Here is a 57,671-nt window from a genome sequence, read left to right as displayed (position 1 = left end):
GTCGTCACAATCCCTAACTTCGCTCGCAACTAGAAAACAGACCTAAAAGACAACGCATGTTTCCATCCATAAACCCTACAACTACCCAGGCCTGGGCCAACCTGACGCAGCATTACGCACAAATCAAAGACAGCCACCTCAAAGACGCCTTTGCACAAGACCCTCAGCGATTTGAGAAATTCAGCGTCACGTTTGAGGACATTCTGCTAGATTACTCCAAAAACAGGATTACGGAGGAAACCCGCGCTTTGCTTGTTGCACTGTCGGAGGAATGTGGTTTGAAGGATGCCATTGAGGCGATGTTCACCGGCGAGAAAATCAACTTCACAGAGAACCGCTCGGTGCTGCACGTGGCCCTGCGCAACCTGTCTAACACGCCAGTGATGGAAGACGGCAAAGACGTGATGCCCGAGGTGAACCGCGTGTTGGCGCAGGTAGAGAAATTCTCCAACGAAGTTATCAGCGGCGCCTGGAAAGGCTATACCGGCCAACCCATTGACACCATCGTGAACATAGGCATTGGCGGTTCTGACCTGGGGCCAGTGATGGTGACCGAGGCGCTGAAAGCTTACCAAAAATCCAACATCACTACCTATTTTGTTTCTAACGTGGACGGCACGCATATTGCCGAGACGCTGAAAAAGATAAACCCGGAGACGACGCTCTTCATGATCGCTTCTAAGACGTTCACCACGCAAGAGACCATGACCAATGCCCACAGTGCGCGCAACTGGTTCTTGGAGAACGCCAAAGAAGAGGAGCACATCAAGAAGCATTTCGTGGCACTGTCTACCAATGCGGTGGCCGTTTCTGAGTTCGGGATTGACACGCAGAACATGTTCGGGTTCTGGGATTGGGTGGGCGGCCGTTACTCGCTGTGGTCGGCCATTGGCCTGTCCATCGCCTGCACCGTGGGGTACGAGAACTTCCGGGAGTTGCTGGCCGGTGCGCACGCCATGGACAACCACTTCCGCAAAGCGCCATTAGACCAGAACCTGCCCGTGATCCTGGCTTTGCTGGGCATCTGGTACAACAACTTCTTTGACGCGCAGTCGCACGCGCTGCTGCCGTATGACCAGTACATGCACCGGTTCGCGGCGTATTTCCAGCAGGGCGACATGGAGAGCAATGGCAAGTACGTAGATCGCAATGGCCAACCGGTAAGCTACCAGACGGGTCCTATCATCTGGGGTGAGCCCGGCACCAACGGTCAGCACGCGTTCTACCAGCTCATCCACCAGGGCACCAAACTCATCCCCTGCGATTTCCTAGCCCCGGCCATCAGCCACAACCCCCTGGGTGATCATCATCCGAAACTCATGGCCAACTTCTTCGCGCAGACCGAGGCCTTGATGAACGGCAAAACCGAGGAAGAGGTGATTGACGAGATGCACCGCCAGAGCTGCTCTGAGGAAGAAATCCAAACCCTGAAAGCATTCAAGGTATTTGAAGGAAACCGGCCCACCAATTCCATCCTGTTCAAGCAACTGGACCCCAGAACCCTGGGCAGCCTTTTGGCCATGTACGAGCACAAAATCTTCGTGCAAGGTGTCATCTGGAACGTCTACAGCTTCGACCAATGGGGCGTAGAACTAGGCAAGCAACTGGCCAAGAAGATTCTGCCGGAACTGACGTCAGACGAGGAAATCACCTCCCATGATTCTTCCACTAACGGTCTGATTAAGCAGTTTAAAGCGTTTAGAAAATAAGCGTAGAACTTGTAAAATTCTTTTAAATTCATTCTGGTTATCTATTCCTATGAACGGATAACTGGAATGAATTTTTGCTTATGTTCTATTTAACTTTACTTTATAATATGAATAAACATACTGAACAAAGAATTAAAAGGCGTTCCAATAATGGAACCGTTATTCAATTATCCACTCCTATCGTTTTCTTTGGAAATATCAAGAAGTCTAGAATAGCGACACTAGGCATCAATCCAAGTAAGAACGAATTTTTAGATAAGGGAATTGAGCTAACTGGAAATAGCCGTAGGTTTGAAACTCTTACATCTTTAGGTGCTACAGACTTAGAATTACTAAATGACTCTCAAGTTGAGAAAGTTGTAGAAAGCTGTTTGAGTTACTTCAACAATAACCCCTATAGAAAATGGTTTGACCAGTTACAGAATTTTATATTAAACAATTTTTCTGTTTCTTATTATTTGGAAACAGCTTGTCATTTAGACATTGTACAGTGGGCCACAGACCCAATCTGGAGAGATTTAGATTATTTTACTAAATCAGAATTAATCCAAAATGATATTAAGTTTCTCAAAGAACAACTATTGCACGAACAAATAGAGGTATTGTTAATCAATGGACGAGAGGCCAGCAACCTTTTTCAAAATTATTTCAAACCAATACTTTTAAAGCATGAGAGGCTTGTAGTAAAAAATAAAACATGCGACATGTATTTTTCAGAGCTTGAACTTGGAAACAGAACATTAAAGATATTCTCGTGGAGTAATAATCTACAATCTTCAATTGGCATTACAAATGAAATGAGGAAGGAGATTGGTTATTGGATTAAAGAAAAATCAATTGCTAATATAATATAATATAAACGTCTTTCTTCATCCGACTGTCTTGCTCGCTAATAGTACAAATATGTTAGCCAACCTTAAAACCAGATTCGTTTCTTCCAATACCAATAATCTTCAATTCAAGCCCCAAAGTAAAATAGCTTCATAATGAATGCACTTTTTAACTGCATTTCACACTATCACCCTATTTCCTCAAGAGCATGGGAAGCCCTTTCTAAAGCCTTAACGCGGGTAGAGATTTCCAGAAATTCGTTTTTAGTACAAGAAGGAATGGTGTGCAATAACCTGTACTTTCTTGAACAAGGCTGTTTGCGTGGCTACTATAACCTGGATGGAAAGGAAATCACCTATTGGTTTGGCTTCGAAAACAACTTCATTACTTCTTTTTATAGCTTTATCTCCCGCAAGCCGGGTGTAGAGAACATACAGATGTTAGAAGACTCTACCTTGTGGGGTATCAGTTTTGAAGCGTTGAACCAGTTATTTGATTATCACAGCGACCTTGAGCGTCTTGTACGGATCATCAATGAGCAGTACTACATCAGACTGGAGGAGCGGTTTATGGGCATGCAATTCAAAACGGCGCGGGAACGGTATGAGCAACTACTGGAGACCTCCCCGCATATTCTTCAAAGAATCTCCCTCGGGCAAATTGCGTCTTACCTCGGTATTAGTCAGGAAACGCTGAGCAGAATACGAAGTCACGTTGTATAGTCTTCCTTTTTGACAATTGTCAAAAGAAAGGATTAAGGGGTGCTGTACTTTTGATTCATCACTTAACAAAAGAAAAAAATGAATCAGAAACCATCAAACGCGTTTGTTGCCGCCTCTTGGGCTACTTTACTTACCGGTATTACTGCCTACATGATTGGGTTGTGGAATGCCCAAATGTTGCTGAACGAGAAGGGCTATTATTTCACCGTACTGATGTATGGCTTGTTCTCGGCTATCTCTCTCCAGAAAAATGTACGCGACCAATTGGACGGTATTCCGGTTACCAATATCTATTACGGACTTAGTTGGTTCTCTACCATTCTGGCGGTGGTGTTGCTGACCGTAGGCCTTTGGAATGCCAACTTGCTTCTCAGCGAAAAAGGCTTTTATGCCATGTCCTTCCTACTTAGCCTTTTTGCCGCTATTGCAGTCCAGAAAAACACCAGAGACAGTTTAGGGCAAGAAGTTCCTGCTAAGAATAATGTTGAGGTGTATTAAGTTGGAGCAAGAATCTTTCTTAGTTTGTACAAATAGAATAAATCTAAAATTACACTGTATACTTTTGTACAAACGCCAGCTGCAGAATGGCTTTGCCGTCACGTACTATAGGCTTTTGGTTTATACTCTTGTTGTGTAAAATAGAATTGTGTAAAATGATGACAGACGAGCAGATTAGAGAATATTTTGAGAAGGTGGATAAAAACATCAATGAATCAGGCTACCACCTTACAAATGTTTTTGCCACAGCAGAGACTCCCTCTTTTTGCTACTCGACTGGAATTTTCAAAAGTTTTAATATCCCAGAAATATTCATCTCATCTCTACCTCCAGGGCTTTGCTCCGAAATAATTGAGAACTACGTGGAAGCTTTCAAAGAGAGTAAAGAGGCAAAACGTAATCAGCGCCTCGACTTTTTAACAGAAAGATTTCCTGTTTACCTTATAGACGTCCCAGTGCCTAGTTTGAAGGAGTATGTTCTATCCAGTATTAAAATCTACGGGGACGAGGAATATAAATACCTACAGGTAATTTATCCTGACACAAAAGGGAATTTCCCCAATGATGCAGGTTATGATTATGACCAAGAAATCATGGGGGAGTTTAATAACTAAAAATTACTCTACACAACAACACCTAAACGCCACAACGGCCTCCATCACCGTTTAGCTTAGTACGTTGGCGGCAGTCATATAATAAATTAGATACAATGGAAATACTACTACGGGCAAAGAATTGGCAAATATTTATCCTTCTGTTTATAGGAATGGCTCTGTCAAACACCGTTATTGAAAATGACCCAACGATTACCTTAATCTTGAATCTGGCAGGTGTATTGGCGTACTTCATTTACCCATTCATCTTAGGATACTCCTTGCAGGACTTTCTCCCGAAGAAAGTGGAGTTGAACAACACCTTCTTCTTGATTAACAGCTTTGTCTGGATTGGCGGTTATTTAGCAACTTCAATAATCTCTGACCGGCAGGGAATGACCTTCAACGGGCTTGCCGCTCTACCTTTCTTCTACATAATGTTTGCCTTTCTTTATTCTCAAGCATTTCCAGCCAAAACACTCAAGTCAATAGAAATGAAAACGGAAGCGAGTTTGGGAGACTACTTCGGTGACTTCATGCTAATCCTGTTCTTACCAATTGGTATCTGGTTTCTACAGCCTAGAATCAACAGAGTAATAGAAAAGGATAAAGAAAAAGTCACAGCATAAAAAACCCAGCCGACAGGATCGTCCCTTCTTAAATAAGGCTGTTCTCATTTCACTAAGACCTATTCTTCTAGACCCCACTTTTCCTTCTATGACTCCCATCCACTTTAACACGCACATTGGTAAACTAGAGCACCTCATGGGCACGCATTACCTAGAGATTCCGGCGGAAGTGGTGCAGGTACTGGGTGGTAAGTTCAACGTGCGGCTGCTGGTGACGGTGAACAATGCGCTGACTTACCAAGGCGGTATTGTGGCCTTGGGTCAGGGCCGAGGCTACATCACGCTTACCAAACAGCGCCTGAAAGAACTGGGTCTGAAAGAAGGCAGTCCCGCCACGGTAACTTTGACGAAGGACGAAAGCCAATACGGCACGCCCGTGCCCGAGGAACTCACCGAATTGTTCCGACAGGACGATGAAGGCAAAGCCCGTTTTGACCAACTCAAGCCCGGCATGCAGCGCTACATTATTCAGCACGTGGCGGCGGTGAAAAGCTCCCAACTCCGCATTGATCGTTCTATTACGTTAATTGAAAACCTGAAGCGGTTAAAGGTCGGCCAGGAAACCTTCCGGGAAATTCTGGGACTAGAGGAACGGAAGTTATAACTGGGAGTCCTGAGTTCTGAGTTTTGAATCCTGAGTCGATGTGAAATCTGGAAGGTGTTTAGAAACCATTTCTCTGAAAACGGGTCTTAAACGACAACCCACCCCTACCCCTCCGAGGAGGGGAATTTTCGGCTTAACTGTAAGGGAAATACATGACCCGCCTCAGGTAGGCATTGCCTTACCTCTTACCTACGGACTGATTTAATGCCCATTTTCTAGAAATCAAATCCAAAACGATTCAGAAAACTTTCCTCCTTTCCCCGTTGCCTGCCGTACCTTTGGGGGAACAAACCACCGCATTCCTTACCTGCATGAACATCCGCGCCATTTGCACCGATATTGACGGTACCCTGCTTAACAAAGACCGGGAGCTTTCACAGAAAACCATTGACACCATTCAACGCTTAGATAAAAACCTGCCCTTTATCATGGCCTCGGCCCGCATGCCCAGCGCTGTGCGCCATCTGCAGGAACAACTGGGCATTCTGCACCACCCCATGATCTGTTTCAACGGCGGTTACGTGCTGCTCTACGATGACTCCACCCAGGAGCCCCGCGTGCTGGACACCGTGCAGATTCCGGCATCGGTGTGTTTGGAGATCGCCGAGTTGGCGGCCCAGGGCACCAACATCAACGTGAGCCTTTACCAAAACGATGACTGGCACGCGCCGCAGGACGACCAGTGGACCCAGCGGGAAATCCGCCACACCAAGGTGACGCCTACTATCTCTTCTACCCAGGAAGTATTGCAAACCTGGCAAGCCGCTTCTACCGGGGCGCACAAGGTCATGTGCATGGGAGAAGCCGAAGAAATCCAGAAGCTGTGGGAAGCCTTGGAACCGAGGTTCGGAAAGCAGTTGCACATCTACCGCTCCAACGACCGCTACCTGGAAATCGCCCCGAAAACCATTTCCAAGGCCACCGCTTTGAAGCTGCTTTTGAAAAACCACTATGATTTCGGGATGGAGTCTGTGATGGCCTTCGGGGACAATTACAACGATGTGGAGATGCTGGGCGCCGTGGGCCTGGGCATTGCCGTTGGGAACGCCCGCCCAGAGGCCAAAGCCGCCGCCAAAGAAGTCACCGCCCCCAGCATTGAAGATGGCGTGGCCCTGGCCATTGAAAAACATCTGCTGCAGGCGTAGGCCGCTTTCCCGCAGGTAAGTCAGCTCCTAAGCCTTGCCCTGAGCGGTTTGCGTATACAGCAGGAAATTGAAGGAACCCACATGAGAAGTATTAAGAAAATCCATAAAGCCGAGTACTCGCCCATCGCGGATCTGGTCACGTATTCGCCGCTGCCCTCGCGCAGCCTGCAGCAGATAGATCCGTTCCTGTTTCTGAACCACCATGGGCACCAGGTATACAAACCCAACAACCGCGGATTGCCGTTTGGGCCGCACCCGCACCGGGGCATGGAAACCGTCACGTTCATTCTGGAGGGCGACATCATGCACAAAGACTCGGGCGGGCACGAGAGCGTGATCACCGCGGGCGGCGTGCAGTGGATGACCGCCGGCAAAGGCCTCATCCACGCCGAGGTCTCCTCAACAGATTTCAAGAAAACGGGCGGTCCGCTGGAGATCCTGCAACTTTGGGTGAACCTACCGGCCAAACACAAGATGACTGAGCCTCGCTACGAAGGCCTGCAGCAAGAAAGCATCCCTAGCTTCACCCTGGACGAAGGCAAAGTCACCGTGAACCTGGTCTCGGGCAACTGGGACGGACATAAAGGTGCTTTTGAGACCCTGTCAGACATCGTGCTGAGCACCGTTTACTTTCAGCCGGGCGGAAAACTGAACCTTGAGGTACCCGCTGAGCGGAATATCTTCTTCTACATCATCAAAGGCACGTTGAAAGTGAACGGGCAAGAAGTGCCCTTCAGAAACCTGGTGGAGTTCAACAACAATGCCCCGGAACTGATCCTTGAAGTCACCGAGGACAGCATCCTGCTCTTCGGGCACGCTGTGCCGTTCAACGAGCCGGTGGTGGCGCAAGGCCCCTTCGTGATGAACACCCAAGCCGAAATCCACCAAGCCTACGCCGATTACCAGGCCGGCAAGTTCGGTTCCTGGAACCATTAACAAACGCATCAGACGCCCCCTCTTCGGGCTTGTTTTCTCAAAAACTGGCCCGAAGAGGGGGGGTTGTTTTGGCGATGCCCCTCCGGACTTTTCGCCGCCATTGTTGGTGTTCCCACCAACAATCCAAACGCAGGCGCCTTTCCCCTTGCACACGTACCTCGTTACAGGGTAACAAGGCTACATATTAGGTTCTGTAGCGACGTTACCCTGTAACGTCGTACGCATTCCTTCGTAGCCTGATGGCTGTGGGAAAACACCAACGATCCAGATGCTCGCGTCCTTCCGCTTGCTGGTGAAAACACGCAGCAAGGGCGATGCTATTCCATTGGCTACCGTAAAATGTTCCTAATCCTATTCTTAAACTGGTTATGGAAATTCAGGCCTGAAATGGAATTCCTGTGTCCTTTTGCACAAGAATTTAATCCAGGATAAACTTCCTCTTGGGTTTCAAAGCCTTAGGCACCTCCTGACCGGCCATCTCCAAGAGCGAGGCCTCAATGGTCTGGCTGATGGTGTTCAGGGCTAAATCGTTGGGTTCGGTGCCGAAAGGCTCTTCAATCTCGGTGACAATAGATTCTAAGGCCATGAAGGTGTAGCCTACGAACACCACCATGAGCGGCGTCATCCACCCGATGCTATCCACCAAGCCGAACGGCAGCAGGAAACAGTACAGGTACACGGTGCGGTGCAGTAGCACGCTGTAGGTGTACGGAATGGGCGTACTGGCAATGCGCTCGCAGCCCCCCACAATGTTGGAGAGCTGGTTCAAATTATGGTCAATGGCCGCTTGGGTGATAGAGTCAATGCGCCCAGCTTCTTTCCCGGCCTGCACCCACATCCCCAATTCCTTCAGCAGCAGGATAGGTTTGAAACGGGCTTTGGCCAGCTTCTGCACTACCTCTTGCGGTAGCAGCCGCTGGAAATCTTCGGTTGGGTCTGTTTTGCGCAGCTGGTGTTTGAGGGCATAAGTGAAGGCAATAAGCAGGCGAACAAAGGAAAGCACCTCCGGCGAATCAGCAGAGAGGCCGGTCATCGTGAGCGCCTGACGAGTGAGCGAACGGGTATCAATAAGCAACGCACCCCAGAGTTTGCGGCCTTCCCAGAAACGCTCGTAGCTGGCGTTGTTCCGAAAGCCCAGGAAGATGGCCAGCGCCACCCCCAGCAAAGTAAACGCCGCCGGGTTCAAAGGTATCTTGTACTCAAACAGCCGTCCCTGCACAAACACCACCGCCACCGAAATAAGCAGCAGCAAGCCCAACCTGGGCAGAATGGCCGGTAACACAGAGCCCTTCCAGACGAAGAGCATCTTAAACCAATTCTCTTTTTCTCTTACAATCATAACGCAATGCCCTACCAGCCTCTTTCCGTCTGGCTTGCTTTAGGGCACGCAAAGGTACTGAGCCAAGTTACAAATCTCATCTTTCGGCTGAGATAAGCAGGCTTCCCAAGCCCTGCCATAAATATGGATTGATGTCTGTTTCAGAGGCGTCGTTCAGCAAAATCCTGCATTGGAAGACGGTCTTGTTTAATCAGTTGTGGGGCAGTCTGTCAATACTAGGTTTACACAAAATTGATGATAGGCATTTTTGATACTTTTCTATTTCAAAATGCTGTCTTATCCATCAAGTATGCTGCTTGGCCTGAAATCTCTGTTTGTCCCAAAGTAGATTTCATTTTCGTGGTAAAACAGCATTGCCCATTCCAGACTTACATCGATCACAGTCAGATCGTCAGAAATTGGGTAATAGAAGCTATCAAAGTACTTAACTAATAGTTTCCAAGGCACAATCATTGCCTCCGTTGGTTGCCATGAGAGAAAAACTTCTTTCCCGAATGGGAGCCCACGCTCATAGAGCCATTTCCTTATTTCTTTCTGATTTCCTTCTGCAACTTTTACTCTGTCCACATTCCAAAAGAAGCCTTTCTTGAATGGAGCATCTTCATGAAGCTTGTTTTGATGTATGAAATCCCATATAAACTCAGAGGCATTCTTGTTCAGCGGCTTCAGTTGCTCCAGATGCAAGTCTGGCAGCTTATCAAAATTCTCATCCGTGAACCGCCAGTTCAATGGAAACTGCTCCAATGGAACTACAAAATCTATGATATTGTCAAAGCTAACTTTCATTTTGGTCTTCATTTCAATGCTTACCATCAACTTACTGCTTTAAGGCTGTTTTGACTAAAATAAGCTACAAACGATGATAGGATCATGCCCTTCTCACGGGCAGCAATAGGGGTGAAAATCGAGAGAAACAGCAACCGCTTTGGGCCTGTTTTCGCAAAAACCGCTTTAAAACGGCTGGGCCCGATGTATGTGCTACATCGGGCCCAGCTGTTTATTTCAACGCGTCAAGGTTAGTCAATCTTGTCCATCTTGGCTTTGACAATCTCCACGGCGTGGCGCATGTTCTCCAGTTCCTTTTTGTTTGTTTCCTGCTGTTTCAGGTTTTGCTGCACGTCTTTGTTCAGTTGCTCCAGTTCTTTGGCATTGGCGGCCAGGGCAGCCTCCAGTTCCAGTTTGCGCTGCTGGTTTTTGGTGATTTTGGTTTGGATCTCGTTGGCCTCGCGTACCACCAGATCGGCTTTGGCCTGGGTGTTGTTCACTACCCGCTCGGCATCCTGCACCTGCGCCTGGACATCTTGCTTGTAGAGGTTCCGTGCGAATTGCTGCAGAATAGCCGCGCCGCTGGCCCACTCCCGGGGTGTTTCTTTCTTGCCCAGGTAAGCGTTGCCCATGTCCAGCGACCACCACAGCATGGTGCCTTGTTTAATGGCTTCCACCTTGGAGAAGATCCGGATGGGGTTGCGGCTGATGGTGTCTAGCTGGGCTTTCTCCACGGCATAGATTCCTTTGCCGGCCTGCGCTTTGGCCGTGGGCAGAATGGAAGGCCCTTTCACCGTGCCTCCAGATTTTTCCTTCAAAAAGGTAGCCCACGCCTTCTCCACCACTTTGCTGTCTAACTGAATCATGATGCGCTGCCCTTTCCGGCTGATGCCGTTCACCTCCACCTCAGTTTCCTCTACCGCAGAGCGTTGCGCCCAAGCGGCCGTGGCCATTCCCCAAAACAAGAACAACAGCATTCCTGTTATCACCCGCGTACGTTTGCCTTCCATGTTTACTATCTGCTTTTAATTGGCCGCAAAAATAGTCCAATTATCCGCATAAGCGCTCCGGGCCTAGCAAATTTATACGAGGCACGTATAGTAGAAAAACGCCGAAGGAAAACTAAATTGCTCCTACTCCTGTTTCCAGCCTTATGAATGTGACCGTCTGCCGAAAAGAGAATTTCAACGCTGCCCACCGGCTCCATAACCCAAATTGGTCCGATGAGCAGAACAAAACCGTCTTCGGGCTCTGCAACAACCCCAATTACCACGGCCATAACTATGACCTCATTGTGAAGCTTACCGGCCCGGTAGACCAGGACACCGGTTATGTCTATGACATGAAAAAGCTGAGTCTTCTGATAAAAGCAGAAATTTTAGATAAATTTGACCATAAAAACCTGAATCTGGACACCGAGGAGTTTCAACAACTGAATCCTTCTGCCGAGAATATCGCCGTAGTCATCTGGCAGCGTCTTCGCCCCCACCTCCCGGAAAACTATGCGTTGTCCATCACTTTATTTGAAACCGAAAGAAACTTTGTTGAATACCATGGATAAAAGGGACTGGAACGAGGAAGATCCCGAGGAGGAGCATTTTGCCGGTTCTTTAGACACACCGCTGCGCTCAGATGCGTTTGACCTCACCGATGACCAGAAAATAGACGGCATTGCCTACCACTTCCGGGAAATCATGACCCTGCTGGGCCTGGACCTGGATGACGATAGCCTCAAAGGCACGCCGCGCCGGGTAGCCAAGATGTACGTGAAGGAGATCTTTGACGGCCTTAACCCCGAGAACCGGCCCGTGGCCCGCTTGTTTGAGAACAAGTATGGTTACCGCCAGATGCTGGTAGAGCGTGACATCACCCTTTACTCCAGCTGCGAGCACCACTTCGTGCCCATCATCGGCAAAGCCCACGTGGCCTACATCCCCAATGAGCACGTGATTGGCTTGTCTAAACTCAACCGCATTGTGCAGTACTATGGCCGCCGGCCGCAGGTGCAGGAGCGCCTTACCCGCCAGATTGCCCAGGAACTGCGTGACGTGCTCAAGTCTGAGAACGTGGCTGTGCTCATTGAGGCCGATCACCTGTGCGTCATGAGCCGCGGCGTGAATGACGTGAGCAGTAGCACCATCACCTCTGAGTACTCTGGTTTGTTTGAGCAGGATGTCTACCGGCTGGAGTTTCTGCAGGCCATCCGCAGCCCAAAATAGCGGTCTTCAGTAGAAGGGAAAGATGAATTTTTCAGGCCTGCGTTTTGTTTCCAAGTGATCATTCTTGTAAAAGCAACGACCTTACCTATTTAGGCGATTTACCGTATAAGTTGGTCTGGGCGTAGACCGTAGATATCGCAACATGTCAGATAAGATATTGATTGCCGGGGGCACCGGTTTATTGGGAACACGGCTGTCAGAGATGTTGATTGACGGCGGTTATGAAGTGGCGCATCTTAGCCGCACCCCAAATAAATATGCCCGGTACAAAACCTTTAAGTGGGATGTACAGAAAGGCTATATTGATGAGAATGCCATCCGGTACGCCGACTATATCATCAACCTGGCCGGTACCAGCGTTTCTGGGGAGAAATGGACTATTGCCCGTAAAAAGGAAATCCTCAACAGCCGCACTCAATCTACCAACCTGCTTTGCCAGTACCTGGAGAAGACTCCGCACCACGTGAAAGGTTACTTGGGTTCCTCCGCCGTAGGAATCTACGGGGACTCTGGTGACCGCTTGATGATGGAGGAAAGCACCTATGGGTCTGATTTCCTGGCCGAGGTCTGCAAACAGTGGGAACACGCTTCCTGGCAGGTCCATAACCTGGGCATCAGGACCATTATCTTCCGGATTGGAATTGTGCTCAGCAACAAGGGCGGCGCGCTTCCGCAGATAGCCAAACCGGTGAAGATGCTGGCGGGTGCCCCGCTGGGCTCCGGCAAGCAGTACATGTCCTGGATTCATATAGACGACCTGTGCCGCCTGTGCATCAAAGCCATTGAAGACCGCCAGATGGAAGGGGTGTACAATGCCGTGGCGCCTAACCCTGCCACCAATGAGCAGTTAACCCGCAACCTGGCCAAGGTCATGCACAAACCCATGGTGTTCCCCAACGTGCCGGCCTTCGGGTTGAAGCTGATGTTGGGCGAAATGAGCGAGATTGTCTTGAACAGTTCCCGCGTGAGCGCCACTAAGGTGCTGCAGACCGGCTTTACCTTTGAGTACAACAACATTCAGGAAGCGCTGGAATCGTTGTATGATAAGCACAGTTAAGTAGGAGATACTTTAAAAAGGAAATCCTCCAATGGAGCAAACCATTGGGGGATTTCTTCTTTTAGCCCTTGCCGAAGGAAGGCTCTTCACCTTCTAAGTGCTTGTTTGATTCTTGACCTTGATTTATACTGAGTAAAAGACGTTCGCTGTTTTACGCCCAAAAAACAGAAAATCCCCTGAAAACGAATTCTCAGGGGATTTTCTGTTTATATAATCACTAAGACTAGTTCATAAGCAGAAGCTTCTTGGTGATGGTCTTTTTACCGGTGGTTAACCGGGCAATGTAAACCCCGTTTGGCAAGCCTTGGGCGTTGAACTGCATGGCCTGCGGCACACCACCTTCAGCGTTTCCTACGAAGAGGTGACGTACCAGTTTGCCTTGCGAGTCAAAAATATCCAGGACTGCCTCACCGGTCTCGGCTACCAGGAACTCTACAGTGGTATTCTGGTTGAACGGATTAGGGTAAACAGACAGTTTAGTTTCTTCTTCCAGGGCAGGGGCAATCTCAGCGGTGGCGCTGCTGGTGGTAGCCATCACCATGGGGCCCGTGGCCAGGACAAAGATTGGGGTCTCTGTTACCGTAATGGCCAGTTTACCTTGGTTTGTCTTCACTTTGGTCACGGCAAACGTGCTGCTTCCAATCTTAGGCGTGTAGATGCTGGCAGAGTCGGTTCCCAGGGAAAGCGTGTAGTTTACCCTGCGGTCTTCATCATCAGGCACCCAGCAGGCGAACATGTTCTTTCCTGTGTTATCCTGATATTTGTCAATGCGTGGATCAGAGCTAAGGCGGGCGATCGGCATAAACTCCCCGAACTCAGTTCCTACCTGCGCCATGTAATCGGCGGCGGGTCTGCGTACCAAAGTATTCCGGTCTACGTGGCCGCTGGTGGCAAACTGCGTGGTGTTGTAGATAGAGCCACTGGCGTCATCGTACAGCTGGTAGAAATACAGACCAGATAAACCGGCCATGGCGTAATCGAGGGAGCTTCTCAGGATCCAGTCACCCTGCACCGCGAATTTGTCTTTCGCCCCGATTACTTTGGTTCCCTGGGTTTTGCTGTTCCAGTCATAACCTGTCTCGGTGATGATGATCGGCATGTCACCGTCACCCACCATCTCGCGGTTCATCTGGTGGAACTTGTTGATGTTAAGCGGCGCCAAAGAAAGCTCTGGGGCAACCCCTACCCTTACGCCATCGGCGTACTGCTCGCCGTCAAAGTTGTTGTTGTAGGCGTGGTAGTTGATCTCATCAAAGCAAAGGTTCACTTTTCCGTTGGGCAGGTAGCCTCTGTTCTTTTTGCACCAGTCCACAAGTCCTTGGTAGAAGCCGGTCTTGGTGGTAGCGATACCGGCGGCCACTACTTTCATGTTGGGGTCTGCGTTTTTCACGCCTACGCCTGGCCCCAGGGTGCCCATGTGGCCGTCATAGAACGCGCTCAGGTAAGCGGCATATTCATCACAGTTCTGGTTTGCCTGGCGGCCTTTCCAGTTACGGTCTGGCTCGTTATTGGCCTCCATTTTGGAAATGAGGTTCATTCCGATCTTCACGGTGCTCTTGGTTTTCACCAAAGCCGGGTTCAGACCTGTATTGGAGCCGTACCGGGCGGCAAACTGGAACGCAAGCCGGGCAATCTTGATATAGGAAGTCGGCTTCAGCTTGTCTGCGTTGTAGTTGGCGTTGAAGTAGTTAGTACCGGAGCTGGTCACCGTGGTATAGGTGCTCTTGTACGGCATTGGCGCGTTTTCATAGTCCTTGATGGCCGAAGGATACGTGGCTACCATCCAGCCGGGGATGTTCTTGATGCACACCAGCACTTCTTTGCCTCTGGCTTTGTGGCGGGCGTAGATCTCATCCAGTTTCCAGCTTCCTTTCATGGTTGGGTTGAAGGCATACTCCCCTTCCATGTTGGTTTCCACAATTCCCCAGTCCAGATAGTCTCTCACTACTTTGTAGGGTTCAATGGCGGCTATCTTCTGCACAAGTCTCTCCGCAATGGTGCTGGAGTTATCAGCTGGATAGGTGTTGACGCCCAGCATTCTCTTGAGCGGATAAGCGGGCTTGGTGAAGGTAGGCGGGGTATAAGGCTTGTACTTCCCGTAGAACTTGATTTCGTCTGGAAGCCTTACGCCCCTCTTTTTCCGGAGGATAACGGCACTCACCTTGATTGGAGTGGTTATGGAGTGGTCTAGCCAGACATTGTACTTGCTTCCGTTGTAAACCGGGCCCAGAATCTCTCTACCAGTACCTCTTTCCACGTAGATCGTCTGGATCTCAGAGCCCGCAGAAATGGTATTGTTGCCGTCATAGAAGCTGATGCTCTGTAGTTCCACCTCCATTTGGTCTGGGAAGTTGAATACAACGTCTGCCACAGGCATCATTTCGCCGTTCCCCATGCTTACGGTTTCGTTCACCACGCCATTGAACAGTTTGTCAATGTACTGGGTGCTTTTGTCTTTGTGGTATCCCCAATATCCTTTGTAAGGAATAGTACCGGTTACCAGGGTAGTGGTAGTGGGTGTGGTAGAAGTTACAGTGCCAGCGCCTACTACCAAAGAGCGGGTCACGTTGGCAGCCCCGGAGTAGTTGCCGCCTGCTATTTGTGAGGCGATGATGTTGACAGTACCGGCTCCAACTACGGTTGCTTTCCAGCCCTCGGTGGTCTTGGCCACGGTGGCTACCGCTGGGTTAGCGGATGTGAAAGTAATTGGCGTAGTGGTGTTGGTGCTGGTGGCGCTGATGAGGAAAGAAGGGTCGCCTACCTTTTTATAGGGTAAGGCGTTGAAGGTGATGACCGCCGGAATGGTAGAAACAGACAAAGTGCGGCTTACATTGATAGCGGCGGCATATCCGTTTCCGGCCGGTTGAGAGGCAGTGATGGTGGCAGAACCGGCCTTCAGGATGGTGGCTTTCCAACCTTCGGTGGTCTTGGCCACAGTGGCTACCGCCGTATTGGAAGAGCTGAAGTTGATAGGCGTAACCGTGTTGGTACTGGTGGCTTGCAGCAGGAAAGATGCGTCGCCGAATTTCTTGGCCGGAAGCGAGTTGAAGGTGACGACCGAAGCCAGGGTGGTAGACTGGGTGGTGTTCGTGACTGCGCCTACCGGTTGACCGTAGATTCTTACTTTTTGCGGAATGTTGTTCGCAAACTTCCGGACGATGATGGCATCTGCCTCAGTAAGGGTGCTTGGTTTAATGTCTACCCATTGCAGGAACAATCTTCCGTCAAAGGTGGCCAGAAGTGTCCGCTCAGTGCCTTTTAAAGCGTAGATATAGGCGGGATTGGTGGTAAAAGAGCCTTGGTAATCATAAAGAGAAACCCTTGAGATGGTGCTCCGGCTTTCCAGGTTCAAGACAACATCAATGTATTGCTTGTTGAGGGCGGTCCAGTTATTCTGTACCAGTTTACTGAGGTCATCCAGTAGCCAGGGAGCGTAATCTGTACCAGTATTTAGGGATGGTTTAATGGAAGTCACATTTAGCTTTACCTCTGACGATGTCTGGGCATTAGAACTTCTGGGAATTAAACAGGAGAAAAAGATAGATAAGCTTAAAAGAATGGGTTTGATAGGGTTCATGGGCGCGTGGTAGGTAGGAAAATCAGGTAGAATCCATGAAGGGGGGAGCATGAAGACTTAGTACAAATCAGACGCTGCTTTAAACCTCTAATTATGAGTTAATTAGTCTTATTAGAGATAAATAAAGTGAAGTGAGAGCCCTCGCAGAGAATGCGATTTGAAAAACAGCGCAGGTTTTATGAATTAGATTAATTCAATACATATAATTGTTTCGCTAGTATGCAAGCCTAACAACCTGCTCTAGCAAAATTTTTTCTTAATCAAAAAAACACAATTACATATTCAACCTCCGCATCATTCAGCCAAGCAATTATATTAATAACCTCGTTATTTTTAATTCTGGCAGGGATGGAAGCGTTTTTATATCAAGTAGTTATCGTATATACCGCAAAACATCAAGTGGAACAATCATAAAGAGTGCAATTCTCTCTACTTTTTAATAATCCAAAATTATGGACTAATACAAAACGACGCAACATACAAAATGTAATTTTTCAAATAAAAGGTAAATCTTATATAAAGAAGTTAAACCTTATTTTACCTTTTCACGTAGCGCCGTCTTAAATATTCAGGGAAACAGAGATTTAATACTCGCCCAATTACAGTGGTTAATTATTTGTAAATGAGTCTTCTATTTAGCCTTTATTGCCACTTATAATTTTATCAAGAATAATATTATTCTAATATATAGAAGAAGTATATCTTTATATATTTGAAAGCCAATTAGTTAAGTAAAAATAGCCGCTTTTGTAGAAGTTTAGACTTCTAGCCCACTCACTATAAATCATCTAATTCTGTATTAAGGGTATATTGAATTGCGTTAAATCAACCTGTTTTAACCGGCTGCAGCAGTCTAGATAAGGGAGACAAAAAGTAAATGGCTTTACTTTGCAAGCACCTTTTATAGAGAGGAAGAAATAGATGGACGATGCGCTTAGGTTTATGAAAGGCCCGGCGGAAGCATGCAACATGGGATGAACTCCACTTTCTGTAAGAATGGCCCCTAAAACTGTTTTTGGCTGGAAATAACAAAACCAAGGCAAAAACACCGCAGCCCTTTGCCCATCCCCTTAAAAGCCAAGATTCTCATCGGACAACAGATAAGAATCTTTCCATTTTACCTCAGTTTGGCTTTTTGGCAGCATTTGACCGTATAAATAGCATTACTCACCACCTTGCGCAGCGTTATGGCTGTCCATCGGCGCGTAAATGCAAAATTTACTGGAGGTAAAAGCCTTTGCCACCTGCCAACCCTCCTGATAAGCCAAAAACCCTACAGGAAAGGCGATTCGCTTTCCTGTAGGGTTTTTGGCTTATTATTTAAAGACTCTACTGTATGAAGAGAGACCAGTTAAAATTGAGAGGAGATACTATCATTCAACTGCTCCAGCATGGTATCCACGGCAGTGGTATCCACCACCTTTGGCCTGCGAGGGGGCGCTGGGGTAATGCAGTTATAGGTCTTGCTGATCTTCACCTTAGATTTAGGGAAAGCACCAAGCTTAATCCCCAAGTTTGGTTCTCGGTACACCTTTTCCATGAACCGGCCATAGATGGGCAGTGCGGTTTTAGAACCTTCACCCGTGGCCGAGGTCCGGAAGTGGATACTGCGGTCCTCCCCTCCTACCCAAACGCCTGTCACCAAATCTTTGGTCACGCCCATGTACCAACCGTCTGAGTGGTTTGAGGTGGTTCCGGTTTTGCCGCCCACCTGGTTTCCTTTTTTCCAGAGGTCGTACTCCCAAAGGGCCTGTGAGGTACCGCCCGGTTCTTCCATGGTGCCTTTGAGCATGTGTACCATCAGGAAAGCGGTTTCTTCTGAGATCACGCGTTTCTGCTGCGGGTTAAACTGTTCTACCACGTTGCCGTTGCGGTCTTCAATGCGCATTACCAGCATGGGTTTGTTCAGGAAGCCATTGTTCACAAAAGTGCTGTAGGCATTCACCATCTCATAAATGCTCACGTCTGATGAACCCAAACCAATGGAGGGCACCGCCTCCAAAGGACTGGTGATTCCCAGTTGGCGAGCAAATCTCCTTACGGTCTCCCAGCCAATGGCCTCGGTCAGCTGCGCGGTCACGGTATTGATAGACCGGCCCATCGCGTGCCGCAAAGTCATGTTCTGCCCCGAGATAGAGTAGCTGGCGTTATGTGGGGTCCACTCCATGGGTTTGCCGTCCTCCACGTACTTGATGGTTACCCGCTTGTCCTGAATCCGGTCGCAGGGCGAGTAGCCTCCGTCAATGGCCGCGGCGTACACAAACGGCTTAAACGTGGAGCCCGGCTGGCGCTTGGCCTGTTTCACGTGGTCATACTTAAAGTTCTCGTAGTCAATACCGCCCACCCAAGCCTTAATATGCCCGGTGAACGGATCCATGGTTATCATGCCGGCGCGCAGGAAACGCTTGTAGTACCGCAGGGAATCCATGGAACTCATGGTCATCTCCTTGGGGCCTTTCCAACTGAAGACCGTCATTTTCTTGGGCGTATTCAGCTCCCGGTTGATGGCTACGGTGTCATCGCCGTACTTGGCTTTCAGCGAGGCGTACACGCCGGTGCGCTTGATGGCATTCTCAATAAAACCCGGGATTTCATTGTTCTCATCATCCACCCACGGGTTTTTCCCGCGCCAATGCCCCTCAAAACGGTTCTGCAAGGTCTTCATCTTCTCCTGCAGGGCTTCCTCGGCCAGGCGCTGCATACGCGAATCAATGGTGAGGTAAATCTTGAGGCCATCTGCGTAGATGTCCAGTTCTTTCTCCTCGGCCCAGTTGCGCACAAACTCATTCACCGCCTGCCGGTAATAGGCCGGCACGCCGTCCAGGTGCTGCTCCACGTGGTATTTCAGCTCAATCGGAAGCTGGGACAAAGAATCTGCCTCGGCCTGGGTGATGACCTGGTTGCGGGCCATCTGCTGGAGCACCACGTTGCGGCGGGCCATCGCGTTTTTAGGGTTGAACCGAGGGTTATAGGTGGTGGGGGCTTTCAGCACGCCCACCAGCATGGCGGCCTCCTCTGGTTTCAGCTTGTCTGGCGTTGTACTGAAGAAGGTCTTGGCGGCCACTTTGATCCCGAAGGCATTGCTCCCGAAGTCAACGGTGTTCAGGTACATGCCCAGGATCTCGTCTTTGGTATAGCGCTGCTCTAACTTAATAGAGGTGTTCCACTCCTTGGTTTTGGCCACCACCGTAGACACCAGCGGCACGTGCCCTAAAATCCCTTTGGTATTCTTGGTACGCGTTTTATAAAGGTTTTTGGCTAACTGCTGGGTAAGCGTGGAGGCTCCGCGGGAATCACCTTTGAGGTTGTCTTTCACCGCCGCCAGCACTGAGATAGGGTCAATGCCTTGGTGCGCGTAGAAACGCTCATCCTCAGTGGCCACCAGGGCCTTCACCATCACCGGCGCAATGCTGTCATACGGCACCAAGTCGCGGTTCTCGCGGAAATACCGCCCCACCAGCAGACCGTCTGACGTGTAGATGGTAGAGGGCAGGTTGTTTCTTGGGTTCTCCAGATCGTCTAGCCCCGGCGATTCCCCAAACAGGTACAGCAGGTTGAGGTCAACGGCGACAAAGTAAAGGACAATGAATACTACCCCGAAGACGAAGGTCCTCCAGAGGTTACGAATCCATTTATTGTATTTGGTACGCGGGGGATTTATCTTCTTTATTTCTGGCATGCGGCTAATCACGGGCGCAAAACCCGCTTTCTCAAAAACGCCCAAAGTTACGGGAAAGTGTTGGTTTTCCCGAAGTTGTGCACTTGTTTAGGCGCTCTTTTCTGAGAAACAAGCCAAAAACAGGAAGCGCACCGGGCCTAGGAACAAATCACCGCCTTGAGCGTGCATCCCTTTGCGGCAAGGAGCCGAGGAGCGTCCTATATATAAGTAGACAAGAAGCAAGGCTCTGTGATACCCCTGCACCTAATGACTCCATGCTACTCCAGGCTCTTCTTATAGAGGTGGTACAGCACCTTTTTATCGTCATCGGTGAGGATGCCGTTTACTTCCTTCTGCACGAAATGCAGCTTAAAGGCCTTGATCGCAGCCTCTAGATTCTTGACATCATACCCGATGATGCGGAGCGCGTCTTTGGGCTGGAAGGAAACCGGAATAGTGTCTACCGCCACTACCGCACCGGGAGCCGGAATATCCACCAACACTGTGGTACTGTCTTTGGTCAAGCCCGCACTATCTACGGTTACCGCTATGGAATCCTGGTAAGGCGGGATGATGGACTCGAAAACCGAGTTGCGCACCTTCTCCTCATCGTACCACATCCCAAAACCGGCCTGGGCCAGCTTTTTCCAAGGGAACGTAGGGTTGGGGTCTACCTTGCGGCTAGGCGCGATGTCTGAGTGCCCGATGAAGTTGGCAGCCGGAATGCCGTGGGTTTTCTTCAAAATGGCCAGTACCTGCAAAAGGCTGTTGATCTGCGCCTCGGCAAAGGGCTCAGAACCGTTGTTGTCCAGCTCAATACCTATAGAGGAGGAATTGAGGTCTGAGTTGTTGCCCCACTTGCCCACGCCGCCATGCCAGGCCCGCAGGTAGTCACTGAGCATGTGGTACACCTTCCCGTCGCGGCCAATCACGTAATGGGCACTCACTTGGCTTCTGGGCACCGTGAAGGTTTTGAGCGTCTGCTCCGTGGAGTTCTGCGCCGTGTGGTGGATGACCACGAAGTTGGGTTTCCGGAGGTTGAAGTTGGTGGTACCCACCCATTGGTCGCCCAGTTGGAGGCTGTCCTCGCCGGGGTTGGTAACCGGCGTTGCGCGCAGGGTTTTGGCAAAGGCCTTGGCCTGCTTCTTATAGACCTTGTTGGTGGCGGCGTAAGGATTGCTGGAGCAACCGGCCAAAGCCAGCGACAGAAAAACTGGAAAACAAAGCAGGGCAGTACGTTTCATAAGACAGGTCATTTACCAAGCCAAAGATGCTAAAATTTCCCTTCGTCCGGAAGAAAAGCCGTCGCTCGCCAGTCCGAGAAGATGAAATCTGACGATGCTCAAATTCCTGAAAACGTCCCCATCCACAGCTTAACTTCTTGACTATTTGCCCATTAATGCGCAACTTCATCAAACCAAGCCTTTGTAGGGGATATCAGGTAGGTAGGAGGTTTGCAGAGTCAGCTCCTTTTCTTTCATCCTTTAACGCATCAACCAATGGAAAACAAAAAGAAAATCCTGTTCCTGACCGGCGACTTCGCCGAGGATTACGAGACCATGGTTCCCTTCCAGATGCTGCTCATGGTGGGGTATGACGTACACGCCGTGTGCCCGGCAAAAAGAAAGGCGATACCATCAAGACCGCCATCCATGATTTTGAAGGCGACCAGACCTACACCGAAAAACCCGGCCATAACTTCCATCTCAACTACGCCTTCGCAGAGGTCAACCCTGAGGAATATGCTGGATTGGTGATTGCTGGTGGCCGCGCGCCCGAGTACCTGCGCCTGAACCAGCAGGTGCTGGAGGTAGTGCAGCATTTTATGGAGAAGGATAAACCGCTGGCCGCCGTCTGCCACGGCATCCAGATACTGACCGCTGCCCGCGTGGTGGAAGGACGCCGCCTCACCGCCTATCCGGCCGTTGGGCCCGAGGTGAGTTTGGCCGGCGGCACCTTTGTTCCGGTAGATGCCACCGAGGCTGTGGTAGACGGCAACCTGGTCACCTCCCCTGCCTGGCCCGGTCACCCCGCGCTTATCCGCGAGTTCCTCAAAGTGATGGGCGCCACCATTGACCTCAATGCCGGCTCACCTGCCACCACTTCGGTGGAGTACCTGACCTAACAAATTCTGCACAGACCTGTTTCAGGGCTGATTTCTGAAAATCTGCCCCGAAACAGGTAATCTTTTTCTTCCCTAATCTAAGGCTATTTCATTCTGCGACTTCTCTTGGTTAAGCTTTTCCTGAGTTCACGTCTTTGGTTTCTCTGGTTAAGTATTTCCTTGATTCAAGCCTTCCTTTTTATGGTTCATGTTTGTGACTTGGATTTATAATGAGCTGAAGTTTGCAACTCCAACCAGGCTATCGCCTCAAGCTTAAGGCCAATGATTGATTTTACCTTTGCTTCTGCGAGGCTGAACCAGGAGGGCCACTTTTGCGCGGATTTACTTTCCAGAAGCCAACATCGTCAGAATCTTGCCGCCCACAGATTGTGCGCACCACATGGTTCATTTCAAGCCCGATTTTACAGAAACACCCTAAAAACAACTTCAGGGTGCATATCCCAAACCCTTAAAAGAGTATCTTAGGCGGGTCAACCGCGCTTATCTTTTCTGTTATGGATTTACCTTCTATCCACCTTGCCCACGAATTTGAGCCTCTTCCACCCGATTTTCACTGCGGAGCCTCGGGGCAGCCGTTTCAGACCTGCATCGCCTGTGAGTGCCACCTGCTGCAAGACGGCGTGAGTTATCTGGTAGAAAAAGCAGTGCGCTATTACCCCCAGGACGGCCTGCTGGACACCGTGCTGGAATATGCCATGTGCGTGCGTTGCGCCCAGCAAATGCGGGAGGAGCTGTCTGTAGAGTCCAGAAATAAGATTGACGCCTATTTTGCTGAGCACGTAGACCTGGTGGCTCGCCGTGAGGCCCTGCTTTCTTTGCCCAACCCCCTGAAGCTGGACAATTGGCTCTCGCACTGCATCGTGACGGGTACGCCCCGGGAGGCCTGCAAAGAATACCAGATCTACGCCCAGTGCGAAGGCAAGGACCTCCTGTACACCTACATGCCGTATATGATCAGCGGCGAAGCGATGGAGGAAATCCAGCGGCTGATCTCGCCGCACACCCGCCAGATCCTTGACGACTTCATGGACACGCACTTCGGGCTGCCGCCCGAGTTCAGGGCCCTGCTCCAGGATCGGTTGGTCCTTATATAAAAAGAAAAACGTATTTTGCTCTGGCCTACTCAAGGCACTTTCCTTTTAAAACAGAGCCTACCAAAACCACAGATCCTTTATGCGCGCCCTACTTTTGTTCTCTTTTTGCCTCCTGCTCAGCGTAGCGGCCTTTGCCCAGACTAAAAAAGCCACACCGGCCAAGCCCTCAGCAGATGCGAAAGCCGTGGAAGCGGCGGTGGTGCGTTTCTTTGACGGCATGCGCGCAAGCGACAGCACCATGGCCCGCTCGGTATTGGCATCCAACGCCCTGTTGTTTTCAGTAGGCGCCGGCAAAGACGGCCAGGTCCTGCCCCGCGAGACACCCATGGACAAGTTTGTGCAGATGATTGGGCAGCCCCATCCGCAGGTGTTGGACGAGCGCATCTGGGACGTGAAAGTGAACATTGACGGCGACTTGGCCACGCTTTGGTGCGAGTACGCCTTCTACGTGGGAGACACCTTCAGCCACTGCGGCGTAGATGCCTTCCAACTGTACCGCTCCCCACAGGGCTGGAAAATCTTCACCATCACAGACACCCGCCGCAAGGAGAACTGCGACCTGAAAGCCGCCCAGGCCGCCAAAGCCAAATCAAACCCCTAAACGGATTCTTTTCTGACCTTCTGGAGCCCTGCACTCCCGCTCTTCCGGAGGTGTGGGGCTTTGGCGTGGGCAATGGCCTAGTATAACTACTGGCCAAGGGTTGCACGTACTATACCCTGGTTATTGTTTTACTATCTGCGGCCTGGCGCAAGTTGGGCGGCCGTGCACCCCCAGCTGAAGAAATGAACAGATTATTAAACCAGACCTATTACCACAACAGCGTCTTTGATTACCTCGTCGCCCTAGGAGCCATTGTCATAGGATTACTGCTGCTCAGGTCTGTGAAGCACATCTTCTTCCGGAAAATCAGACGCTGGGTGAAAGGCACCAGAACCCACTTTGACGATCTGCTGGTGGAGGGCGTAGACCGATTCCTGCTGCCGGCGCTCTACTTTGCCATCATCCACGCGGGCATCAGCTATCTAACCTTATCAGAGAAAGCCCAGAACGTATTGGGGGTGGTGACCACCATGGTGATCACGTTTCTATTTGTGCGCCTGGTTTCCACCACCATTCTCATGCTGCTCAGGACGTATGTGAGAAAACAGGATCGCGGCGAGGAGAAAGTGAAACAGCTGGGCGGCCTCATGCTCATCATCAACGCGGTGATCTGGCTGGTGGGCCTGCTCTTCCTGTTCGACAACATGGGCTATAACGTCACCACTATCATCACCGGTCTGGGCATTGGGGGAATTGCCATCGCGCTGGCCGCGCAGAACATCCTGGGAGACGTGTTCAACTACTTCGTGATTTTCTTTGACCGCCCCTTTGAGACCGGCGACTTCATTGTGATTGACGACAAAAGCGGCACCGTGGATTACATCGGCATCAAGACCACACGGGTGAAAAGCCTCTCGGGGGAGTTGCTGGTGTTTGCCAACAGTGACCTGACCAAATCGCGCATCCATAACTACAAACAAATGCTTAGGCGGCGGGTGGTGTTCAAACTTGGGATCACGTACCAGACCTCGCTGGAGACCATGAAACTCATTCCCGGGTTGCTGGAAGACATAGTAAAAGCGCAGGAGCCAGTGGAATTTGACCGCGCCCATTTTGTGAGCTATGGAGACTCCAGCTTGGACTACGAGGTGGTGTACTATGTTTTGAGCCACTCCTATAACAAGTACATGGACATCCAGCAGAACATCAACTTCAAAATCTATGAGGAGTTCCAGAACCGGGGCATTGAGTTTGCCTACCCTACCCGCACGCTCTTCCTGGTAAATGAAGAAACCGAGACAGCCGATGTGCCCCTAGCCCGGCAACGGTAGCTTCTGTTTAGGCCTTGTTTTCTGGAAAACACCCGCAAAACGCTTGGGATGCGGAACTGCTTAGTTGTTCTCTTTTAGCTGACAAGCCTTGAGCCAGGCCAGGGCATCCTGGCGGGAGGTGAAGGTGCAGAAATCCAGTTGACGGCCTATCTTGCTCACCTGCATGACCTGGCCTCCGGTTTCCCCATAAGAGTGCTCATTGGCTACGTGGGCCAGATAACGCAGACCGGCTTGCATGGCCCTTGGCAGCCAATCCTTCTCCAGCCAAGCCACGGCATCGGCCCAGGGTCCGGTCAAGTCACTGTTATCATTCAGTTTGTAGGGGCACCTGGTTTTCTCCAGTATCTCAAGCCCAATTTCGCAGGCTTTGCGCAAGTCGTTCTGGGACGCGTACCCGTACCATCTGGTGTCAATGACGTTGAGGTCTGGGTTGTGCTCTATCACGTAGTAGACTCTGTCAAATGAATTTTTAGCTTCTCGGTGCATGGCATTGGAACTTGTAGCCAGAAAAGACGGAAAGGAAGACATGAACAGTTTTTAACAAAAGTAATTTTTTATTTACGCTTTCCAAGAAAGCCGTGCGCTTAGCCACCCGCACCAGAGATACCTTTTCTGGTTTTCTGCCCCGCTGAACCAGAAAACCTCCTACCCTGCCAATTGTTTTTGTACAGCCAATAAAAAAGAACATAACGCCGGCGGCAGCCTTCCCGAAGCTGAATTTGTCTTTCCTTGGCCAGAAGAAAAAAGCAGCCATCATCCACCGATGTCAGTTATTTGAGTAAACTAGCGGGAATTCTCTCACTTTAAGAATCGCCTCTTTTATGAAACACCTGCTCTCTCTGGCGCTCTTGGCGCTGCTGTTGCCTTGCCTGTCTTTTGGCCAGGACCTGCAGAAACCGTTCAAAGAATGCGGCCTGGAAGGCAGCTTCACCTTGTATGACCTGAAAAAGAACCGCTGGACCTTCAGTGACCCGCAGGAGGCAAACCGGGCCACTTTGCCGGCCTCTACCTTCAAGATCCTGAATTCCCTTATTCTTCTGGAGGAAAAAGCAGTGCGGGACGAAAACGAGGTGTTGAAATGGGACGGCCAAGAGCGGAGCGTCCCGGCCTGGAACGCCGACACCGACATGAAGCACGCCTTCGCCAACTCCACGGTCTGGTTCTACGTGCGCCTGGCCCAGCAGATTGGCCCGGACAAATACCGAAACTATCTCCAGCGCTGCGGCTACGGCAACGGCAAATTCACCCATGCCCAAGGCGCCGATTTCTGGAACTACGGTGATTTCGCACTCTCGCCCAAGGCGCAGATCCAGTTCCTGCAGAAGTTTTACCAGGAGAAGCTGCCCTTTTCCAAAGAGAACATCAAGAAGGTGAAAAAGATGATGGTGGCAGAGGAAACGGCGGCCTTCACGCTCAGCGGCAAAACCGGCTTGACCAGTCACGACGGCGAGCGCATTGGCTGGTACGTGGGCTACGTGGAGACCAAAGACAACGTCTACTTCTTCGCGACGCGGCTGCGCCAGGATGTCCAGACCCCAACCGAGAATTTCGCGGCATGCCGCAAAACCATCACCAGAAAGCTCCTGCAGCAGTTAAGCATTTTACCCGCCTCCTGATTTTAGCCCATTTTAGCAGAATCAGCCCGTAAACGTTTTTCTCCCCACCAATCAATAATCCTTGCCAAACAGATGCAACCCAGAATCACCATTATTACCTTAGGCGTGTCCAGTGTAGCGGCCGCTACCCAGTTCTATGAATCCGTTTTCGGGTGGGAACGCACGTCCGCCAGCCAGGAGGGCATCACGTTTTTCCAGCTCAACGGTTTGCAATTGGCGCTCTTCGCCATGGAGGAACTGGCCAAAGACGCCCACGTTTCTGCGGAAGGAACTGGCTTCAAAGGGTTCAGCCTGGCGCACAACCTGCGCAGCGAGGAAGAGGTGAATGCGCTTTTCCAGGGGCTGGAAGTCAAAAACGTCACCATTCTAAAACACCCTGAGAAAGTGTTCTGGGGCGGCTACAGCGGGTATTTCTCTGATCCAGACGGCCACCTCTGGGAAGTGGCCTTCAACCCGTTTCTTCCGCTGGATGAGCAGGGCAATGTAGCGCCGCAATAAGCTTTAGAAACAGAAAAGGCGCTGATCGGCGCCTTTTCTGTTTCTTCTATACTTTTTTCAGGAAGCAGGTTTTCAAGACCATCACGGTTCTCTCCACGCGGCCTTCAATTTCTTCGGCGTCATCGGTGAGCCTGATTTTCTTCACCACCGTACCTCTTTTAATGGTAGCGGAAGAGCCTTTTACCTTCAGATCTTTTATAACCGTCACCGAGTCGCCCTCTTGGAGCAGGGTGCCGTTGCTGTCTTTTACTTCCATGTTGCTTTGCTAATAGATAAAAAGCCGCTTATAAAGGGCAGCCAGACACAAAGCTACGCTCAATTCCAGCCTTGTCCAACCTTCCTTACTCCTGAAGCAGGGGGTTCACCATTTCAGGTCTATTCTGCGAAAAATCGCCCAGAAACAGGTTAGCCTACGCTAATGGTGTAAGTAGCTTCAAAGGTTTCGTTCGTGCCCAATGATTGCATGCCTTCTTTTTCGCTGAGTTCAATGGGGTCCCCGACGCTGCCAGCAATGCCGTACCAAGGTTCAATGCACAGAAAGGGCGCGCCCACGCGTTTGGTCCAGATACCCAGGTAGGGGAAATTGGCGAACTGCATCTGCACGAAGTGCGGGTGACGATCGGTTTTGAGGGTCACGCGCTCTGATTTGAAGGCTTTGAACACCAGCGCGTCTTTTTCATAGTGCTCGTAGCGGAGCGGTAACACGGCCATGTTGTCTAGCACAGGCTCGGTTTGGCCGTTCTGCAACCCGGTGCCGTCTTCCAGCAGGTAGCGCGACAACAGCTCGGGTTGGGAGAACTCCAGGTAATAGTCTTCAAAGGCGTCTCCTTCTTGCATGGGCACGTTGAAGGCCGGGTGCGCCCCGATGGAGAACAGCATCTCGCCCTCGCCGGCCTGGTGCACCTGCCAGGTCACCTCCAAGGTTTGGTCCTGCAGGGTGTAGCCGATGCGCAGCACAAAGTCAAAAGGGTACACTTGACGGCTTTCCTCTGAGGCTTTGAGCTCATACACCAACCTATCTTGCCCCTCTTCTACCAACTCAAACTCCTGGTCCCGGGCGAAACCGTGCTGAGGCAACTTATAAGTCTTGCCTTGGTGCAGGTATTGGTCTTGCGGCAGGCGGCCCACAATAGGGAAAAGCACCGGCGCGTGGCGGTTCCAGAAAGAAGCATCGGCTTGCCAGATGTACTCGCGGTTGCCGTCTTTCTTTACCAGGCTGCACAATTCGGCGCCTGCGCTTTTCACGCCCACGCGTACGTATTCGTTTTCCAGGAAGGTTGTTTTCATAGCGGAAGGTTGGAATTAAGGATGAAGCACCTGGTTTACGGCCCTGATGGCATTCTGCAGGCGCTCCTCGGCGGAGCCGGATATCTCTACGTAAGGCACGTCTATCTGGTCCAGCTCACGTTTGTACCAGTCATGGAAAAACTGGCGCAGGTGCGGATGCTCGCGCTGCGGATCTGGGGTCCAGGGCAGGTCTATGTCCAGAAGCAGGTACAGGTCTACGTTCTGCCGCCGCAGGTTTTCCAGAATGAAAGACGAGCAGATGTCATACGAATGCTCAGACCAGATCTTGAGCACCAGCAACTCAGTGTCCAGGAAAAGCAACTCCGGGTTCCTGGCTTCCTCGGCTTGCCAAAGGGCCAGCTGTCCGCGGGCGATAGCTTCCAGGTCAGGGGCGGCGTAGGGCCTTTCCAGTTGATCCAAATAAGTTCGGGCGTACTCGGGCACCCAGGGCGCGTTGTAGTGCTGCGCCAGTTGCGCTGACAAGGTCGATTTTCCGGTGCTTTCTGGGCCGGTGATGGCTATTTTTACCAAACTGCTGCGGTTTAGGGGAAAACAGTTTCGGGGCCGGTTTTTAAAAATCGGCCCCGAAACAGAACTTTCCACCAATGAATGTACAGAATATATACGCTGGCCTACCCTCTTCTGGTGAAACGCTCCGCATCTGGGGAAAGAGGCACTCACGTTAAAGCCGGGTAGGCAGCGGTCAGGAAATGGGTTACTGGGCGGCGGTAGTCTGTTTCCGGAAATCCAGGTTATAGGTAAGGCCTACCTGCAGTGTGTGGTTGTTCTCAAACCAGACGCCGTTGCGCTGGGCCACGTGCTGGTGCATGTACCCTACTTCCAGCATGGCGTCTTTGTGAAAACGGTAGCCTAGGGCGGCGTACGCGCGGTTCTGGTCAAAGATGTTGTTGGTCACGTTGGGCCCGAAGTTCACGAACACCTCATCATACAAGCCCAGGTAGAATTCTTTGTCTTCCAGCGTAGGCCCCGCCAACGGAATGTTGGTGCGGAACTGGTAACGTACCCGGTTTAAGTATGTGTAGTCCTCGGCACCGGCAAACTTGATCCAGCGCTGCTCCAACCGGAAACGATGCTGCAAGGCAAAAATGCCCTGCTGGTCTTTCAACTGCAGTTGCTGATAGGTGCGGTGCTCGGGGAAGTCATCGGCAGAAGGGTTGTCGCCGTACGGATAGGTGTGCACGTAGGCGTATCCGGCGGCAAGGGAGGCGCGGTCTGAGAGGTTATACACCAGGGCCACGCGGGGCATCACCTGCTGCGGATCTGAGACCACGTGGTAACGCCGCAGCTGGAACTCGGTGTGCAGACCCCATTTATCGGTGAGCTTGTGCGTGCCGTAATACATAAACCAGCCGTTGTAGTTAGTGTCATGGCGGCGGTTGTTCTGGGCCGTAGCCTCTGAGAGGCAAAGCGTAAGCAGGAGCAGGAGAACAGGTACTAATTTTTTCATGGTGGGGATAGGGGATAGTGAAACAGCTACGCATAGATGCCCGGCTGCAATAAGGGTGCAAATCAAAGGGTAAAATTTGATTACGGCCAACCGATCGCGTAGTTTTTGCCCCTTTTTCTGGAAATCAGGCCGGAAACTGCAAGGCAGACCACCTTAAAACAGGAAAACCCGCCGCCAAAGCAGCGGGTTTTCCTGTTTTAAGTCATCACAGAGAAAATCCTTAAGGGGATATTAATTCAGGCTGGTGGTGTAATAAGCAGGGTTCTTTTTCCGGTTTTTGTAATCGTCCAGGTTCATGGAGAAGGCAAAACCCGGTACCCCGTAGATGTAGGCCGGCGACAGCTGCACGATGGAAGGTTTCCGGCCCCAACGGTTCCGGTGCGATAGGTACGCCAAGTGCGAAGAAAGCATGCCAATGCCCGCCCCCACAAACACATCAGACTGCCAGTGCTTGTTGTTGAGCATCCTAAATGCGCCCACGCTGGTGGCAATGGTGTAGGCCCCAATCCCGTACCAAGGGCTTTTGTGCTTCAGCTCGGAGTTAAGAATAGAGGCCGCCAAAAAGGCTTGGGCCGTGTGACCCGAGGGCATGGATTGGTCGTTTTCCCCGTTTGGCCGCACCTGGTTGGTGGTTTGCTTTAGCGTGAAGACGGTGAGCCCAAAGATGGCCTCGGCCTTTAGAATCAAGATGGTGGTGTTCAGAAAATCGTGGTTAGACTTTATGTTGAAGAGGTTGGCCGCCGCCAATTCCACGTAGGGCGCAATAAGCAAGGGGTTGTCAATGGTGGTACGGAAATTAGGGAAATGCTTCTGGATGTCGCGCTTTGCATCCATGCTACTGTAGATACCCCGGTCCCCAATGGTGCTCAGGCCATAGGCAATAAGAACAGTTGGGATAATGGTGGCTTTAAAGGCCTTTGATTTGAAAAACGACTTCTTTACCGGCGTGGCCACCGAGTCTTGGTACTTTTTTAAGGTATCCTGCGCCACTACCGGGGCCTGGTATTTCTTAAGGGAATCCGCCTCCTGCGCCATTACCTCTTGACTAGTCAGGCCGAAGCACATGGTGAGGGCAAGCCAAATACGTACTATGTTTTTCATATGCAGTTCACAGTTGGATGAGAAATTAACCTACTGCATATCGTTAGAAAAAAGTAAAGGGTTGCCCTGGACCTCATTTTTTTCTTTACTTTCTAATTTCAGGCCAAAAAAGGGACACTAACCCAACCCGGTGCCCGCTCCTGGCAGATTCACTCTAGACCTGAAAACTGCCTTTTCCAAGCCTTCCCAAAGGACTATCTTAATCGGCTACCCACCGGCCCGATTTCTTGAGGTAACGCACTGTAAAGTACACGGCGGCCAGCCCAAGCATGACAAAGGCCAATAGCATATTTCTGAGTTGCGGGTCAAAGCCCGTGAGCTGCGGATAATACAGCAACAGAATAAGCGTGATGCCCAAAAGCCAGACAAACTGGGTGTTGTACTCTTTCAGAAGCCAGCGTTTGGGCTTGAACTCCATGCTGTGGAACGTCTCTCCCAGCCCGCTGGGATTGATAAGCCAGCGGTTCACCCGGGCGCAGTACGCGTTGAACGCCGCCCCGAACTTGCCCCTGAGAAAATTCTCCTCGGCCAGCACAATGGCCTGGTAAATGAACAAAAACAACGGAATGAGCACCGCCATGTACAGCAACGAGTTGGAGAGAATGCCCACGCCCACCAGCATAAGAATGTTGCCTACGTACAAGGGATTGCGGCAATGGTTGAAAATTCCCTGGGTCACCAGTTCCTCGGCGTACACTTTCTTGTCCCTCCCGCCCCTGATGATGTACGCCAACCCGATGGTGGCGCCCCTGATGGCTTGCCCCGCAACAGTCACCACCAGCCCCAGAAGAATGGGCCACAGGTAATAATACTCCCCAAAATGCTCTTGCCTGAAGATATCCGGCGAAGGAATGAAAAGGGCCAGATACAGGAAAATGAAAAGCACATTTCTGTACTTGAAAAAGAAATTACCAATAGAAACCATTTACTTCTTGATTGCGATGAGCCCGGAGAAATTGTACCACTTGAAAAACACCTCGCACTGGGAGAAGCCGGCCTCGCGCAGCATCATGATGTTTTCGCTGAGTTTGTAGGGAATGAGCACGTTTTCCAGTGCCTCGCGCTTCTGTGAGATCTCCATCTCACTGTAATGGTTGCGCCGCTTGTATTTGTAGTAGTACTTGATGAAATCACGGTTGTACATGCTGTCCTCTGTGAGGATTTTCTCCACCAGGATAAGCACACCGCCGGGCACCAGGCCGTCGTAGATTTTCTTCACCAGCTTGTCACGGTGGATGGGTCGGATGAACTGCAGCGTAAGGCAGAGCACCACCACCGAGGCGTTCCCGATCTCCACGTTCTCCTGCAGGTTGGCCAGTTCCAGGCTGTAGGGGCGCACCACGCCCAATTCCTTCAGTTTGGCATCGCACTTGGCCAGCATGTCCACAGAATCATCCACGCCCACAAACCGTACATCGGGGGCCATCATGGCGTCCATGCCCATCATGGTGGTACCCGTAGAACAGCCCAGGTCATAGACGTTGGTGTTTTCCTGGGCGTGATCGGCGGCCAACTCGGCAATCATGCGCTGCATCTCGCTGTAGAACGGCACAGACCGGCTCACCATGTCATCAAACACCTTGGCCACCTTGGAGCTGAAGGCAAAATCAGCGGCCTCCTTAATGTCCTCTTTGAAAACCTCGTCGCGGGTTTCCTCCTGGCTCTGCGCTTCTAAATTGTCCATCTTTCTACTTCCCTCTATAAAGTAAATGCTCATAAACACGCCCTGCCACGGGTGCAAGGCATAGGAACCCGGGCCGAAGCAAAACAGGCGCCCAAGTCTCCTGTTAATTCCTAAAGGAAGAAAGAGAATCTGTAGGAATCCTGTTTTTGGGCCATTTATAGGAAATATATTCCAAATCTCACCAACGTCATCTTAACATACTAAGGGACAAATGGTTACAGAGAACATAAACCAAAAATAAGGGTTTCCAAAATGGGTAAGACCTACTCTATTTTGGCCGGCAGGCTTCTGAAAGTCCTTCATTTAACTTAACCTTATGTTTCTTTGCAAGAATTGGAAAATCGGCCGTAAAACGCGGGGAAGGCTGGCTTCAGAATCTCTTCAGAATTGGGTTGTAGCTTGATGTTTTAATCTGAAATGAAAATACTTCTTGTAGAAGACGAAGCCAACCTGCTCAGCACCACTTCCAGCTATCTTCAGAAAGAAGGGTTTGTGTGCGAGGAGGCGCCCACTTTTTCCGTCGCCGAGGAGAAGCTGACGCTCTACCAGTATGACCTGCTCATCCTGGACATCACCCTGCCCGACGGAAATGGCCTGTACCTGGTGCCCAAGCTGAAAAAAACGTATCCAGACACCGGCATCCTCATCATCTCGGCCAAGAACTCCCTGGACGACAAACTCAACGGGCTGGACCTGGGCGCCGACGATTACCTCACCAAGCCTTTTTTCCTGGCTGAGCTCAACTCGCGCATCAACGCCATTCTGCGGCGGCGCAAGTTCAGCGGCTCCACCTCGGTGGTGTTCAACGAGATTGAGGTGGTGCCCAATGCCATGGTAGCCCGGGTGCACGGCCAGGAACTGGACCTCACCAAAAAAGAGTATGACCTGCTGCTCTATTTCCTCACGAACAAGCAGCGCGTGCTCTCCCGCGAGAACATAGCCGAGCACATCTGGGGTGACCTTTCCGGCTCCGCCGATAATTTTGACTTCATCTATACCCACATTAAGAACCTGCGCCGCAAGATTGTGCAGGCCGGGGGTACAGATTACCTGCAGACGGTGTACGGGGTAGGCTACAAATTTGCGGCTCCATGAGACTGCTGCAGAAGTTAAACCGCACCTACATTCTCTTTTCGTCGCTGCTGTTTCTGGTGGCGGGCGTGCTGCTGTACTTCTTCCTGACGGCCAATATTGACTACGAAGCCGAGGAACAGCTCCTGAATACCGAGCGGCGCATTGCTCGGCAATTAACCCGGGGCCATACCCCCACCAAATTGTTTCCGGTGCTGGAAGTAACCCAATTGGCCGTGCATCGGCCTCAGGGCCTCACCATCACAGACACCACCATGTTTGACCAGGTGGAAGGCGAGGAAGAAACCTTCCGGCAGGTACGCTCCGTCCGGAACATCAACGGGCACTCGTACGCCATTGTGCTCCGGCAGATGGTGGTGCAGCACTCAGAATACATCATGACCATTGGCTGCATTCTGGTGCTGGTGATGGGATTGTTGCTGGTCTGTCTCACTCTGATGAACCGAAGCATTCACCGCACCGTGTGGCAATCTTATTACACAACCCTGGAGGCAGTGAAGAATTTCTCGGTGCACCAGCCCGGGCCGCTGCAGCTTCAGGATTCGGCTACCCAAGAGTTCCAGGAAATGCATACCGCGCTCTCCCGCCTCACCGAGAAAGCCCGCCTGGATTACCTGGCCCTGAAAGAGTTCTCTGAGAACGCCTCGCACGAAATGCAGACCCCACTGGCCGTTTTGCAGAACAAGCTGGATGAACTCTTACAGGACCTGGCCTTGATTGAGTTGCAGGCGAGGCACATCCAGACGGCCGGCACGGCGGTGCAGAAACTCTCCAAACTGAACCAGACGCTGCTGCTGCTTACCAAGATTGAGAACCGGCAGTTCATCCACACCGAGACTGTCTGCGTAACGGCTTTCCTGTGCAGGCAACTTGACTTACTGGAGGATTTTTTATTGGAGAAAAAGCTACAAGTAACCCTGGAAGAGACCGCTGCCCTCAAGGTGTCGGCTAACCCGGCGCTGGTAGACGTCCTGCTCTCCAACCTGCTCAGCAATGCCATCAAGCACAACAATGCCCACGGTTGTATCTCCATTGAGATAGGCAAAAACCGACTGCTGGTCTCCAACTCCGGCAAGCCCCTGCCCTATGCGCCGTCGCTGTTGTTTGAGCGTTTCAGCAAAGCAGACGCTTACTCTCCCTCTCTAGGTTTGGGCCTGGCCATTGTGCGCACTATTTGTCATCTCTACGGCTGGGAAGTACAGTACCAGGTACAGAAAAACCGCCACTCGCTGGAAATCACCTTCCCAGAAACCGTAGCATAAACTAGTCTAAGCTGAGCACGATCTCACTTGCCATGCATTTGCCTTAAATTATTCAACGCGATAATTGAAAATTCATAATAAAACCACTACCTTCTGGTATAATACCTGAACCCAGGAAAGAGCACGGGCTTGAGCTTTCTGGAAATAGAGGAAGACAGCCTTAGGCAGGCAAGAAATTACTGCCTTTTTAATAAATCAGGCTCAAAACACCCCCCAATAGAATCGCGCAAGGTGCAACGAAAAGGGACCAGCAACAGGGCCCATGAAAGTTGAGATAAATTACCTCAATCACCCACATTTGAGACAATTTACAAGCTATTCAGATGGCACTTTACATGGATCGGCACGATGTCCCTGAAACCGTGACCGCAGAAACGGTAGCCCATATTCATCAGGAAGACCTGAAGTTACAGGACAAATATGGCTGCAAGGTTCTCACCTATTGGTATGATGAAAGCAGGAAGAATGCGTTCTGTTTAATTGAGGCGCCCAACGCCCAAGCCATTCAGGAACTGCACAATGAGGCCCACGGCCAAATCCCCAACAGTATCATAGAAGTGAACGCCGGCCTGGTAGAATCCTTTCTGGGCAGAATTGACGACCCAGAAAAGACCTCTGACACAGATCTCAACATCATTGATGACTCGGCCTTAAGAACAATCATGATGCTTGTCTTCAAGCAGTTGGAACCGGCAGCAAGCAGCGCTTCACCAGAAAGAGCACTAATGCATCACCACAAAGAAGCCATTCTTAAACTGCTGGAGACTTACGGGGGCAACCTGGTGAAACAAACCGAGGACTTCTTCCTGGTTTCCTTTAAATCGGTTTCAAATGCCGTCCATGCCGCCTTTGACATTCAACTGGCGTTAAAGGATGGGGCAAACCATGCAGACAGGAAGAACTATGACTTCAAGATAGGCTTGCATGCCGGGTTACCAGTCACTGAACAGAAATCTATTTTTGAAGATACCATCAAACTGGCGCAGCGCATGTGCCAGGTCATCAAAGGCGAGGTAGTAGTATCCTCAGAGGTAAAAGAGTTATACAACCACCAGAATTCTGAATCCTTGGAGAAAGAAAAAAGACTCTTTTGCCTTACCCAAACCGATGAAAGATTTCTGGGTCTGCTGTCTGACTATTTGGAATCTCAGTGGAGCAACACCAACTTAAAGATTGATGATTTCAGTAAACCGCTTGGGTGCAGCAAATCGCAGCTGTACCGGAAGATGATGTATCTCACTGGTAAGTCTCCTAATTCCTTTATCATAGAGTACCGCTTGAGCGAGGCCTTAAGGTTGTTGAACAAGAACAACAGCAACGTAGCCGATATCGCCTACCAAACTGGCTTTAGCAGCCCCTCCTACTTCTCTAAAAGCTTCAAGAAAAAATACGGCCATTTACCTTCTGATTACTTAGCCGTTCAGCCGCGGTAAAACTTTCCAATCATTGCTAAAGCTGAATCAAAATTACCATCCTTTGAATGAAAAGTTACAGCCTTCTGGTGCATCATGGGCTACCTTTATATCAATAGTTCGCCACAATACCCGGGTATACCAAGCACCACCACGAGCCTGTAAATCTGAACTTCATTCCGATGGTTCAGGTCTTCAGCTGACAAAGGCAAGTACCTACTCAACAAAACCGCAAACCCGCTTCACGCTAGAAGTACTTTTCCTCACCTACAGTTCTCTACCCCTTTGCCCCTAAAAGGCTAAAAACGGTTTAGGGCTAGCACTTCTGTATCTACCCTCTCCTGGGTTAACTCTCTGCAAAGGGTTAATCAACAGCGCTCTCTGGTGACAAGAAACTGCAAGAATTCTGCCTATCCGCTCTCCTTTGTCCCTCCCGCATGTACACATTCAATCATATTTCATCCATTCACTAAATGATTAAACCACCATGAGATTCACTTCTTTTTATAACAGCAATAGCGCCCTAAGCCTGCTTTTCATCTTCCTGTTTTCACTCCTCTCCAGTTGCAATGAGAATGACGATGATCCAGAACCACCTACCCAGGAAAGTGCCGATGTCGTGTTTGACTGGTACAAACTGATTCTTCGCATGCAACTGCATGGTATTCCGCCGGTAAGTGGATTGTTGAACAACAGTAATTTTGGGTACATTGGGGTGGGGTTGTATGAAGCCGTTCGGCCTGGTATGGAAGGGGCACCGAGCTTATCTACTGTCCTTCACCAAATGCCCGTAATGCCGGCAGCGCAACCAGGCAAGGAGTACATGTGGCGGGCCAGTGCCAACGCTGCCTTGGCCAGCTTGACCCGCCTGTTTTCAGTGAACCTCACCGATGCCAGCAAAGCCAGTATAGACTCGCTGGAAAACGCCTACAATCAAAGATTACAGGCCGAAAACACTGGAACCGCCTTTACAGAGTCGCAAAGCTTTGGCCGATCTATTGCTACTGCCATTCATGAATGGTCTAAGACAGACAACTTTATCTTGTCAAACGCTGGGTACATCCCGCCGGTCTTTCCGGGAGCCTGGGAACCAACCCCCGCCAGCTTTGCCAACGCCGCCGGACCCAAGATAAAAGATGCCCGCCCGTTTCTAGCCTCCAACCTAACCGTTGAATTGCCTCCTTTGCCTTTCACTTATTCAGAAGACCCCTCGTCTGAATTCTATAGGATGGCCAAGGAAGTGTATGATGCCTCCAAGGCCTTAACCCCCGAGCAAAAAATCATCGCTAACTCCTGGGCCGATGTAGGTGGCGTTGGAAAAGGGTATCCGGTACCTGGGCATACAGTCTCCATTGTCACAGACATCCTGAAAGAACGGGGAGCTACCCTAGACCAGGCGGCTCAGATCTATGCTAAAACCGGGATTGTACATAGAGATGCGATCATTGTCTTATGGAAAATGAAGTTCCACTACAACCTCATGCGTCCGGTTACCTACATCAATAGGTTTATTGATCCTACCTGGCAGACCTTGGTACCCACTCCTCCTTATCCCGAGTACCCTTCGGCCCTGGCCTTCATAGTTGGAGGGGTAATGCAGGTACTCACCAGAGAGTTCGGCGACAACATTCCGGTCACAGACAATACCTACACCTGGAATGGCTCGGCTGCCAGGCAGTTCTCTTCTTTCTCCAAAATAGCCGAAGAAGTTGCTATTTCGCGGGTTTACGCGGGTATCCATTATAAAATTGCGGTAGACGAAGGCCTTCGGCTAGGCAAAATTTTAGGCGACAAATCCGCTGACCTCAACTTGGGCGATTAGCAGTAAGCATTCACCTTTTCTCTTCTTTCCTTCCTTGTCCTGCACAGCCAAGCAGGTTCACGGTGCCTTTTTGTGCCTCAACATTCCTATTTGTTTTCACTTTTTACTGCCTCCTCATGAAAACTTTTATACCACTTTATCTGAAAACCTTGCTTCTTCTGTTATTGGTGCTCTCTTTCCAGAACATATCGGCCCAAACCATTATCACAGTAACAGATTGCAACCTGAATGGCTGGGTAGACCTACGTTACCCCAACACCACAACGGCCATTACCACTAACGCTCCCAATCCACCACTTGGCACGGGAAGTTTAGAATACACCACCCAAACCGGTGCCCTCGGGAATTTCAGAAACGAGTCTTTCCATAACACGCTTCTGGCTTCTCTCACTACTTTTAAATATTCTACTTACATCCAGAGCCGCACCAATGACACCGATAATATCTTTGTGGTTTTGCAGGTAGACAGGACGGGTGATGGCCTAGCAGATGACCACTTGATTTTCGAACCCCGCTGGCAAACCGGCTCTTGGGTGGCCGGGATTCTGCCAGACCAGGGCCCCACGGTAGAAAACACCTGGCAAACCTGGGATATGCTGCATGCCATCTGGTGGTTGGGCCCACCCAGAGTGCTCAATCCAGAAAAAGGTGGTGAGTACCTTCTCTTAGCCGCTTACATCAGCCAATACCCCGAGGCCAGAATTGTGAACCAGCCATTAGGTGGTGGCATTGGCGGCATCAGGGTGAATGTAGGCTCCCCCCGTTTCGCACCTTTTATTGATTATTGGGGCGGTGCCTTTACTGGCTACCTAGATGCTTTCACCATTGGCATCAATGGCCATACTACCATCTATAATTTTGAGCCTAGCATTGCCAATGCTGGGGAAGACAAAACGGTTGTTTACGGCTATGGGGCACATTGCACCACTTTGAAGGCCAGGGCTGCGGGCGGGATTTCCCCTTACTCTTATCAGTGGTCAGCTGGGGGTAGGACTTGGACTAGCGCCGAGATTTCTGTTTGCCCCACCGTCACCACCACCTATTCCCTCAAGGTGACCGATGCCCAGGGCTGTTCGGGCACAGATGAGGTAACCGTATTTGTGAAGGATGTTAGATGCGGCAAGAAAGAAGACAAGGTGCTGGTTTGCCACAAAGGGAAGATGATCTGTATTGCCCAGGCGGCCGTTAAAGCGCATCTACAGCACGGCGACCAGATAGGGTCTTGCTCCTCAGATGCCATAGCCCAATCCAGAAACCAAAATACCCAGCTTGACTTTACTGAGGCCAATGCTTTTGAACCAAAACAATTAAGATTATCGAATTACCCTAATCCGTTTGGCTCGCATACAACCATCCAGTACCAACTTCCCTTCGATGGGGTTGTTTCCCTCAACGTGTATGATACCTCCGGAAGGCTGGTCTCCACCCTGGTATCGGGCAATAAGAAAGCCGGAACGTATTCAGTCGGTTTCAGCAGAAACAATCTCAGGGCTGGGGTCTACTTTTATAAGCTTATCGCCACCGATGGCTTGAAGAGCATTACCCAAACCCAGCGAATGATTCAACTGGAATAAGGTAAAAGAACTTGTGAAGAATTTTGATGAAAGCTTATTTCGCGGCCATTCCATTCTTGCTTATATCGCGGGAAGAAATGGCCGTGAAATGAGCTATCCCAGCAAGTTACTGGCTTAATTATTCCCTATTTAGGCCTTTGTTAACACCTGTACAGATAGAAGAAGTCAAATATTCTGATAATCCGAAGGCAGGGACGCTAGCAGGTTTAAAACCTACTTTCAATTTTCTCCCAGCTGACAGGAAAGCCATTTTGAGTTCATATTCAGTAAAAGCAAGCGAAAACAGCTGGGTGGCATTCAGGAGAAACCATGACAGACTAAACTAGCTCTCCTCTCATGAACCTGGCTCTGTTTCCGCCTACTTTCTTGGCTGGCAGCGGGGCTTATTTAATGAGAGGTTGGCGGGGCAGATGACATTGCACCTGCGGGAGTATCCCCATAGCTCCGGCTCCCGCCAACCTCTGTTCCTTTCCGTTTAGAGCCTGCTTTTCGCAAAACAGACCCTAAACGATAAATTCTTTTTACTATGATTCCTTCTTTGACCGGTACCTATTTCGGTTTTAGATGACAGTCGCTTTCTACATGCTACCCTCAGGTCACCTCCAAGTTCTCGGACTACTTACAGGAGTTCAGGAATACTATAAGGTGTAGTAAAATGCTTTGCCGAAGCACTTGCCGATATGCAAACTTCAAAGCACACCTAACCTTTCTTTGCGCCTGTTTTAGCGTGGACAACCAACCAAAAATAGATTGATATAGATATGATTATTCCGGGCAATGCTCTTGAGAAGCACGCAACGGTTTATTCCAGAAAAGAAGGAGGTTTCGGCCTATAGCCTTTGATTGTGGTAACGAAGATAAAGCGGCAACTGCGCTGTTGTATCCGTTCCTGTTCCTGACACCTGGGCCGTAGCCGATGGCCACTGGGTAAAGGATAAACCGGAGAAGAAGGTATGGGTAGGCTGGCCTAGTGGAGAATCAAACCCTGTCACGTGCACAACTACCTCTTCTTCAGAGGATACTTCGTTAAGAAACGCTTGTTTGAAGACTAACAGGGATGCCTCAGTAGCTGAAGATTTCAGGGAAGCTTCAGCCTGCTTAGCGGGGTTATTTACTACCGTCTCGCCCATAGATGCGGCGCACGCCTGTCCACCTACTACCGGGAGGGTAGCGATAAACACAAGCAGGTACCGGATAAATGTTTGCATCATGGGGACTACGGAGATAGACAAATCAAATGTAGGTGTAAAGAAATCAACTAAGCAAATAAAAATGTGACTTTTTTGCTATCAAGGCAAAATTATCTATAAAAGCCTCACCCGATGGCCGGGGAAGGCACTTTCTCCTGCCGTGACCGCTGCAGATCCTTCTTCCAGTCTACGTAGCCCCACCACGCCAGCGCCAGGTACAGGAAGTACAGCACGGCCGTTGGGTAGAGCTCTTTGTAAAGATAGATGGGCACGTACACGGCATCCACCACAATCCAGATAAGCCAGTTCTCCAGTTTCTTCCGGCTCATGAGCCATTGGGCACCCAAACTCACCGCCGTGGTGCCGGCATCCCAATACGCCAGGTCAGCGTCGGTGTTGGTGTGCAGGTAGGTTCCCAGGGCCAGGGTGAACAAAGGCACAAACAACCCTAGCCACACCCACTGGCGGGAGGTCATGCGGGAGACCGGCCGCTCCTCGCGCTGGTTTCCTTTGTACAACCATAGGTACCAACCGTAGAAGTTGAGCCCGGCAAACATCACCTGCAAACCCATATCGGCGTAAAGCCGGGCCTCATAGAAAATCACGATGTAAAGCGTCACACTGATGAGCGCGATGGGAAAGGTCCAGATGTTCTGGCGGGCGGCCAGCCACACGCAGAGCAAACCCGTGATCACGCCCACAATCTCGGTGACGGTAGCCAAATCCCATTGGCTTGGGGAGAGAAGTTCCATAAAAGAGTAAGTACCGCCTTTTCTGTTTCAAGCCTGTATTTAGGAAAACAGGGCCAAAATAGAGAAAGCTTCTGAAGTAAAGTGCACAAAAATAGAAGCCTGGACGTTGGTTTACGCGCCTGGCGGGTATTATCGCCAAATTATTTAGCCCTATCTTTGCCGTATGCTTCCAGAGATAACGCCCCAGCAACTGAAAGAACGTTTAGACCGCCAGGAACCGGTGCAACTCATTGATGTGCGCGAACCGGCAGAATGGGCCATCTGTAATCTGGGCGGCAAACTGATACCACTGGCCGATATCCCCAAGGCCGCCCCTACCCTGGACAAAGAGACGCCCACGGTGCTCATCTGCCACCACGGGTTCAGAAGTGCCCAGGCCCTCATGTTCCTCCAGCAGCGCCACGGCTTCACCAATCTGCTCAACCTTAAAGGCGGCGTGCATGCCTGGGCGCAGGAAGTAGATCCTGCTTTTCCGGTATACTAAACCATACCGCTTTTGGCCTCTTTTAAGGAAACAAGGCACTAAATGGCACCTGCCTGAAAGAAAGTTTTTCCTCACACACTAGGATATTCAACTTTTCCCTTAATTTTACGTGGCAAATACCATATACGCTATTTGCCATGCAGTTTCACGCTCCCAATCTGTTGTTCGAAGCCCTGACTTACGACGACGTTCTGCTATTACCCGCCTACTCAGAGGTACTTCCTAAAGATACAAATACTTCCACCCAGCTAACCCGCAACATCCGGGTGAACATTCCTATTGTGTCGGCGGCCATGGACACCGTGACCGAGGCAGACATGGCCATCGCCATGGCGCAGGAAGGCGGCATAGGGTTCATCCACAAAAACATGAGCATCAAGCAGCAAGCCGAGCAGGTGCGCAAGGTGAAACGCTCTGAAAGCGGCATGATCCTGGACCCGGTGACGCTGGACGAGCACGCCACCTTGGGTGAGGCGGTGCAAATCATGAAGGAACACCGCATCGGCGGGATTCCCATTGTGTCTGAAGACAAGAAACTGGTAGGCATCATCACCAACCGCGACCTTCGGTTCGAGAAGAACTATTCGGTGAAAGTGTCTGAAATCATGACCAAAGACCGGCTGGTAACTGCCCCTAAAGGCATTGAACTGGACAAAGCCGAAGACATCCTGCAGGAGTATAAAATCGAGAAACTGCCGGTCATTGACGACAAAGGCGTACTGGTGGGCCTCATCACTTACAAAGACATCCTGAAGAGAAAACACCGCCCATATGCCTGCAAAGACGAGTTCGGTCGGTTGCGCGTTGGTGCCGCTGTTGGTGTGACCCCGGATGTGCTGGACCGCGTGGGCGCCTTGGTGGATGCCGGCGTAGACGTGATCAGTGTAGATACCGCCCACGGCCACTCCAAAGGCGTGATGGACGCTGTACGCAGAATTAAAGACGCTTTCCCTAAAGTAGATCTGATTGCCGGCAACGTGGCTACCGCCGAAGGTGCCCGTGCCCTGGCAGACTCCGGCGCCGATGCCGTGAAAGTAGGCGTGGGTCCTGGCTCTATCTGTACCACCCGTATCATTGCCGGGATTGGCGTTCCGCAGCTTTCCGCCGTGATTGAAGCCGTAAAAGGCCTGGAGGGAACCGGCGTACCAGTAATCGCCGATGGCGGTATCAAGTTCTCCGGTGACCTGGTGAAAGCCATCGCGGGTGGTGCCAGCACCATCATGATCGGTTCACTCTTGGCTGGAACCGAGGAAGCTCCCGGCGACATGCAGATCTACGAAGGCCGGAAGTTCAAGACCTACCGCGGCATGGGCTCTATTGAGGCCATGGGCGAAGGTTCTAAGGACCGCTACTTCCAGGATGCCGAGGATGACGTGAAGAAACTGGTACCCGAAGGCATTGTGGGCCGCGTGCCGTACAAAGGCCTGGCCGGCGAAGTGCTCTACCAACTAGTAGGCGGTCTCAAAGCCGGTATGGGCTACTGCGGCGCTCCAGACATTGAAACCCTGAAGAAAGCCAAGATGGTGAAAATCACCGGGGCCGGTCTACGCGAGAGCCATCCGCATGACGTGCAGATCACCCGTGAGGCACCTAACTACAGCCGCTAATCTGCAAGGGGAAACCTACCCTTCTAATCATATCCAATTTCTATTTTGCTCTGTCCGATTCTTTTGGGCAGAGCAAAATTCGTTTAAAGGAAGTCTGGTCCAAATTTAAACCTGCTGCTGTTTACAGCTTCTTTTTATAAAAACTTCCCCAAAACAGCCAATGCCGGAAACTTAGAAACTGGACCAACCAACGAAGATGCCTATATTAAGCAAGGCATACTTCCTCCCTTCTTACAAGCCAAACTAGAAAGTGAGCTTATAACCGCGCTGATGCGGTGCATTGTGCAGTCTAGTGCTTGTGCTGTTTTTACAGGCGGTGATAGCCTCAGTATGAAAAAGTCCATAAAGCATAACTTAGCTTTTGAACCTCAGGCATTATTTGGGCAAATCTCAGGGACTTTTCTGCTTACCTCCTTTCCAGAAGCCTATCTCATTCTTATCCTTTTTATATTTATGTCTTTACTCCCAATCACTAAATCATTTTAAATCAACAAATTGCATCATCACAAACAAAAGAGGCAGACACAAACCTTTGATCAGGCAACTTTCCGGTGAATCATTGTCTTAGATTTAGCGTTTCCTATATAGATTTACCCTATGCTGGTTAATCTGTCTCCTGTAATTCAGGGCAACCTTTTGTCATTCAGCCTGATGCATCCGCAAGGAAAACCTGGCAAAAACGCTGCATGAAGAACATAAGTTTTTTTTAGTTACTTTTAAGAAATTCTCGTATTCACCCACAGCCAATACATAGCCATCACCCGCAGGCAATCTCTCCAATGCCCAAAGACAAAACCATTAAACAGTTGTGCTTTTTAACCGGAAGTGTAAGCTGGGTCTTGCTGTTGGTGAACGTGCTATTTCTGGCCCGGCAAGGGTACTTGGGCGAAGCAAACGCGGCTACCCAGTACCTGAGCAACGTGCTGTCGGTGGTATTTATCCTGTCTGTCTTTTTGCATCAGCGCACGCACGTGCAGATCCAGCGGAGCGCCGAGTTCACCTCTCCTCTTTGGGGTTTGTTTGTGAAAGGCGGCCTGGGCGCGTACCTCTGCCTGCTCCTTCATATTGGGTACCCTAGCATTAACCAACACTATGTGAACAGCCCTTACCTGCTGGATATCTTCTATCAGGTTTTCTTCGGATTTCTGGTGTATTTTCTGGGAAAGGCATTCTATACCTGGCGGCAGCTTATCCTGTACCATAAAACCAAGGATGTCCAAAGCCAATGGAAGTGGTTTGAGATCCTGGTTTACCTATCTCTGTTGGTGCCCCTGCTCAACGTGCAGTACATGCGCCACGTCTTCCTTATCCTGGATCTGGGCCTTCTGCTGGCTTACAGCCTATACATGAGCGTGCACCAGCGCTGGGTGGCCTTCCTTACCCTTGACAAGAAATGGAGTTGCATTTTCCTGCTTACAGCGGTACTGGCCTCCGGTGTTCTGTTCGCCAATTTCCTGTTCGTCTACGCCGATTCGCCTGACCTGGAAGTGGATTACACAGACAACCCGTTCATTCTGCTGACCCTGGCCTTCGTGTTTTTGTATGCCCTCTTTTCTTTGCTGGTGGCCCTGTTCAGTTTACCCACGTCTCGGGTTTTTGAGCAAAGAAACGCCGACTTGCTGAGCTTTCAGCGTTTGAGCCACACCATTCAACAAGGCCAGAGCGAGGACGAGGTCTACAAGATACTGTTTGAGAGCGCCGTTAAAGCCACCGGGGCAGATGCCGCCTGGCTGGAGGTAAATGAGACTACCCACGTAGACACGTCCCAGTTCAATGGAAGCCCGGTTGACCTTGAGGTGCAGGCGACGGTGAAATCCTTGCTGGCCAGCGTACGCGAACAGGACCAATCCAACCTGGACAGCGTGTACGTGAATGGAGACCTGAACCTGCTGCCCGAATTCAGAAGCCTTTCCAGTCTCTACAATTCTCTGTTGGTGGTGCCGCTGGTTTCCGCCAAAAGGCGCTACGGCTCGCTGTACCTGCTGCTGGAGTTGGAGCAGGGCTTTGACCCAGACACCATCAGCGTGGTGCAGTCCTTCGCGAACCAGACGGTACTGACCATTGAGAACCTGCGGCTCATGCAGGAATCTTTGCAGAATGAGCGCTACAAAGAGGAACTTAAGATCGCGAGCTTGGTGCAGGACCGCCTCAACCCCAAGAAATTCCCCACCGATACCTGGTTTGAGATCAGCACCTACGCTCAGGCGGCCAAAGAGGTGGGCGGCGACTTCTATGATTACCTGCAACTGAGCAAATCGCGCATCGCCATCATTATAGGTGACGTATCTGGGAAAGGGATCTCGGCGGCGTTCCACATGGCCCAGATGAAGGGAATCTTCCACGGGCTCATGCAGCAGGACTTGCTCCCCGATGAGTTCATGATCCAGGCCAACAGCGCCCTGAGCCGTTGCCTGGAGCGCACCTCTTTCATCACGTCTTCGCTGTACATCATTGATTATGAGATGCAGGGCGTGTCCTTTGCCCGGGCGGGCCATTGCCACACGCTTTACTATAACTCTATGATAGAAGATACGTTCTATTTTCAGACAGAGGGTTTAGGTTTGGGCATTATCAGGGACGCCTCTTACGCCAAGCGCATCCACCGGCTGCACTATGACTACAACCCCGGCGACGTGATGGTGATTTACACCGATGGCATTGTGGAGGCCCGCAATACCCGCCAGGATGAGTACGGTGAGGATCGCCTTAAATACATGCTTTCCCAGACCTATCATTTAGAGGCCGAGGACATCAAAAGTGCTATCATCAACGATGTCAGTGACTTCAGCAGTGATATCCTCCATGATGACCAAACCCTGCTTGTGATCAAGTTCAAACCGCGTCAACCTAATATTTAGATGATTCGTAAAGAAGCACGATGAAAATAAAACATACAATCACAGACAACACCATCACCATCAGTTTAGATGGTGAGTTAGACGCCAGCTCCTCCGTGTTATTGGACGAAGAGCTCTCCAACCCCAGCATCATGATGTTTGGCAAGATCCTGGTGGACTGCAAAAACCTCAACTACATCTCCTCGGCCGGTTTAGGCGTGTTCATCTCGCATTTGCAGCGTTTTGAGGATGCCCAGATCAAGCTTATTTTCTTCAACATGCAGGAGAAAGTACGCAACGTGTTCGAGATCTTGGGGCTGGACCTGCTCATGACCATCGTCTCTTCCTATGAAGAAGCCGTGACCATTGCCAATGACTAACAAGATCCGGGTCAGTTGTGACAGGAAGAACCTTAAAACTATCCGCACCTTTGTGACGGATACCCTCTCTCCTGTCCATTTGTCTGAGATCACGTTAAACCAGATCATCCTGGCCGTAGATGAGATCTGCGCCAATCTGATCATCCACTCCAACAAGGAAGACAGCCAGAAAAACCTCTGCCTCACCATCAGGTATGATAACCGGGAGATCATTTTTGAGCTGGAAGACAACGGCACCCCTTTTGTGCAGGCCAACTACAAAGCGCCTAACATCCATGACAACATCAAGGCGGGCAAAAAGGGGGGCGTGGGCGTGGCCCTGGTGAACCGGATCATGGACAAAGTAGAATATAGCGTGAAGGGATCAACCAATATCTGCCGCATGCACAAACTCCTGGCGTAGGCGCGGCTATATTTTTCCTCAGCCGCACAATAAAAACCGTTTTTGGCTTGTTTTAAGCAAAATATGCCAAAAACGGAGGCGGTTTTCTTCCTGCTTGCTCCCATGGCACTATGTTTTTCAATAGTAGCCTGTTCTCTCCAAAAAAATGAGTAAAATTGCATAATGTAAGGGAAGTCTATTGCCCACACATCCTGCATTTTGCTGACACCTATGCGAGTTAATTCTTTGTATGTGGGCCTGAGTGCCCTGCTCCTTTTCCAGTGTACCTCCCCTAAAAAGGCCGCTGAACCCGTTTTGCTTACCATTGGCCCAGAGAAAGTACCGGTCTCTGAGTTTGCCTATGTGTATGAGAAAAACAACAGCACCGCAGACAGTGCCTTCTCCAGCGCCAGCGTAAATGAGTACCTGAACCTGTACACCAATTTCAAACTGAAAGTGGCGGAGGCCAAAAGCCGCGGTTTGGACACTACCCAGGCGTTTAAAACCGAGCTGGGCGGCTACAAAGAGCAGTTGGCGCAACCTTTCCTCACGGAGAAAAGCGTGACCGACCAGTTGGTGCGCGAGGCCTACGAGCGCCTGAAGAAAGAAGTGAACGCCACCCACCTCCTGGTTTCCGTAGACATGGAGGCCGATCCCAAAGATACCCTGGCCGCTTACCAAAAGATTACGGATTTGCGAAACCAGGCTGTAAACGGCACTCCGTTTGAGCAACTGGCCCAGCGTTTCTCAGAAGACCCCTCTGCCCGCGAGAACGGCGGCAACTTAGGTTATTTCACGGCCCTGCAGATGGTGTACCCGTTTGAGAACGCCGCCTTCAACACGCCCAAAGGACAGATTTCCCAACCGGTGAGAACCCGTTTTGGCTACCATATCATCAAAGTGAACGAGGTACGTCCGGCGCAGGGCGAGATCAAAGTGGCGCACATCATGGTGCGGGCCCAGCAAGGCCTGCCCAAAGCCGATTCCCTGGCCGCCAAGAAGAAGATTGATGAGATCTACAGCCGGGTCCTGCGCAAAGAAGACTGGAACAAACTCACCTCGCAGTTCTCAGAAGATGCCGCCTCGGCGGATAACGGCGGGGAATTGCCTTGGTTTGGCACGGGCCGCATGATCCCTTCTTTTGAGGAAGCCGCCTTTGCCCTGGCGCAGCCGGGCGCCATCACGCCGCCCGTGCAGACAGTGTACGGCTGGCACATCATTAAACTTTTGGAGCGCAAAGAACTGCCTTCGTATGAAGAGATGGAGACCTCGTTGCGGAACCGTATTGCCAAAGACTCCCGCTCTGAGCTGAACAAAGCCGCATTCCTGCGCCGCATCAAAACCGAAAACAAGTTCCAGGAAAACCAAGCCATTAAAACGGCTACCCTGAAACTGGCAGATTCAACCCTGCTTACGGGCAAATGGAAATTCAGCGTACCAGCTGAGCCCAAGAACCTGCCTACGGCTACGCTGTTCACCATTGCCGGTAAACCTTTCAATGTAGGCAACTTTGCCACCTACATTGAGGCGAACCAGCGCGCGCGCCAGAATGTGTCTCCTTCTCACGCCATGAACCTGCTGTATGACAAGTTTGTGGAGACCAGCCTGCTGGACTACGAGCGCGAGCACCTGGAGGAAAAACACCAGGATTACAAAATGCTGGTGAACGAGTACCATGACGGCATCTTGCTGTTCCAGCTCATGGAGGAGAAAGTATGGGCCAAAGCTGTGGAAGACACCGTGGGCCTGAAAGCGTTTTTTGAGGCAAACAAAGGCAACTACATGTGGGGAGAGCGGGCCCAGGCCACCATCCTCAGCGCCGCGAACGCTGCCGTGATGAACCAGGCGAAAGCCTTGCTGGCCGCCGGCAGTTTCCCTTCTTCCAGACACAAGCAGGTGGATGTGCTCTTTACCACCAACAACACCAAGCTTTCCAATGCGGCCACCGCCCAACTGGACCAGCTGGCGTCCACCATGGCGGCTGACTCAGCCCTTAGCCTGGAGGTTACCGGCTACATTGACGCCCGCGAAAGCGCGAACCAGCGGAACTCCTCCCTGGGAACCCGCCGGGCCAACGCCGTGAAGAACTACCTGCAGCAGAAAGGTTTTAAAGGAGAGAACATCAAGATTGTGCCTGCCACGGCCCAGTTAGCCGGAACCCGCCGGGTGGCTTTGAGGGTGTTCACCTCAGACCTGCAGGCGATGGCCGAACAGTTGAACCAAAACAGCCCGCTGGCTCTTCAGGTTACTTCGCGCAAGTTCCAGCGCGGGGAGAACAAGGTGCTGGATGCGGTTACCTGGAAGCCGGGTACCTACAACCTCACCCAGGATGGCCGTGTTATCTGGATCAAGATTGACCAGGTAGACCCGCCTTCGCCTAAGAAACTGAGCGAGACGCGCGGGGTGGTCATCTCAGATTACCAGAACTACCTGGAGCAGGAATGGATCAAAGAACTACGCCAAAAGTACCCGGTAAGTATCAACCAACCAGAGGTGCAGAAGCTTATTAAGCACTAAGCCCTCCGGAAGTTTCTTTAAGTGAAGGCGTTTGCCTAGCTTTGTTTGTTTACCACTATACTAATTTGCAAGAGAAGCGGTTCTATAGCTAGAGACCGCTATATAGAATCCCATGAAAATCAGAATTCATTTTTCTTCTTTCCTTAAAAGCCTCCTTCTACTTATCACGCTAGGCACTTTGACGCAACGCGCAGAAGCCCAGCAAGCTACCTTGGTAGATAACATTGTTGCCAAAGTAGGAGGGCATATCGTGTTACGGTCAGAGCTGGAGTTCCAGCACGCCAATGCGGTAGGCCAGGGCTATAAATCCCCTAACCTGCGCTGCGAGATCCTGCGTTCGCTTGTTCAGAACAAACTGTTACTGGCCCGCGCCGAGGTGGACTCTGTCATTGTAGAGGAAAATTCCATCAATGGTGAGTTAGAAGGCCGTCTGAACCAGTTTATTGCCCAGATTGGCAGCCAGGAGAAACTTGAGGCGTATTACAACAAGCCCATGAGCGAGATCCGCAGTGATTTGCGCCGCAGCCTCAAAGAGCAGATGACCGTTCAGAAAATGGAGCGCGAGATTGCCGGCAAAATGAAGGTGACGCCCAAAGAGGTGCAGCAGTATTTCAACCGCATCCCCAAAGACAGCTTGCCTTACTTCTCCACGGAGGTAGAGGTTGGTCAGATTGTAAAGATCGCGCAGATCGGGACTTCCCAGAAACAGGCTGCCCGCGAGCAGTTGGAAGGCATCAGGAAACGCATTTTGGCCGGTGAAGACTTTGCCGCGCTGGCCCGCCAGTTCTCCCAGGATCCGGGTTCCGGAGCCGCCGGTGGTGAGCTGGGTTTCTTCAAGAAGCGTGAACTGGTACCAGAATACGAGGCAGCCGCCCTTAAACTGCAGCCCGGTGAGACTTCCCCGGTGATTGAGTCTATGTTCGGTTACCACATCATCCAATTGATAGAGCGCCGCGGCGAGGAGTTCAATACCCGCCACATCCTCATCAAGCCGGCTACGGCCCAGGTGGACATGCAGCAAACCGCCCACCTTCTGGACAGCATCCGGACCCGGATCATGTCTGACAGCATCACTTTCGCTAAAGCGGCGAAGGAGCTTTCAGATGACATGGCTACCAAAGGAAACGGTGGTATGATCACGCTGCCTAACAGCCCCACTACTTACATTCCGGTGGACAAGGTAGACCCGTCTATCTTCTTCGTGATTGATACCATGCAGGTAGGCTCTGTGAGCGGCCCCCTTCCGTACCGCACCGAAGACGGCAAAGAAGCCATGCGCATCCTGTACCTGAAATCCAAGGCTGTGCCGCACCAGGCCAACATGAAAGACGATTACCAGAAGATTGCCGCTGCGGCCCTGGCCGACAAACGCAACAAAGCCATCAGCGAGTGGTTTGAGAAAAACAAAGACACCGTTTTTGTAGACATCGCCCCAGATTTCAAAACCTGTAGTTTAGACGAATAAACTCCCCCTCTATGCCTCCCTTTGCCTCTGACAAAGAAGCCGCAGATGCGCTTCACCATGCCTACCAGCGTCTGACCGCTGAGATCTCCCAAACCATTATTGGCCAGGAGGAAGTAGTAAAACTGGTGCTGACTGCTGTTTTTTGTCAGGGGCATTGTTTGTTGGTGGGGGTGCCGGGTTTGGCCAAAACGCTCCTGATCCAGACCATCTCCAACTCGCTGGACCTATCCTTTAACCGGGTGCAGTTCACGCCAGATTTGATGCCTTCTGACATTTTAGGCTCCGAAACGCTGGACCAGAACCGTCATTTCCAGTTTGTGAAAGGCCCGGTGTTTGCCAATATCGTGCTGGCCGATGAGATCAACCGGACGCCACCCAAAACCCAGGCCGCGCTCTTGGAGGCCATGCAAGAATACTCCGTAACCGTGGCGGGCCACCACTACAACCTGCCGCGCCCGTTCTTCGTGCTGGCTACCCAGAACCCCATTGAGCAGGAAGGAACCTATCCCCTGCCCGAGGCACAGCTAGACCGTTTCATGTTTCACGTGGCGCTGGAGTACCCCAGCTACGAGGCCGAGTTGCAGATTGTGAAGAACACCACCGGTGACCGCAAACACAAGCCCAACGTGGTGCTGCACGCCGATGAGATCACCGCTTTCCAGCAACTAGTGCGCCGCGTACCTGTCACTGACAACGTAGTGGAATACGCCGTGAAGCTGGTGCACGCCACCCGTCCCAACACCCCAATGGCCGGCTCGCAGACAAACCAGTACCTGGAATGGGGCGCCGGCCCGAGAGCCTCCCAGCACCTGATCATGGGGGCCAAATGCAACGCCCTCATTCGGGGGAAATATTCTCCAGACATTGAAGATGTGCAGGCCGTGGCCACTCCCATTCTGCGTCACCGGTTGGTGCGTAACTTCAAAGCCGAGGCAGAGGGCATCACCGTAGAGCAGATCATCAAAGGACTTCTGTAATCCGTTTTAAGCCTGCTTTTCAGAAAATAAGGCCTAAACAGCATGATGCCGGCTGCAGGTACTAAAAGGCTTTACAGCTGCATCCAGTGGGTAGAACTTCAAAAAGAGTACAAAGGTCAGAAATGGCCCTAAGCTGTTTTCAGACCGATTCTTTAAAAACAACCCAAAATTAAAAATACGCCTTTACCTGCAGGCAACCGCAGGTGGTGCAAAAGAGTAACGCATTGTGTACTTTTGCCCCCGATTCTTTTAACCCCAACTTGCATGGAAGCAGCAGCTCTTTACGAACGCTTTGAGAATAACCTGGAAACCATCTTCTCCTACATCAACAGAGGTCTGGATGTACGCACCACGCCATACAACATCACCATGCCCTTGGAGCTAAACCTGCTGTGTGATGTACTCACCCATGCGGGCTTCCCCTGCCGGGTTACCAAAGACGGTTTCGATGCCCTGGTGGAGTTCCACGCGGTGTACATGCAGGAAGGAAAGCGCGTGTCTGAGGTAATGCACAGAATTCTGGAGGACAAACGCGCGTACCTGCGCACCCCCGAGGGCACTGTGCTGCTGAAAGAGCAGTTGATCCGCCGCCTGGAGTATTTTAACGAGATTGCCCACTCCATGGAAGTGATTGCCCGCCTGCAGCAACTGGGCAGCCCCTTGCAGTACAACTATCCCTTCCTGAACCAATAACTGGCGCAAGCCTTAAGGACAGAGATTCCTTTCCTCCTTTAAGGACCATTATAAAAGGCTGGGCCATGCAAGATATGCTTGCATGGCCCAGCCTTTTTATGGTTTGTTATAGCCCAAGATATGCACCGACATCTTCTGGTCTGGCTGTTTGGGTTTCTTGAAGGTGATCCAGGCTTCCTGCACACTTTCCTTTGGTGCCAACGGGAACCGCAACTCGGCTTTGTCTACTTCCTGGCCCTGTTGCATAAGGGAAACTTCCACAATCACGTTCTCGGCGGTCTGCTCTCCCATGTTCACCAGTTCCACCTTGTGGATGTTCTGACCCGGCCGGTCTTTCTCCGGAAGCAGTTTGATTTTAAGATCCGGTGGCGTGTGCTCATAGTGAAATGCTTTCACTGACAGGTAGCCCAGTAGGGCAAGGATGAGCAAGACACTCATCCCAAACACGAACCACTCCAGCGGATTTTTATTCATACAGCTTTCCTTTATTTATACTCCTGGTCAAACAAAAACCGTCCCGCCGAAGCTCCTAATGCCGATACCAGGCCCAACACCACCGTAGCCTCCACGCAGACCTGCAAACCCAACCCTTCAAAGCGCCCGAAAAACCACAGCGCGCCGGCCGAGGTGCAGAACGCCGTGGCATAGGTGATGCTCAACCCATACACCACCTCCAAAAAGGTAGGGGCCTCATTGGCCGGGGTCTCATAAGATCCTCTGAATCCCACGTAGAAAAGGATGGCGCTGCTCAAGGCAAGAGACACCAGAAAGACCAACAGCAACTGCAGCGGATTGACATCGGCGGAGATTTTCATGACCTCATCTGTAGGCGCGATGCTTGCGCCAAAGATCAGGCTGGCGCAGGTGGCTAGCATAATCTGCTCCAAGGTAGAAGCCGGTCCTGCGTCCTGCTTGGCCAGGATACTTTCCTGGGGCTTCTTTTCTTCAGACTCGTCTTCCTCCTTCCCCGAGGAACCCAATTGGGCCGTACCAATGGAAACGCCAATGGCAATAGGCATGGCCTCCACCACCGTCATGTACACCATACGCTCCAGAGACATATCCGTGGGTTGGATCAAGCCCAAGAGCCAGAGGAAGAGGAAACCCAGTACCAAGCCCAGCCCCATCTCCTCAATAGAATCCACAGCAATCTCTTTCCAGGAGGCACTGGACCGCAAACCGGCATAGGTGTTATACCCCAGGAGCGAGACCGAGGTCACCAGAATGTAGAGCAGCAAGAGCCACGGCGACACCGTAAAGCTAGCCCACCAGATCTCCATGGTATAGAGCATGGGCAGACTGAACAGCAAGCCGCCAATGACGCCTCGGCCATACTCCTGCAAAGACTGAACGGGGCTCTTTTCCGGCATGGTTTTCTGAATAACAGGTAAAAAACAAGCTACCTTATCGCCTGCACCGTTCCCCAGAGGCAAAGCACAGAAAACAGGGTGGTGCTATGGTTACCCTGTCGGGTTACGGCCTTGTCTCTGACTGGAAACCAAACAGGCGCCTGGTGGCAAAACAAGCGGCGTCCTTCTCCCCTGCCTACTTCCATGACCAAACCTTTACCAGGGGAGAAACTGGAGCAGAAGACAATAAGACAGCAACTTCCTTAACGGCCCATGGATACAAATTGTTGGTTTTTTGGCATCTACGGGTTAGCGGGGCCGTACACCCAAAAAGATTATCTTTCCCGCCTATGCAGCCAACTGTTACCCCCCCACCCTATAAAGTAGAGATTTCCACCGAAAGGCTTTGGTTGCTTCCATATACGGTGGAGCACGCGCCGGCCTTCTATGAGCTGTTGCACCAGAACCGAGCCCGCCTCCTCCCCGATTTCCCAGACCGCACCTCGGCGGTGCTCACCCTGCCAGATGCCCAGCACCGGATAAAGGTGTTCATCTCGCAACACAAGGCTGGGGACCTGTACAGTTTCGGGATCTGGCGGAAAGAGTCTGATGACTACGTGGGCGATATCACCCTGCGGCGGCTGGCCCGCGGCAAACCCTATTCTGAGGTGGGCTACTACCTGGGAGACCAGGCCGAAGGAAAAGGCTACGCCACCGAGGCACTCAAGGGCCTGGCCCGGTACGCGTTCCAGGACCTGCGCATGGAGTGCATCAACCTACGCTGCGCCGTGACCAATGACAAAAGCCAGCGCGTGGCCGAGCGCAGCGGTTTCACGCACCTTAAGACCTACACGCCCGTGGCACCAGAAAACGGCATTGGTACGCCCCAGCCCATCCACGTGTACCGCCTCAAGAAAGACGATGCCAACGCGCACCTGCTCTGGAAACGGTTTTAAGCCTCTTTTCCTGAAATCGGGCCTAAAACAAAGGTTACCTTTTCTTCAGGCGGGCCAGAAAGAAATCTGAGTTGAAATTGAGGTACAAGCTGTTGGAGAACTCCAGCTGGGGATTATTCAAGTCAAGAAAAGGCTCAAGCCGTAGGGTAAGGCTCAGGCCTTCCATAAGCTCCACGTCATGCATGAACCGCACAATCAGAATCTGCCGGTTCTCATCTGTGTAATCCGGGGTTTTGAAGTTGGAGGAAACGGATGGGTACAGCTTGCCGCCCAACTCTGAGTAATACCCGTTGCCGCGCCAGTAGCTCAGCATCACGTTCTGGTACTTGGTGTCAATGCCGGCGTTGAGATACAGCCCGCCGCCTTGCTTGAACGCCAGGTTCTTCTCATTGGAGAAATCTTTCCAGCCCACCACGTACGGCTGAAAATGCAGGGCCTTCAGAAATTTCTTATCATAGTTTTTCCTGATCACCAGCCCCGCCGCGACATTGGTCAAGGTCACCAACGGCAAATCGGTTACGTCTATCTGCCCGCCCCGGTGCTGGGCTGTGAACTGCAGCGGCAAGCCGATGTAGGTTTCCGTTTTAGGGTCGTTTTCCGGAGAACCGAGGGCAACCGGCGTGCGGTAGAGCGTAAACTCAGAGGAGATCCCGCCGGCCACTTCTTCCTGGAACGGATCCAGGCGCCGGAGGTACCGTTGCCAATCAATCCAGACATCCAGCTTTAGGTTGGGCTTGTCCAGGAGGTACTGGAGGCCGTTCTCCAGCCGGTTCGTGATCACGCGCTCAAAATCATAGAGCGGCTCAATGTAGCCGTGGTTCAGGTGGCCCTGGAGCGTCCCGAAAAGCAGCGCCATGTCGTCTTTCTCGTAGCGGATGGTGAAGGTGGGCTGCATCAGTGAATATCGGCGTGAGCCGAAGTCTTTCTGCACCTGCACCCCGGCGTCAATGCGCACGTGCGGCGAGGCGAAGTAGATGAGCCGCGGGTTCAGGTGATAGCCAAACAGCGTGTAGCCTTCGGCGATGTCATTGAAGTACTCATTGTTCTTCTGGTACCCGAAAGCGTTGATGCCCAACTGCAGCTCACCGGCCTGCTCTGGTTTAACTGGCTGTTTAGTCTCGAAAACTTTGTTGTTTAACTGCGCAAAGGCCACCTGACCTGTGAAAAACGCCACCAAGGCTGGCAGAAGCCACTTTTTAGACATAGCAAATTGTGAACGCCCCGTTTTGCCACGGGAAATGGTAAAAAGAAAAGGAGAAATCCCCATCATCGGCTCTGCCGTACCCCTCTCCCCGAAAGGTAGGTAAAGACGGCTAGAAAAGAAACGCAGGAACCAAGCGAGCAAACCCGCCCGCCCTGGTTTTCCGCCGATATCCCGGAAAGCGGGCCTAAAACGGAGATCCAAAAGGCTTACGTTTCCCGGGCCCAATCCGTTAAAATACTTACCCACCCTGTAACTTATTTGCCCCTGTTTCTGTTGACAAGAAGCAAGGATGGAAACCCTGAGCGCCCTGCCACGCTATAACTGAATGGTTACTTGAGGGTTGTAGTTTTGCTATTTAAAATAGCAATAGACCAGAAAAATTAACTAAAAAAAGTAGTAAATCAGGGGACAATTCCGGTACTTTGGGTGTTTCATTTTTACGCCTCCGGAAAGAGTCTGGCAAGCACCACAAACGCCGCGGCTAGCGTTTGCAGATTGGCTCAGGAAGTTGTAAATTCAACAAATAATTAAGCAAAGAAAACACAGACATGAGTGTACAAAGCGAGAAATTGAAAGCGCTCCAACTCACCATCGACAAGCTGGACAAGACCTACGGTAAAGGTACGGTCATGAAGCTGAACGATACGCAGGTGGAGGACATCCCGGCCATTTCTACCGGCTCCCTGGGC

The 57,671-nt window shown here is 51.0% G+C and carries 54 protein-coding genes (1 of these 54 only partly in view); 34 read left to right on the top strand and 20 right to left on the bottom strand.

Annotated elements, in window-relative coordinates; translation table 11 throughout:
• Nucleotides 1-56 precede the first annotated feature (56 nt).
• From pgi to FOA19_RS18375, 9 genes are all read left to right on the top strand, one after another.
• Complete coding sequence (gene pgi, locus FOA19_RS18415) at nt 57-1,709, top strand: glucose-6-phosphate isomerase (protein ID WP_149092312.1); 1,653 nt, start codon at nt 57-59, stop codon at nt 1,707-1,709.
• A gap of 107 nt (nt 1,710-1,816) precedes the next feature.
• Entirely contained in the window at nt 1,817-2,563 is a 747-nt protein-coding gene (locus FOA19_RS18410) for a hypothetical protein (protein ID WP_149092311.1), read from the top strand.
• Between the two features lie 132 nt (nt 2,564-2,695).
• Nucleotides 2,696-3,262, top strand: a complete 567-nt coding sequence (locus tag FOA19_RS18405; RefSeq protein ID WP_223808977.1) for a Crp/Fnr family transcriptional regulator — start codon at nt 2,696-2,698, stop codon at nt 3,260-3,262.
• Nucleotides 3,263-3,340: 78 nt separating this feature from the next.
• The gene (yiaA, locus tag FOA19_RS18400; RefSeq protein WP_149092310.1) at nt 3,341-3,760 is read left to right on the top strand and encodes an inner membrane protein YiaA; all 420 of its coding nucleotides are present in this window, start codon (nt 3,341-3,343) and stop codon (nt 3,758-3,760) included.
• A gap of 155 nt (nt 3,761-3,915) precedes the next feature.
• Complete coding sequence (locus tag FOA19_RS18395) at nt 3,916-4,374, top strand: DUF4262 domain-containing protein (protein ID WP_223808976.1); 459 nt, start codon at nt 3,916-3,918, stop codon at nt 4,372-4,374.
• A gap of 95 nt (nt 4,375-4,469) precedes the next feature.
• Entirely contained in the window at nt 4,470-4,982 is a 513-nt protein-coding gene (locus FOA19_RS18390) for a hypothetical protein (RefSeq protein WP_149092309.1), read from the top strand.
• Between the two features lie 88 nt (nt 4,983-5,070).
• The gene (locus tag FOA19_RS18385; RefSeq protein WP_149092308.1) at nt 5,071-5,586 is read left to right on the top strand and encodes a YdeI/OmpD-associated family protein; all 516 of its coding nucleotides are present in this window, start codon (nt 5,071-5,073) and stop codon (nt 5,584-5,586) included.
• 311 nt (nt 5,587-5,897) lie between these two features.
• Entirely contained in the window at nt 5,898-6,731 is an 834-nt protein-coding gene (locus tag FOA19_RS18380) for a Cof-type HAD-IIB family hydrolase (RefSeq protein ID WP_149092307.1), read from the top strand.
• An 81-nt stretch (nt 6,732-6,812) separates the two neighbouring features.
• Complete coding sequence (locus FOA19_RS18375) at nt 6,813-7,667, top strand: pirin family protein (RefSeq protein ID WP_149092306.1); 855 nt, start codon at nt 6,813-6,815, stop codon at nt 7,665-7,667.
• A 418-nt stretch (nt 7,668-8,085) separates the two neighbouring features.
• Here FOA19_RS18375 and FOA19_RS18370 read toward each other — a convergent pair whose 3' ends face one another.
• From FOA19_RS18370 to FOA19_RS18360, 3 genes are all read right to left on the bottom strand, one after another.
• Complete coding sequence (locus tag FOA19_RS18370; RefSeq protein WP_149092305.1) at nt 8,086-9,006, bottom strand: bestrophin family protein; 921 nt, start codon at nt 9,004-9,006, stop codon at nt 8,086-8,088.
• Nucleotides 9,007-9,282: 276 nt separating this feature from the next.
• The gene (locus tag FOA19_RS18365) at nt 9,283-9,819 is read right to left on the bottom strand and encodes a hypothetical protein (protein ID WP_149092304.1); all 537 of its coding nucleotides are present in this window, start codon (nt 9,817-9,819) and stop codon (nt 9,283-9,285) included.
• Nucleotides 9,820-10,022: 203 nt separating this feature from the next.
• Nucleotides 10,023-10,781, bottom strand: coding sequence for a DNA repair ATPase (locus FOA19_RS18360; protein ID WP_149092303.1), 759 nt, complete (start codon nt 10,779-10,781; stop codon nt 10,023-10,025).
• A gap of 143 nt (nt 10,782-10,924) precedes the next feature.
• Between FOA19_RS18360 and FOA19_RS18355 the strand changes: the two genes are divergently transcribed.
• The 3 genes from FOA19_RS18355 to FOA19_RS18345 all read left to right on the top strand — a co-directional run bounded on the left by FOA19_RS18355 (nt 10,925) and on the right by FOA19_RS18345 (nt 13,047).
• Entirely contained in the window at nt 10,925-11,332 is a 408-nt protein-coding gene (locus FOA19_RS18355; protein ID WP_149092302.1) for a 6-pyruvoyl trahydropterin synthase family protein, read from the top strand.
• The gene (gene folE, locus FOA19_RS18350) at nt 11,325-11,990 is read left to right on the top strand and encodes a GTP cyclohydrolase I FolE (protein ID WP_149092301.1); all 666 of its coding nucleotides are present in this window, start codon (nt 11,325-11,327) and stop codon (nt 11,988-11,990) included. Before FOA19_RS18355 ends, folE begins: the two co-directional genes overlap by 8 nt.
• Nucleotides 11,991-12,132: 142 nt before the next feature.
• Nucleotides 12,133-13,047 carry a TIGR01777 family oxidoreductase gene (locus FOA19_RS18345; RefSeq protein WP_149092300.1) on the top strand — a complete coding sequence of 305 codons (915 nt, stop codon included), beginning with the start codon at nt 12,133-12,135 and terminating at the stop codon, nt 13,045-13,047.
• Nucleotides 13,048-13,270: 223 nt separating this feature from the next.
• Here FOA19_RS18345 and FOA19_RS18340 read toward each other — a convergent pair whose 3' ends face one another.
• The 3 genes from FOA19_RS18340 to FOA19_RS18330 form a co-directional block, all read right to left on the bottom strand.
• A complete protein-coding gene (locus FOA19_RS18340; RefSeq protein ID WP_190300461.1) occupies nt 13,271-16,522 on the bottom strand; it encodes a T9SS type A sorting domain-containing protein in 3,252 nt (1,083 codons plus the stop codon).
• Nucleotides 16,523-17,975: 1,453 nt separating this feature from the next.
• A complete protein-coding gene (locus tag FOA19_RS18335; RefSeq protein WP_149092298.1) occupies nt 17,976-20,303 on the bottom strand; it encodes a penicillin-binding protein 1A in 2,328 nt (775 codons plus the stop codon).
• 257 nt (nt 20,304-20,560) lie between these two features.
• Nucleotides 20,561-21,526 (bottom strand): N-acetylmuramoyl-L-alanine amidase, encoded by a 966-nt coding sequence (locus FOA19_RS18330; protein WP_223808975.1) that lies wholly within the window; start codon nt 21,524-21,526, stop codon nt 20,561-20,563.
• Nucleotides 21,527-21,891: 365 nt separating this feature from the next.
• Between FOA19_RS18330 and FOA19_RS18325 the strand changes: the two genes are divergently transcribed.
• The 4 genes from FOA19_RS18325 to FOA19_RS18310 all read left to right on the top strand — a co-directional run bounded on the left by FOA19_RS18325 (nt 21,892) and on the right by FOA19_RS18310 (nt 25,373).
• Nucleotides 21,892-22,407: a DJ-1/PfpI family protein gene (locus FOA19_RS18325; RefSeq protein WP_317132051.1), complete on the top strand. Its 516-nt coding sequence runs from the start codon at nt 21,892-21,894 to the stop codon at nt 22,405-22,407.
• Nucleotides 22,408-22,901: 494 nt separating this feature from the next.
• Nucleotides 22,902-23,501: a hypothetical protein gene (locus FOA19_RS23435; protein WP_190300460.1), complete on the top strand. Its 600-nt coding sequence runs from the start codon at nt 22,902-22,904 to the stop codon at nt 23,499-23,501.
• A 79-nt stretch (nt 23,502-23,580) separates the two neighbouring features.
• Complete coding sequence (locus FOA19_RS18315) at nt 23,581-24,102, top strand: nuclear transport factor 2 family protein (RefSeq protein ID WP_149092295.1); 522 nt, start codon at nt 23,581-23,583, stop codon at nt 24,100-24,102.
• A 182-nt stretch (nt 24,103-24,284) separates the two neighbouring features.
• Nucleotides 24,285-25,373, top strand: a complete 1,089-nt coding sequence (locus FOA19_RS18310) for a mechanosensitive ion channel family protein (RefSeq protein ID WP_149092294.1) — start codon at nt 24,285-24,287, stop codon at nt 25,371-25,373.
• Between the two features lie 60 nt (nt 25,374-25,433).
• Here FOA19_RS18310 and FOA19_RS18305 read toward each other — a convergent pair whose 3' ends face one another.
• Nucleotides 25,434-25,859, bottom strand: coding sequence for a hypothetical protein (locus FOA19_RS18305; RefSeq protein WP_149092293.1), 426 nt, complete (start codon nt 25,857-25,859; stop codon nt 25,434-25,436).
• A complete protein-coding gene (locus tag FOA19_RS18300) occupies nt 25,843-26,130 on the bottom strand; it encodes a hypothetical protein (protein WP_149092292.1) in 288 nt (95 codons plus the stop codon). Before FOA19_RS18300 ends, FOA19_RS18305 begins: the two co-directional genes overlap by 17 nt.
• 64 nt (nt 26,131-26,194) lie before the next feature.
• Between FOA19_RS18300 and FOA19_RS18295 the strand changes: the two genes are divergently transcribed.
• Together FOA19_RS18295 and FOA19_RS18290 are read left to right on the top strand one after the other, a co-directional pair.
• Nucleotides 26,195-26,989, top strand: a complete 795-nt coding sequence (locus FOA19_RS18295) for a class D beta-lactamase (protein WP_149092291.1) — start codon at nt 26,195-26,197, stop codon at nt 26,987-26,989.
• Nucleotides 26,990-27,061: 72 nt separating this feature from the next.
• Nucleotides 27,062-27,487, top strand: coding sequence for a VOC family protein (locus FOA19_RS18290; protein WP_149092290.1), 426 nt, complete (start codon nt 27,062-27,064; stop codon nt 27,485-27,487).
• Nucleotides 27,488-27,533: 46 nt separating this feature from the next.
• Here FOA19_RS18290 and FOA19_RS18285 read toward each other — a convergent pair whose 3' ends face one another.
• From FOA19_RS18285 to cmoA, 7 genes are all read right to left on the bottom strand, one after another.
• A complete protein-coding gene (locus FOA19_RS18285) occupies nt 27,534-27,743 on the bottom strand; it encodes an alkylphosphonate utilization protein (RefSeq protein WP_149092289.1) in 210 nt (69 codons plus the stop codon).
• 149 nt (nt 27,744-27,892) lie between these two features.
• A complete protein-coding gene (locus tag FOA19_RS18280; protein WP_149092288.1) occupies nt 27,893-28,774 on the bottom strand; it encodes an aldose 1-epimerase family protein in 882 nt (293 codons plus the stop codon).
• 15 nt (nt 28,775-28,789) lie between these two features.
• The gene (locus FOA19_RS18275; protein ID WP_149092287.1) at nt 28,790-29,305 is read right to left on the bottom strand and encodes an AAA family ATPase; all 516 of its coding nucleotides are present in this window, start codon (nt 29,303-29,305) and stop codon (nt 28,790-28,792) included.
• A gap of 184 nt (nt 29,306-29,489) precedes the next feature.
• Nucleotides 29,490-30,242 (bottom strand): DUF2490 domain-containing protein, encoded by a 753-nt coding sequence (locus tag FOA19_RS18270; RefSeq protein WP_149092286.1) that lies wholly within the window; start codon nt 30,240-30,242, stop codon nt 29,490-29,492.
• A 231-nt stretch (nt 30,243-30,473) separates the two neighbouring features.
• Nucleotides 30,474-31,343 (bottom strand): phosphatase PAP2 family protein, encoded by an 870-nt coding sequence (locus FOA19_RS18265; protein ID WP_149092285.1) that lies wholly within the window; start codon nt 31,341-31,343, stop codon nt 30,474-30,476.
• A gap of 199 nt (nt 31,344-31,542) precedes the next feature.
• Nucleotides 31,543-32,229, bottom strand: a complete 687-nt coding sequence (locus FOA19_RS18260) for a methyltransferase family protein (protein WP_223808974.1) — start codon at nt 32,227-32,229, stop codon at nt 31,543-31,545.
• A gap of 39 nt (nt 32,230-32,268) precedes the next feature.
• The gene (gene cmoA, locus FOA19_RS18255) at nt 32,269-33,027 is read right to left on the bottom strand and encodes a carboxy-S-adenosyl-L-methionine synthase CmoA (protein ID WP_149092283.1); all 759 of its coding nucleotides are present in this window, start codon (nt 33,025-33,027) and stop codon (nt 32,269-32,271) included.
• Between the two features lie 417 nt (nt 33,028-33,444).
• Here cmoA and FOA19_RS18250 point away from each other — a divergent pair, with 417 nt between their 5' ends.
• From FOA19_RS18250 to FOA19_RS18230, 5 genes are all read left to right on the top strand, one after another.
• Nucleotides 33,445-34,122 (top strand): response regulator transcription factor, encoded by a 678-nt coding sequence (locus tag FOA19_RS18250; protein WP_149092282.1) that lies wholly within the window; start codon nt 33,445-33,447, stop codon nt 34,120-34,122.
• Nucleotides 34,119-35,381 carry a sensor histidine kinase gene (locus FOA19_RS18245; protein ID WP_149092281.1) on the top strand — a complete coding sequence of 421 codons (1,263 nt, stop codon included), beginning with the start codon at nt 34,119-34,121 and terminating at the stop codon, nt 35,379-35,381. The genes FOA19_RS18250 and FOA19_RS18245 overlap by 4 nt, the downstream gene beginning before the upstream one ends.
• Before the next feature lie 323 nt (nt 35,382-35,704).
• Nucleotides 35,705-36,814 (top strand): nickel-binding protein, encoded by a 1,110-nt coding sequence (locus FOA19_RS18240; protein ID WP_149092280.1) that lies wholly within the window; start codon nt 35,705-35,707, stop codon nt 36,812-36,814.
• Nucleotides 36,815-37,280: 466 nt separating this feature from the next.
• Nucleotides 37,281-38,615 carry a vanadium-dependent haloperoxidase gene (locus FOA19_RS18235; protein WP_149092279.1) on the top strand — a complete coding sequence of 445 codons (1,335 nt, stop codon included), beginning with the start codon at nt 37,281-37,283 and terminating at the stop codon, nt 38,613-38,615.
• 149 nt (nt 38,616-38,764) lie between these two features.
• Nucleotides 38,765-40,189, top strand: a complete 1,425-nt coding sequence (locus FOA19_RS18230; RefSeq protein ID WP_190300459.1) for a T9SS type A sorting domain-containing protein — start codon at nt 38,765-38,767, stop codon at nt 40,187-40,189.
• A gap of 830 nt (nt 40,190-41,019) precedes the next feature.
• Here FOA19_RS18230 and FOA19_RS18225 read toward each other — a convergent pair.
• Nucleotides 41,020-41,400 (bottom strand): hypothetical protein, encoded by a 381-nt coding sequence (locus FOA19_RS18225; protein ID WP_149092277.1) that lies wholly within the window; start codon nt 41,398-41,400, stop codon nt 41,020-41,022.
• A 104-nt stretch (nt 41,401-41,504) separates the two neighbouring features.
• Nucleotides 41,505-42,131 carry a nicotinamide riboside transporter PnuC gene (gene pnuC, locus FOA19_RS18220; RefSeq protein WP_149092276.1) on the bottom strand — a complete coding sequence of 209 codons (627 nt, stop codon included), beginning with the start codon at nt 42,129-42,131 and terminating at the stop codon, nt 41,505-41,507.
• A gap of 163 nt (nt 42,132-42,294) precedes the next feature.
• Between pnuC and FOA19_RS18215 the strand changes: the two genes are divergently transcribed.
• The 9 genes from FOA19_RS18215 (at nt 42,295) to FOA19_RS18175 (ending at nt 53,473) form a co-directional block, all read left to right on the top strand.
• The gene (locus FOA19_RS18215; protein WP_149092275.1) at nt 42,295-42,615 is read left to right on the top strand and encodes a rhodanese-like domain-containing protein; all 321 of its coding nucleotides are present in this window, start codon (nt 42,295-42,297) and stop codon (nt 42,613-42,615) included.
• Nucleotides 42,616-42,752: 137 nt separating this feature from the next.
• Nucleotides 42,753-44,222 (top strand): IMP dehydrogenase, encoded by a 1,470-nt coding sequence (guaB, locus tag FOA19_RS18210; protein ID WP_149092274.1) that lies wholly within the window; start codon nt 42,753-42,755, stop codon nt 44,220-44,222.
• A gap of 779 nt (nt 44,223-45,001) precedes the next feature.
• Nucleotides 45,002-47,080 carry a PP2C family protein-serine/threonine phosphatase gene (locus tag FOA19_RS18205; protein ID WP_149092273.1) on the top strand — a complete coding sequence of 693 codons (2,079 nt, stop codon included), beginning with the start codon at nt 45,002-45,004 and terminating at the stop codon, nt 47,078-47,080.
• A 20-nt stretch (nt 47,081-47,100) separates the two neighbouring features.
• Nucleotides 47,101-47,439, top strand: coding sequence for an STAS domain-containing protein (locus FOA19_RS18200; protein ID WP_062544051.1), 339 nt, complete (start codon nt 47,101-47,103; stop codon nt 47,437-47,439).
• A complete protein-coding gene (locus FOA19_RS18195; protein ID WP_149092272.1) occupies nt 47,432-47,842 on the top strand; it encodes an ATP-binding protein in 411 nt (136 codons plus the stop codon). The genes FOA19_RS18200 and FOA19_RS18195 overlap by 8 nt, the downstream gene beginning before the upstream one ends.
• A 210-nt stretch (nt 47,843-48,052) precedes the next feature.
• Nucleotides 48,053-50,338 (top strand): peptidylprolyl isomerase, encoded by a 2,286-nt coding sequence (locus FOA19_RS18190; RefSeq protein WP_149092271.1) that lies wholly within the window; start codon nt 48,053-48,055, stop codon nt 50,336-50,338.
• 112 nt (nt 50,339-50,450) lie between these two features.
• Nucleotides 50,451-51,803 carry a peptidylprolyl isomerase gene (locus FOA19_RS18185; protein WP_149092270.1) on the top strand — a complete coding sequence of 451 codons (1,353 nt, stop codon included), beginning with the start codon at nt 50,451-50,453 and terminating at the stop codon, nt 51,801-51,803.
• 11 nt (nt 51,804-51,814) lie between these two features.
• Entirely contained in the window at nt 51,815-52,780 is a 966-nt protein-coding gene (locus FOA19_RS18180; RefSeq protein ID WP_149092269.1) for an AAA family ATPase, read from the top strand.
• Nucleotides 52,781-53,044: 264 nt separating this feature from the next.
• Nucleotides 53,045-53,473, top strand: a complete 429-nt coding sequence (locus FOA19_RS18175; protein ID WP_149092268.1) for a hypothetical protein — start codon at nt 53,045-53,047, stop codon at nt 53,471-53,473.
• Between the two features lie 96 nt (nt 53,474-53,569).
• Here the strand turns inward: FOA19_RS18175 and FOA19_RS18170 are convergent, their stop codons facing one another.
• Together FOA19_RS18170 and FOA19_RS18165 are read right to left on the bottom strand one after the other, a co-directional pair.
• A complete protein-coding gene (locus FOA19_RS18170; RefSeq protein ID WP_149092267.1) occupies nt 53,570-53,947 on the bottom strand; it encodes a hypothetical protein in 378 nt (125 codons plus the stop codon).
• A gap of 11 nt (nt 53,948-53,958) precedes the next feature.
• Nucleotides 53,959-54,843 carry a DUF2391 family protein gene (locus tag FOA19_RS18165; RefSeq protein WP_149092266.1) on the bottom strand — a complete coding sequence of 295 codons (885 nt, stop codon included), beginning with the start codon at nt 54,841-54,843 and terminating at the stop codon, nt 53,959-53,961.
• Between the two features lie 389 nt (nt 54,844-55,232).
• On the opposite strand from FOA19_RS18165, the gene FOA19_RS23430 reads away from it, so the two are divergent.
• The gene (locus FOA19_RS23430; protein WP_190300458.1) at nt 55,233-55,778 is read left to right on the top strand and encodes a GNAT family N-acetyltransferase; all 546 of its coding nucleotides are present in this window, start codon (nt 55,233-55,235) and stop codon (nt 55,776-55,778) included.
• A gap of 34 nt (nt 55,779-55,812) precedes the next feature.
• Here FOA19_RS23430 and FOA19_RS18155 read toward each other — a convergent pair whose 3' ends face one another.
• Complete coding sequence (locus FOA19_RS18155; RefSeq protein ID WP_223808972.1) at nt 55,813-56,982, bottom strand: hypothetical protein; 1,170 nt, start codon at nt 56,980-56,982, stop codon at nt 55,813-55,815.
• Between the two features lie 548 nt (nt 56,983-57,530).
• Here FOA19_RS18155 and recA point away from each other — a divergent pair.
• Nucleotides 57,531-57,671, top strand: the beginning of a protein-coding gene (gene recA / locus FOA19_RS18150) for a recombinase RecA (protein ID WP_149092264.1). It continues 894 nt past the right edge of the window; 141 of the gene's 1,035 nt are visible here — the first part of the coding sequence; its start codon is at nt 57,531-57,533; the stop codon falls past the right edge of the window.

It is taken from the genome of Rufibacter hautae (assembly GCF_008271695.1).
Classification (GTDB): Bacteria; Bacteroidota; Bacteroidia; order Cytophagales; family Hymenobacteraceae; genus Nibribacter; species Nibribacter hautae.
The sequence above is the reverse complement of the archived record's forward strand: the minus strand, read 5'-3'. Positions and strand labels throughout refer to the sequence as shown.

Excerpts from the sequence above, each read along its gene's own strand:
- pgi (WP_149092312.1), top strand. The coding sequence starts at position 57 with ATGTTTCCATCCATAAACCCTACAACTACCCAGGCCTGGGCCAACCTG.
- FOA19_RS18410 (WP_149092311.1), top strand. The coding sequence starts at position 1,817 with ATGAATAAACATACTGAACAAAGAATTAAAAGGCGTTCCAATAATGGA.
- FOA19_RS18405 (WP_223808977.1), top strand. The coding sequence starts at position 2,696 with ATGAATGCACTTTTTAACTGCATTTCACACTATCACCCTATTTCCTCA.
- yiaA (WP_149092310.1), top strand. The coding sequence starts at position 3,341 with ATGAATCAGAAACCATCAAACGCGTTTGTTGCCGCCTCTTGGGCTACT.
- FOA19_RS18395 (WP_223808976.1), top strand. The coding sequence starts at position 3,916 with ATGATGACAGACGAGCAGATTAGAGAATATTTTGAGAAGGTGGATAAA.
- FOA19_RS18390 (WP_149092309.1), top strand. The coding sequence starts at position 4,470 with ATGGAAATACTACTACGGGCAAAGAATTGGCAAATATTTATCCTTCTG.
- FOA19_RS18385 (WP_149092308.1), top strand. The coding sequence starts at position 5,071 with ATGACTCCCATCCACTTTAACACGCACATTGGTAAACTAGAGCACCTC.
- FOA19_RS18380 (WP_149092307.1), top strand. The coding sequence starts at position 5,898 with ATGAACATCCGCGCCATTTGCACCGATATTGACGGTACCCTGCTTAAC.
- FOA19_RS18375 (WP_149092306.1), top strand. The coding sequence starts at position 6,813 with ATGAGAAGTATTAAGAAAATCCATAAAGCCGAGTACTCGCCCATCGCG.
- FOA19_RS18370 (WP_149092305.1), bottom strand. The coding sequence starts at position 9,006 with ATGATTGTAAGAGAAAAAGAGAATTGGTTTAAGATGCTCTTCGTCTGG.
- FOA19_RS18365 (WP_149092304.1), bottom strand. The coding sequence starts at position 9,819 with ATGGTAAGCATTGAAATGAAGACCAAAATGAAAGTTAGCTTTGACAAT.
- FOA19_RS18360 (WP_149092303.1), bottom strand. The coding sequence starts at position 10,781 with ATGGAAGGCAAACGTACGCGGGTGATAACAGGAATGCTGTTGTTCTTG.
- FOA19_RS18355 (WP_149092302.1), top strand. The coding sequence starts at position 10,925 with ATGAATGTGACCGTCTGCCGAAAAGAGAATTTCAACGCTGCCCACCGG.
- folE (WP_149092301.1), top strand. The coding sequence starts at position 11,325 with ATGGATAAAAGGGACTGGAACGAGGAAGATCCCGAGGAGGAGCATTTT.
- FOA19_RS18345 (WP_149092300.1), top strand. The coding sequence starts at position 12,133 with ATGTCAGATAAGATATTGATTGCCGGGGGCACCGGTTTATTGGGAACA.
- FOA19_RS18335 (WP_149092298.1), bottom strand. The coding sequence starts at position 20,303 with ATGCCAGAAATAAAGAAGATAAATCCCCCGCGTACCAAATACAATAAA.
- FOA19_RS18330 (WP_223808975.1), bottom strand. The coding sequence starts at position 21,526 with ATGAAACGTACTGCCCTGCTTTGTTTTCCAGTTTTTCTGTCGCTGGCT.
- FOA19_RS23435 (WP_190300460.1), top strand. The coding sequence starts at position 22,902 with ATGGATTTACCTTCTATCCACCTTGCCCACGAATTTGAGCCTCTTCCA.
- FOA19_RS18315 (WP_149092295.1), top strand. The coding sequence starts at position 23,581 with ATGCGCGCCCTACTTTTGTTCTCTTTTTGCCTCCTGCTCAGCGTAGCG.
- FOA19_RS18310 (WP_149092294.1), top strand. The coding sequence starts at position 24,285 with ATGAACAGATTATTAAACCAGACCTATTACCACAACAGCGTCTTTGAT.
- FOA19_RS18305 (WP_149092293.1), bottom strand. The coding sequence starts at position 25,859 with ATGCACCGAGAAGCTAAAAATTCATTTGACAGAGTCTACTACGTGATA.
- FOA19_RS18300 (WP_149092292.1), bottom strand. The coding sequence starts at position 26,130 with ATGATGGCTGCTTTTTTCTTCTGGCCAAGGAAAGACAAATTCAGCTTC.
- FOA19_RS18295 (WP_149092291.1), top strand. The coding sequence starts at position 26,195 with ATGAAACACCTGCTCTCTCTGGCGCTCTTGGCGCTGCTGTTGCCTTGC.
- FOA19_RS18290 (WP_149092290.1), top strand. The coding sequence starts at position 27,062 with ATGCAACCCAGAATCACCATTATTACCTTAGGCGTGTCCAGTGTAGCG.
- FOA19_RS18285 (WP_149092289.1), bottom strand. The coding sequence starts at position 27,743 with ATGGAAGTAAAAGACAGCAACGGCACCCTGCTCCAAGAGGGCGACTCG.
- FOA19_RS18280 (WP_149092288.1), bottom strand. The coding sequence starts at position 28,774 with ATGAAAACAACCTTCCTGGAAAACGAATACGTACGCGTGGGCGTGAAA.
- FOA19_RS18270 (WP_149092286.1), bottom strand. The coding sequence starts at position 30,242 with ATGAAAAAATTAGTACCTGTTCTCCTGCTCCTGCTTACGCTTTGCCTC.
- FOA19_RS18265 (WP_149092285.1), bottom strand. The coding sequence starts at position 31,343 with ATGAAAAACATAGTACGTATTTGGCTTGCCCTCACCATGTGCTTCGGC.
- cmoA (WP_149092283.1), bottom strand. The coding sequence starts at position 33,027 with ATGGACAATTTAGAAGCGCAGAGCCAGGAGGAAACCCGCGACGAGGTT.
- FOA19_RS18250 (WP_149092282.1), top strand. The coding sequence starts at position 33,445 with ATGAAAATACTTCTTGTAGAAGACGAAGCCAACCTGCTCAGCACCACT.
- FOA19_RS18245 (WP_149092281.1), top strand. The coding sequence starts at position 34,119 with ATGAGACTGCTGCAGAAGTTAAACCGCACCTACATTCTCTTTTCGTCG.
- FOA19_RS18240 (WP_149092280.1), top strand. The coding sequence starts at position 35,705 with ATGGCACTTTACATGGATCGGCACGATGTCCCTGAAACCGTGACCGCA.
- FOA19_RS18235 (WP_149092279.1), top strand. The coding sequence starts at position 37,281 with ATGAGATTCACTTCTTTTTATAACAGCAATAGCGCCCTAAGCCTGCTT.
- FOA19_RS18225 (WP_149092277.1), bottom strand. The coding sequence starts at position 41,400 with ATGATGCAAACATTTATCCGGTACCTGCTTGTGTTTATCGCTACCCTC.
- pnuC (WP_149092276.1), bottom strand. The coding sequence starts at position 42,131 with ATGGAACTTCTCTCCCCAAGCCAATGGGATTTGGCTACCGTCACCGAG.
- FOA19_RS18215 (WP_149092275.1), top strand. The coding sequence starts at position 42,295 with ATGCTTCCAGAGATAACGCCCCAGCAACTGAAAGAACGTTTAGACCGC.
- guaB (WP_149092274.1), top strand. The coding sequence starts at position 42,753 with ATGCAGTTTCACGCTCCCAATCTGTTGTTCGAAGCCCTGACTTACGAC.
- FOA19_RS18205 (WP_149092273.1), top strand. The coding sequence starts at position 45,002 with ATGCCCAAAGACAAAACCATTAAACAGTTGTGCTTTTTAACCGGAAGT.
- FOA19_RS18200 (WP_062544051.1), top strand. The coding sequence starts at position 47,101 with ATGAAAATAAAACATACAATCACAGACAACACCATCACCATCAGTTTA.
- FOA19_RS18195 (WP_149092272.1), top strand. The coding sequence starts at position 47,432 with ATGACTAACAAGATCCGGGTCAGTTGTGACAGGAAGAACCTTAAAACT.
- FOA19_RS18190 (WP_149092271.1), top strand. The coding sequence starts at position 48,053 with ATGCGAGTTAATTCTTTGTATGTGGGCCTGAGTGCCCTGCTCCTTTTC.
- FOA19_RS18185 (WP_149092270.1), top strand. The coding sequence starts at position 50,451 with ATGAAAATCAGAATTCATTTTTCTTCTTTCCTTAAAAGCCTCCTTCTA.
- FOA19_RS18180 (WP_149092269.1), top strand. The coding sequence starts at position 51,815 with ATGCCTCCCTTTGCCTCTGACAAAGAAGCCGCAGATGCGCTTCACCAT.
- FOA19_RS18175 (WP_149092268.1), top strand. The coding sequence starts at position 53,045 with ATGGAAGCAGCAGCTCTTTACGAACGCTTTGAGAATAACCTGGAAACC.
- FOA19_RS18170 (WP_149092267.1), bottom strand. The coding sequence starts at position 53,947 with ATGAATAAAAATCCGCTGGAGTGGTTCGTGTTTGGGATGAGTGTCTTG.
- FOA19_RS18165 (WP_149092266.1), bottom strand. The coding sequence starts at position 54,843 with ATGCCGGAAAAGAGCCCCGTTCAGTCTTTGCAGGAGTATGGCCGAGGC.
- FOA19_RS18155 (WP_223808972.1), bottom strand. The coding sequence starts at position 56,982 with ATGTCTAAAAAGTGGCTTCTGCCAGCCTTGGTGGCGTTTTTCACAGGT.